This is a genomic window from Emticicia sp. 17c, from assembly GCF_037153985.1.
Classification (GTDB): Bacteria; Bacteroidota; Bacteroidia; order Cytophagales; family Spirosomataceae; genus Emticicia.
Genome location: NZ_JBBAYI010000002.1, coordinates 461,371 through 519,041, shown reverse-complemented (window position 1 = coordinate 519,041; position 57,671 = coordinate 461,371). Strand labels below are relative to the sequence as shown.

Genomic DNA, 57,671 nt, shown 5'->3' with positions numbered 1-57,671 from the left:
GGTAGAATAGAGGTAACTAAAAACTTTAGCCTGCCTGCCAGAACACTGGTGATTGATGCCTATAATAACCATGATGACGATGACGACGATTTACATATACACAGAAGCGTGAGCGTAGACCTAGAGGGTTATGAAGGTACTGACTTAAAACTGGAACAAACATTCAAAGCTGCGGGGCGTTCAAGAAAAGATGCCGAAAACAACGCTAAAAATGTGAAGTATGATATTAAGCAAAAAGATTCATTGCTGGTATTTAATAAACATTTGCTTCTGGGAGAAAACGCACGCTTACGTGACCAGAATCTGGAGATGACCCTGTACATACCTTACGAAAAACCATTTAAACTGACCAGAAGTTTTTATGACATATACGCCAATCGTTGGAACGACCACCCGAATTTTGATGTAGATGGCGATGACATCGATAAATATACATTCGTGATGAAGCGTGACTCTGGAATGATTTGCCGTGATTGTCCGAAATTAAGTAAAGAAGAAAGAGAGGCACTAAGAAATCGGAATGACTATGATAACGATTATTCTTTTGATATGGATGTGTTTGAAGATAAAGGCCAGTTTGAGAAAAAATTTGAGACTAAAAACTTTAGCAAGATAGAGGTAGGCGGTGCGTTTGTAGTAACGGTTCGGCAGGGAGATAAATTCAGTATCGTAGCCAATTCGGATAGTCAGGATAATATCGATGACCTTGACATAGACGTAAAAGGTAATACACTTGAAATCGAATACAGAGATAAATTCTCGTTCAGCCGCCGTAATGAAACAACCCGAATCAATATTACCATGCCAACGCTCGAAGGGCTTGATTTATCTGGTGCTTCAACCATAAAAGTAATAGGCTTCAAAGATAAAAATCAGGATATTGATATAAGCCTTACAGGAGCAGTAAAAGCCGCTATTGATGTAGATGCCCGTAAGATAGATTTGAATGCTACGGGTGCTGCTAATGCCGACCTCAGAGGCTTTGCCGATAAGATGGATATTGATGTAACAGGGGCGTGTCAGATTAATACTAGAGGCATGGAAATTAATCAGGTAAATGCCGATGCCAGCGGTGCAAGCCAGATACGTTTAGGAAATGTAAAAGACCTGAACACGTCACACACAAGCGGCGCAAGTAAAATAACCCGTGAGTAGAAATATTTCTTAAATAATTCATTAAAAAACTCCTTTTTATTTTGATTAAAAGGAGTTTTTTTTATTTTTGTAAACAATTGATAGTCAGAATATTGGTCGGCAAAAAATATAATTTTTTAATTAGTATATAATAATTTCTAAAAAAATCGTTTGACAGATAATACATTTTTATACTAAAACACTTGTCAAATTAAAAATTATTATACTTTTGCAGCCACAAATTTTTTTGTAACATTAAATTAAGGATTAAACTATGTATTGGACACTCGAACTTGCGTCATACCTGGAAGACGCTCCGTGGCCCGCTACAAAAGATGAGTTGATAGATTTTTCGATTCGTTCGGGAGCACCCATTGAAGTTATTGAAAACTTACAAGAACTAGAAGACGACGGACAGCCGTATGAAAGTATCGAAGAAATTTGGCCTGATTATCCGACCAAGGACGACTTTTTCTTCAATGAAGATGAATATTAGAATTATTTCAGAGAGCAATAAACAAGCGTTTATTGCTCTCTGAATTTATGGGCTTTACTTTAATTCCTGTTTCAGAAAATACCCTGTGTAGCTGCCTTTTACTTTGGCTACCTGCTCTGGGGTACCTTCTGCAATAATTTGCCCCCCTTTATTACCGCCTTCCGGCCCGAGGTCTATCAGATGGTCCGAAACCTTTATTACATCCAGATTATGCTCAATAATGAGTACGGTATTACCTTTATTGGCCAGTTTTTGTAAAACCTCAAGCAATTTTTGTATATCCTGAAAGTGTAATCCAGTAGTAGGCTCATCCAGAATATACATAGTTTTTCCGGTATCTTTCTTTGATAGCTCTTCGGCTAGTTTTACGCGTTGCGCCTCTCCACCCGAAAGCGTAGTGGCATGTTGCCCTAAGGTAATATAACCCAGCCCAACCTCGAAGAGCGTCTGCACCTTTCTGAAAATCTTTGGCTGAAACTCAAAAAACTCTAATGCCTGCTCAACGGTCATGTCGAGTACATCTGCAATAGATTTTCCTTTGAAACGTACCTCTAACGTTTCGCGGTTGAAACGCTTTCCTTTGCAGGTTTCACAAGCTACGTGCACATCGGGTAAAAACTCCATTTCAATTTTTTTCATCCCTGCTCCCTCGCAATCCTCACAACGCCCCCCTTTCACATTGAATGAAAAACGGCCGGGTTTATAGCCTCTGATTTTGGCCTCAGGTAATTCGGCAAATAGCGTTCGGATGTCGGAGAACATTCCGGTATAAGTAGCCGGATTACTTCTTGGCGTGCGCCCAATAGGGCTTTGGTCAACTTCTATTACTTTATCAATAAATTCAAGACCTTCAACCGATTTATAAGGAAGCGGTTCTCGTTTTGAATTATAGAAATGGCGATTCAGAATCGGAAATAAGGTTTCATGAATGAGCGATGATTTACCACTACCACTTACGCCTGTAATACAAAGCATTTTGCCCAACGGTAGTTTAAGAGTAACGTTTTTCAGATTATGCCCTGTTGCACCTTTAATAACCAAGGCTTTTCCATTGCCGGCCCTGCGCTCGGCAGGAATTTCAATAGCTACGCGTCCGCTCAGGTAATCCGAAGTAGTACTTCTGTTGTTAAGAAACTCCTGAGGGGTTCCTTTCCCTACAATATTTCCGCCGTGCCTTCCTGCACCCGGGCCAATGTCAAGAATATAGTCCGATTCCAGCATCATGTCTTTGTCGTGTTCCACAACCAGAACCGTATTGCCTAAATCGCGCAAATCTTTCAAAGCCTGAATCAATTTCACGTTGTCTCGCTGGTGTAGCCCAATGCTTGGTTCGTCCATGATATAAAGCACGCCTACTAATTGGGTTCCAATCTGGGTAGCCAGCCTGATACGCTGCGATTCTCCTCCTGAGAGTGTTCTCAGAGGCCGATTCAGCGTGAGGTAGTCAAGCCCAATACCTAAGAGGAATCCAAGCCTTTTCCGAATTTCTTTCAGTATTTCACGCGCAATGGTGTTTTGCCTGTCCGAAATACGGGTTTCTATATTACTAAACCAGTCGGCAATTTCCCGAATGTCCATTTCGGCCAGTTCGGCAATATTCTTATTGTCTATCTTGAAGTGCAAAGACTCTTTTTTCAGGCGTAAACCGTTACAATCGGGGCAGGTTTTTATAACCAGAAAATCGCGTACCCACTCCTGAATTTTGTCGTTGTCGGAATCCTGTTGGCGTTTCAGGAAAGTAATTACACCTTCAAAGGTGGTATTCCATTCAGTGCCCGGATATTTTTTTGAAGGTACTGCCACGGGGTCTTCACTACCATACAGGATAGTCTTTAGGGCTTCTGGTGGTAGTTTGGCAATAGGCGTTGATATATTGGATTTAAAACTTTTCAGAATAATTTCTATCTGTTTAAAAATCCATAAGTCGCGGTATTCGCCCAGCGGAGCAATACCGCCTCTGCTAATACTCAGCGATTTATCAGGGATGATTGATTCCTCGGTTATTTCTTCAATAGTGCCTAAGCCGTTACAAGTAGGGCAAGCACCATAAGGCGAATTAAACGAAAAACTATTGGGCGAGGGGTCTTCATACGAAATGCCTGAGCGGGGGTCGGTCAGGTTCTGAGAAAAATACTGTAACTTACCTTGTGTGTCGAGCATCATCATTGAGCCTTTACCCTGTTTAAGGGCCGTGCTAACCGATTGGCTCAGGCGATAGCGGTCGTCAGCTTTTGGTACAATTCTATCAATGACAACTTCAATATCATGTATTTTATAGCGGTCGAGCTGCATTTTGGGGTTTATCTCCATAATTTCCCCATCTACTCTTACCTTGTTATAGCCTAATTTGGCAATCTGCACAAACAATTCGCGGTAATGTCCTTTACGCCCTTTTACTAAAGGAGCCAGCAAAGTAACCTTCTGATTTTCAAATTGTTGCAGAATCTGGTCAATAATCTGGTCTTGGGTTTGTTTTACCATTTTTTCGCCACTTACGTAGCTGAAGGCTTCGCTGGCGCGGGCATAAAACAAACGCAGAAAGTCATAAATTTCGGTGGTAGTGCCAACCGTCGAACGAGGATTTTTAGAAGTAGTTTTCTGTTCGATAGAAATTACTGGCGAAAGCCCGTTGATTTTATCAACATCTGGCCTTTCCATGTCTCCAATAAAACTTCTGGCATAAGAAGAGAAACTCTCCATATAACGCCTTTGCCCTTCTGCATAGATGGTGTCAAAGGCCAGAGAAGATTTTCCACTGCCCGAAATACCCGTAATCACAACCAGCTTGTTGCGGGGAATACTTACATCAATATTTTTAAGATTATGTTCTCTGGCACCTAAAACTTCTATTTGTTCATAGCCAGTCAGGTCAATATCATTCAATTGTTTTTCGCTCACTAGTATAAGGCAGATTATTTAGAAAGTAACGAAAAATACAGGCTTGTGGTTCATACTATAAGCATGAAAATAAAGACACCGCTCGGTTTTTAGGGTGTGCCTTACCTGCCGCCCTAACTTAGTACTTTACTTTCTCGTTCAGGTAGTCGTCCAGTACAAAGCTATTTTTTCGGAAAACATAAATATACGTCTTTTTAATGGAAGGGCAACAGTGAGCATCCGAATTAGCCATCTCCAGTTGTTCTACATAAAGTTTGCCATTTTTTATTTTTGCTTGCCCTTCGCTAACTCCGGCAATTTGCGCTTCACCTTTTTCATTTTTCAGGTTTAATATGGCAGGATTAATGTTCCATGAGCCAGAGCCTTTCTTGTGTGTGGCCAGATATAGACCAAAACTTTCCGAAAATACCCCATTACCCTGAGGGCCTGTATAACCTTCATTATAAGTATCAATTCGCCACGGTATTAGTATATCATCGGTTGAAGCATCGCCATCAATTTCACCTTTCAATAATCTGATGTCTTTCATCCGATTTTTAAATTGAGGATACACGTTATTGAGTATCTTTTTTATTTTCATTACTAATGCCTCATCAATTTTGCTGGTGTTTGTTTCTATGGGCGTTGAATGATTCTCAGCTGTGCCGTTTTTTACGTCTATATTTCCATCCATTATCCAGCCGGTTGTGCCTTTGTGTTGTATTTTATACCAGAGTAGGTTTTTCTCTTTTTCCTGAAGCAGTATGTCGAAACTAGTGTGTTTTTCCAGCACGGCGAGTGGTTCTGACTGGGCTGATTTCTCTTGATAAATAACTTTATTTACAGATGCCATGCCAGTTTTTTTTGTTGATACTTCGTCATAGAAAGAAGCTGTGCTGTCAGCAACAAGGTCTTCCACAGGGTTTATGTCGGTATTCTGACTGGTATTCTGATAAGTATTGCTCAAGCTGAATATGCTTGTATACTTTAATTTCTTGAATTCGATGACATTTATTTGTTTATAAGCAGTATAGCTGTTGTTGTTCCATCGCCAGACCGAATATTCAAGCCCTGGCTTAGGTACTACCAAGTCAGGATAATTATTGTTAACAGTACTTAATGCTTCGGGTAGTAGCCCCGGCGTGTCCAGATTCTTCTGGTATTCGCCTGCATTATTTTTAATAAATAGTATAAGGTTGCTACCTGTTGTGCCTGATGTAAAAGTATTGCCATACAAAATAAAGAGGTCTTCTTTGCCGTCCATGTTGAGGTCGGTCGGAAAAACCTTCGGTATAAAAGGGTGTAGCTGAACTTTATCAGTATGGCTTACGAATGATTTCTTATCTTTTGATAACCCCCACCCAAGTTTCTGTAAAATGCTTTGCCGCTCTTTTAAAGTAAGTTTACTTTTAACGTTTTTGAACAAGAGGTCTGTGGCATCGGTAGTGGTGGTGTTATCGGTAGTTGAGTTAGTAACAATATTTGTACTTGTGTTGGTTATCCAGCCTGTTTTTTCCTGATAGGTTACATTATACCAAGTAAAGATGTTGTCTTTATGTTCTTGCAAAATACTAAATTCCGCACCGCTCGGAATAACCGCTATTTTTTCAGAAGTTAAAGAATTACTTCTGAAAACTGTTTTATTCATTTGGGTTTTTCCTGTGGTTTTGGTTTGTGCTGTTAGTTTTACTGAGATAAAAAACAGGGCTGTCAGGCAAAAGGGGAATAGTGTATATTTTGAGGTAGTCATACGAATCAAGAGTTGCTAATAAGTTAATTCAGATTTAAGGCGAAAGGTTACATAATATAGCTAAATAATTTGAGTGAAAATAACTAAAAAAGCCGAAAGATTAATCTTTCGGCTTTTTTAGTATATGACGTTACTGATTTTATTAATAAACCAGTATTCGGTTGGTTACCATTTCGCGGGCTGCTTCGGCAATACCTTCGGGGTCAAAACCACATTCGTGGTGGAGTTCTAGCTGTTCGCCGTGTTCAACTATACGGTCAGGAATCCCCAGACGTTTCACTTTAGCGTTATATTCGTGGTCGGCCATAAACTCAAGTACAGCACTACCCATGCCTCCTTTCAGGCAACCATCTTCTACGGTAATTATTTTATCGAATTTCTGAAAAACCTCGTGTAGAAGTTCTTCGTCAAGTGGTTTTACAAATCTTAAATCATAATGTGCAGCACTAATGCCATCTTGTGCAAGTGCATGGCAGGCTTCAACGGCATAGTTGCCAATATGGCCAATAGTCAGGATGGCCACATCGGTACCATCTTTGATTTTTTGCCCTTTGCCAATTGCTATTCTTCTTAGGGGGCGTCGCCAGTCGGGCATAACGCCTTCGCCGCGCGGATACCTGATAGTAAAAGCAGTTTTAAGTTTCTGTACATCATCCAACTGGAAGGTGTACATCATATTTCTTAAATCTTCTTCGTTCATGGGCGCAGCTATTACCATGTTCGGAATACAACGCATATAGGCAATATCATAAGCACCGTGGTGCGTAGGGCCATCTGCTCCGGCAAAACCAGCGCGGTCAAGGCAGAAAATAACAGGTAACTCCTGAATACATACATCATGAATTACTTGGTCGTAAGCACGCTGCATGAAGGTTGAGTAAATATTGCAATAAACCACTAAACCTCTTGTAGCCATACCTGCCGAAAATGTTACGGCGTGCTGCTCGGCAATGCCTACGTCGAATGCTCTGTCGGGGATGGCTTTCATCATGATGTTTAATGATGAACCCGAAGGCATGGCAGGAGTAACCCCAACAATTTTATCATTCACCTCGGCCAGTTCAACAATGGTATGCCCGAAAACATCCTGATATTTAGGAGGCATTGGTTTGTCATAAACCTTTTTCTTTATTTCGCCTGTAACTTTATCGAACAAACCCGGGGCGTGCCACTTGGTTTGGTCTTTTTCAGCAGGCGCGTAACCTTTGCCTTTTACAGTTAGGCAATGGAGTATTTTAGGACCCGGAATATTCTTGAGGTCTTCGAGTACACTTACAAGGTGGTCAATATCATGCCCATCTATCGGCCCGAAATAACGCAGGTTAAGGGCTTCAAATAAATTGCTTTGGCTTAGCAAGGCACCTTTAAAGGCGTTTTCTACTTTTTGTACAATTTCTCTGGCACTTTTGCCGAAATTGCTCATTTTACCTAATAGCTTCCAGATATCGTCTTTGGCTTTATTGTAGGTTTGTGAGGTAGTAATGTCGGTAAGATATTCCTTTAATGCACCTACGTTGGGGTCAATAGCCATGCAGTTATCGTTCAGGATAATCAGCACATTGGCATCTTTTAATGAACCCGCGTGGTTCATGGCTTCAAAAGCCATACCGGCTGTCATGGAGCCATCACCAATTACAGCAATATGCTGGCGGCTACTATTACCATTGATTTTTGAGCCAACGGCCATGCCTAGCGCAGCCGAAATAGAGGTAGACGAATGCCCCACCCCAAAGGTGTCATAAATGCTTTCTTTGCGTTTGGGAAACCCTGAGATACCCCCGTAAAAACGGTTAGTATGAAAGTTGTCTCTGCGGCCTGTCAGGATTTTGTGCCCATAAGCCTGATGGCCTACATCCCATACGAGTTGGTCGTCGGGTGTATTGAAAACGTAGTGTAAGGCTACGGATAACTCAACAACGCCCAGACTGGCACCAAAATGCCCGCCATATACTGAAACATTATCTATAATAAACTGTCGTAGTTCGTTCGATACTCGTGGAAGTGCTGCTCGGTCAAGTTTTCTTAGATCGGAGGGGTCGTTGATGCGTTCAAGGAGTTCGCCAGGTGTGATGAGCATATCTTTATAATCAATTATAAGTCGACTGTTCTGTTTAAACCAAACTTATGATAAAATGTTTAGCTTGTACTAAAATATTTATAGATTTTTGGGTTTAAGCAGGGAAAACGCAAATCATCTGCAATGAAATTGTCAGAAAAGCCAACAAAGATACAAAAAAATAATTGAATTAATCTTTCTTTTGACTTGCTCTGTAAAGTTTTTGTTTTTCTTCTTTGGTAAGGCTTTCGTATCCAGACTTATTGATTTTGTCCAGAATTGCATCAACCTCATCCTGATCAGGAAAGTAGTTAGGGTCAAGGCCAGTTGTACTTAGCCCTTTGCTCGAAACGGTTGATTCACTATATTTTCGTTGAGGAATTTTTATTTTAGGCTTGGGCCGCCATAGGCTCGACCACCAGTCGCTGAGGGTTTCAATAGGGCTGCCTAGGTCAATACCTTTCCGAAGAAAATAAATATACGAATACCCTGCCAGTGCGCCTCCGAGGTGCGAGATACCACTACTAGGAATAGTAAATGATAAAATCAGGAAAAGCCAAGCTATATACTTGATTTTAATCAGAAAAAGCCCAAAAAAGTAAAACTCGTATTCGGGCAGAAGCGTAACTGCCGCAAACATAATGGCACAAACTGCAGCAGAGGCTCCTATAATGGTTGGGCTGATGTTATTGATTTGTGGTGCCAGTGAAAGAAGGTTGTATATGCCTATATAAATTAAGCCACCAACAATACCACCGATGATATAAATATTTAGAAGTTTCCGGCTGCCGATAAATTCCTGTATAAGTGACCCAAACCAGAACAGGTTAAGCATATTAAAAAGTAAATGCAGGAAACCATCATGGGTGAAACAATAGGTAAGGAGTGTCCAGGGTTTCCAGATGAAATCCTTTATTGGGGCAATCAGCACGATGTTGTCATCAATAATGTCTTGGACCTCTTCTCCCTGCGGAAAAAACGAAAGGAGAAACGTTGCTATTATCAAAGACAAAAAGATGATAGTATTGATGAGTATCAACTGCATCAATGTATTTCCACGACGGAAAGTATTCTTTATATCATTTAAAAAATTTGCCACTCGCTCGTTTCTTCCTTAAACAAATTTATAACTAATATTGGGGTCTTCCAAAACCAAAAAACCTTAAAAGAACAAATCCTACTAATAAGCCACCTACGTGGGCAAAGTGGGCAATTCCTAACGATGTTCCATGAATACCAGCATAAAGCTCATAAGCCCCGTACAGGAACACATAATACTTGGCTTTAATAGGTATGGGAAACGGAAAAATAATTAACTGATTATTAGGGAAAAGATAAGCATAGGCTATCAGAATCCCGAAAATAGCTCCTGAGGCACCAACCATTGGCGTTTTAGCTATGGCATAATATGCACCAGATTCTGGCAGGAACTGCATCATATCATAAATATTTGCCAGCGAGTATATAAAACTTGCTCCGATTCCTGTAACCAGATAGTATATTAAAAAACGCTTAGAACCTAAAAATGTTTCGATTCCGGGACCAAAAATTATCAAACCCAGCATATTGCTTAATAAATGGGTGGTTCCGCCATGTAGAAACATATATGTAAGCGGCTGCCAGATTTTAAAATTCGGGTTTAGTAAATCGGGGCTGCCGGGCAAAATCGGATTAAAAAAAGCAAACGTTGCAGCAATATAATCAGAATTTAAGAAACTTGACAGGAAAAACACAACTACATTTACAATCAGTAAATTACGAACAACAGGGCTCAGGTAAAACATAGCTTTTCTTTTATTTTTTATTGATTAAGTCGGCTAAACTGTCTAATGACAATATGGTCATGATGGGTTCGCCGTTAGGTGTATAGCCGGGAACGGCCGTCTCAAAAAGTTGATGAATTAGTAAATTTATTTCAATTTTTGAAAGTTCGCCAATATATTTGGCAGAAGATTTTTTCGAAAAAGACCTCGCAACGTTTTCAACTATATCAAGGTGCAAATCGCGCTGGTTTGTCTTGAACTGCTGCACCAAGCCTTCAAAAACTTCTTTTTCGTTCTCTTCCTGCACCTCTGGCGGAACTCCCGTAATTTTAATGGTATTCTGGCCGAATTCTTCAAAAGAAAACCCTAAAGCTCTTATGGTATCTTGTATTTCCAAAACCAACTGGAAGTCGGCTGCACTGAAATCAAGTGTTTTCGGGAAGAGCAGTTGTTGGGTAAACGGGGTTTTATTTTTTAAACTATTATGATATTTTTCGTATAAAATCCGTTCATAAGCGGCCCTCTGGTCAATAAGCATTAACCCATTTTTTGCTTGCGCCACAATGAATCTGTTCTGAATCTGAATGGCACTTATGTCTTTTACTTCTGCCAGATGCTTGCTTTCGTCGGTTATGTCATTGGCCTTGCTTCCGAGTGTAATAGGGGCTTCTTGCTGGAAATCAAAATTGGTCTGGTTATTAACCTTGAAGCTATCTAAGCCGTCAAAAAGTTTGCGCCAGTTTTCGCTGTTCGATTTCTCACGCGGGGAATCATCTTTTACAGGAGGCAATGATGACCCTGAACCCTGACGCGGCTTCTCAAAGTCTGACAAGGCCGGATTAATAGGCGTTGGTATATCACTAAACCTGCTTGTAGAGGTAATATTCCCGAAATTAATGTCTGACTCAAAGTCAATTGTAGGCGTAAGGTTATAAACCCCTATGGCACGCCTTACTGCCGACCTGATAATGGCATAAACGGCCCTTTCGTCGTCGAATTTTATTTCGGTTTTGGTCGGATGAATGTTAATGTCAATATGCGAGGGGTCAATCTCTAAAAATAACACATAAAAAGGACTGCTTCCTTCTGGAATAGTGGCCTCGAAGGCACTTAGAACCGCGTGGTGCAGGTAATTATGTTTAATGAATCTCTTATTGACAAAGAAAAACTGTTCGCCACGGCCCTTTTTGGCAGATTCCGGCTTGCCTACATAGCCTTCTACATTTACGAAAGGCGTTTCTTCTTCGCAGGTAGCTAGCTGCTCGCGGTAATTTTTTCCGAAAATATCTACAATCCGTCGGCTAAGTTTGCCAGAAGGTAAGTTATATACTTCTACGTCGTTGTGGTAAAGCGTAAAGGTAACTTCAGGATGAGCCAGCGCAACTCGCTGAAACTCGTCTAGTACGTGTTTCATCTCTACCGGATTCGACTTCAGAAAGTTCCGGCGGGCAGGTACATTAAAAAACAGATTTTTTACCTGAAAATTAGTGCCTTTAGGGCATGAAACCGACTCCTGACTTTTAAACTCCGAACCTTCAATCCGAATCATCGTTCCTACTTCGTCAACCAGTCGGCGGGTTCTGAGTTCAACCTGAGCCACCGCCGCAATAGAAGCCAATGCCTCACCCCTGAAACCCATCGTGCGAATAGCAAAAAGGTCGTCGGCAGTTCTTATTTTAGATGTGGCGTGTCTTTCAAAGCTCATGCGGGCATCGCTTGCCGACATCCCTATACCGTCGTCAATCACCTGAATCAGGGTTCTTCCTGCATCCTTAACAATCAACTGAACAGTATTGGCACGTGCATCAATCGAATTTTCCAATAATTCTTTTACTACTGAAGATGGCCTCTGCACAACTTCACCTGCTGCAATCTGGTTTGCAATAGAATCTGGTAGTAAATGAATAATATCTAACATTTTGTATCTTTTTTGCCCTCTTAACTCTCAAATTTATTTAAATAACTGTAATTTTAAAGGTTTTTGTTCCATAGATGTAAATATTTGGGCACCAAATACTCACAAATTACAAAAACCAGCAATAATATGAAGGTTGTCTATCTGCCGAAAAACTTAAAACTACATTTTATTGCAAAGTTGTTATTTTCAAACAGAAATAAGCAGAGAAACTTCAATTTATTTCGTGTACCTAAAAAACACTTAAAGTTAAAAACAAAGTAAGCCAATACAATCCTGAACTTTTTTTATATACTGAAATGTTTTGCGTTTAACTATAAAAACTTAAAAAAATGAAGAAAATAATCAGAATTGTCCTAATCTCTGTGGCTGTACTAGCCATTTCCTTTTTCGGGTATCTTACGTTTACTAAAAGCAAAAGTCCTGCCGATAAAGCCGTATTTAAAGAAAATGGTCTGGAAGTAAAGGTCGATTATTGCCGCCCTTACAAAAAAGAACGTCAGGTTTTCGGGCAGTTAGTGCCTTATGGAAAGGTCTGGAGAACCGGAGCCAACGAAGCAACCCTTTTTGAGGTAAAACAGGATGTAAAAATAGGAGATAAAACCCTGAAAGCAGGCAAGTATACCTTATGGACAATTCCGACCCCTGATAAATGGACAATTATCTTTAACGGGCAAACCGGCCAATGGGGAACCCAATATGATGAAACCAAAGATATCATGAGGGTAGAAGTGCCTTCTGGTAAAATTGCCGAGACTGTCGAACAGTTTAAAATTGATTTTGCCCCTGTTACCGGTGGTGCAGACATGATTTTAAGCTGGGAAAACACAGAGATAAGGGTGCCTGTCAGACTTTAATATAAATGCTTTGTTAGTCAGAAGAATTTCCGAACTTTACGGCATGGATTACATAGAACTTACTTTACAGATAGATGCCGATTTTGTTGAAATTCTTATGGCAGAATTGGGCGAGTTAGGATTTGAATCGTTTGTTGAAACAGACGAAGGGCTGGACGCATACGTGCAGGAAGAAATTTTTGATGATTTAGCCGTGAAGCAAATGCTGGAAACCTATGCAGAGCGAACGGCTATTTCTTATGCCTTCAAGAAAATTGCCCGCCAGAACTGGAACGAAGAATGGGAAAAAAACTTCCAGCCTATCCAGATAGGAGATGAGGTATATGTACGTGCCGATTTCCACGAACCCCGCCCTGATTTCCCTTACGAAATCATTATTACACCTAAGATGTCGTTTGGCACAGGCCACCACGAAACAACCTCAATGGTAATGGCGCATCAGCTTACTATTCCGCACGAAGGTAAAAAAGTGCTTGATGTAGGCACAGGTACGGGTATTCTGGCTGTTTTGGCTGCTAAACTTGGCGCAAGTGCTATTAGTGCTTTTGATATTGACGAGTGGTCGGTCGAAAATACCCTCGAAAACATTGGTCTGAACCAGACCTCTAATATTAGCGTCAGGCTAGGAACCATTGAAAACGAACCTGCCGATACCTACGATATTATTCTGGCTAATATAAACAGAAATATTCTGCTTCAACAAATACCACTGTATGTGAATTTTCTGAAAAAACAGGGTGAGCTTATCATCAGTGGTTTTTATGAAAAAGACATCGCTGATATTCAGGTTGTTGCCGAGGCTGCCGGCTTAAAAAAAATAGCTCAGCTAAGCAAGAATAATTGGGCTGCGGTCGTTTTTAAGTATCAGTAAATTAAAAAAGCGAAGCTAATTCGCTGCTCTTTCACTTATGCGGCACCTTTCAATTATCTTATGTTGTGGCATTTTTTTGTCATTTTCTGCCCGGGCGCAGTCAATAAGATTCTCTGACAATCCTCAGAACTTCATTAGCGAAATAAAAACGATAATGGCTACTGATAATAATTCAATAGCTATTGCTATGGGGAGCAAGTTCGAGTCTTACTGGGCTAGTCGTTTCACTGCCAATCAGAAAGCAGTTCTGATGAGTACTTCCAAAAAAATGGGTCCTAAGGGTTATAAAATGCCTCAGTTTTATTACCTGTTTACTATTCTGGATAAAGTAATTGAGCAAGAAAAGTATAACGACGAAAAACTGGATAACCTTCTGGCTATTGTACAAAAATCTGTTGATTTATATGATGCAAAAACTACTACCCGCATTTTTGAAACCTTCAAGGATTTTCTGGAAAAACGGCGTTTATATGCCTCTAACTTTAACCGTCTGTACGCTCTAGGAGGCACTTTCGATTTTAAATTTGTTGATACCAAGCAGGAAACAGCATCTGCACCACAAGCTCAGCAACCTGCTGCTACGCCGGCTCCTGCCGATAACTCAAAACAGGACGACGGTTGGGGAACGCCATCACCTGCCGACAACACCGGTGCTGCTACACAGGTTTTACAGGATTTTGACAAAAAAACAATGCCTGTGCTAGGCGGCGTACTGATAGAACTAAACAACGTTGACCTTATTATGGCAACTGCCAGCGACTCGGCCAGTATTGCCAAAGCGTCGGGCGCAGTAGCTTTAAAAGAAGGTGTTTTTGTTGGCAAGGGAGGAAGCATGACTTGGGAGAATCAGGGTTTGCCACAGGTTTCGGCTATGTTTGATGACTATTCCTTTGAAATTCGGAACCCACGCCTGACCGCCTCAGATGTAACCCTTACCTACACCGACCGCCTGACGGCACCCATCAAAGGAGTTTTTGAATTTAAGGGAGAAAAACGTGCAAAAAATGCACCTTCTACGTATCCGAGGTTTATGTCATACCAAAGCGATGCCTTCATTAAAAATATCGACAAAAACATCGAATATCATGGTGGTTTCTCTATTATAGGTAAAAATATTTTCTCCTCTTCTGTAAAAAACAGCTACTCTACCATTACGGTTAAAAACGAGGGCAAGGTAGCTTTTAAAACCAGCAGTACCCGCTTTGAAATAAACGATGCCTACATTAGCGCGCAAGCGGCTACTTTTGTTACATACATCGGGCAGGATTCCATCTATCATCCAGCAGTAAGATTGCATTATGTACCTGCCGACGGCACCTTACGGCTCAATAAAATAGAAGTAGGGGGCTTTAAGGATGCTACCTTCTCGGATAGCTACCATCAGATGAGCATTAAATGTGATGCCATGCGCTGGAGCCTGAACGAAGGTAAACTCGATTTTTATATTGTTTCAGGCAAAACACAGGTTCCGGCTGTTTTTGAATCGCTCGATTTCTTTGACTCACAACGCCTGACGGGTTTAAGTAGTGGGTCGGGGTTTAATCCGTTGCTGGTAGCTGGTAATTTTGCCCAGAAAAACAACAAACCTCTCTTTAGCGTTGCCGACGTGGTAACATTTAATAATAACAAGGTGTCTCCCCAGATACTTAAATCAGGAATGATGGTGGCCGTGCAGCAAGGTTTTATGTATTATAATGCTGCTACTGACCTTTATGGCATTACTGCAAAAGGGCAACATTATTTGCTGGCTTATGTAGGTAAAAAAGATTTTGACGATTTGCTCATTCCGTCGATTTATGGCAACAGCAAAGATTCGACGGCTAATGCCACCATGAATCTGGCCGACAAAAGCCTGATTATCAGAGGTGTAAAAAGATTTAATGTGAGCGATTCTCTGAAAGCATTTGTGCTGCCTTATGACAAAACAATAAAGGTTGGTAAAAACCGGATGATTACATTTAGCGGCCAGTTCAAAACCAAAAACTATCGTTTTTCAGGCCAGAATCTTGTGTTCGACTACGAAAAATATATGCTGTCGTTGCCTAAAATCGATTCTATTACTTTTACCCCATACAATGCCTATGCGAAAGGTAGCAGAAGAGAAATAGGCGGGAAAATCAAGTTTGATAAACCGGGCTTTCTGGAACTTAATAAACCAGACAACAAAGCAGGAAAACTGTATTTACCGCAATTTCCGAGATTGAGAATCGATGAAGGCGTAACTGTGTACTTCGATGACGATTTCAGAGGAGATAAAGCCTATAAAAAGGAAGTTCGGTTTGAAGTACCTAAAATTGATTTTGATAGCCTGACTGTAAAAGATATTGAGTTAAGTGGTACTTTCTACTCGGGTAATATATTCAAGCCTTTTAAAGAGAAACTACGGGTTATGCCCGATACAACCATCGGCTTTGCGCATAAAGTGCCTACGGGTAAGTACACAGTGTTTGGCAACGAAACCTCAGTAAAATTTGCCTCTGCACTGGTAATGGACGGAAACGGGCTGCACTCGGAGGGTGACATCACCCATCTGGCGGCTACTCTTACGGCAAAAGAAATTGTTTTCATGACCGACTCCCTGCTAGCTAAAGGGGTGGCCGGAAAAATAGTTGAAACCAACAAGCCGGGTTCTTATTTTCCGCAGGTAGAAATAAACGACTACTCGCTGAAATGGATTCCTAAAGCCGATTCAATGCTGATTGCCTCAAAAGAAGGGTTCAATTTTTATACGGGGTCATCTTCTCTGAAAGGAAAATTACTGGTGCGTAAAAATGGTCTTTTTGGTTTAGGCAAGCTAACCCGCACCGACTCCGAAACGGCCTCCGAACAGTTCAAGTTTAATAAAGAAGGCTTTATTGCCGATAAATCGCAGTTTGTTATCAAGCCTGCGGCGGCGGCTTCCAAGCCAGTGTTATTGGGTAAAAACGTAAACGTTAACTTTAACATCAACACCAGCATTGTAAATATAGCTACCAATGAGGGTAATTTCAATGATAGCACCCTGCAATCGTCGTTCGACTTCCCTTATGCGGCCTACAAAACCAATATTGACCGTGCTGAATGGAATATCAAAAATAAGAAAATCAGCATGAAAGGCGATGTAGCCACATCGGTGTTTAGCTCGACCAATGCTGCGCAAGAAGGACTTGCTTTTAATGGTGGGGCGGCTGTGTATGATATTGAACAAATGACGCTTAATATAGAGGCTGTTCCGTTTATAAAATCGGCCGATGCTAAAATTATACCCGACAAAGGCAAAGTAGCTATCCGTCGGGATGCGGAAATTTTACCATTCAAAAATGCCCGCCTGACCATCGACACCCTGAATGGGTATCATAACCTCAGAAACGGGAATATCCAGATTTTATCCAGAAACAAATTTACGGGCGATGCCTCCTATCAGTTTGTGAACGTGCGCAAAGATACCTTCAATATTAAAATGGGTGACTTTGAAGTGCGCGAAACTAATCTGGCTGGTAATTCTAAAAAAGCCAAGTCTTACTCTACTTTTGCACACGCCACAGTAAAAGAACGTGATAGCCTGTTTTTATCGCCACGTATTATTTATCAGGGCGAAATCTCGATGCTGGCCCCTGTTAAAAACCTTACACTTGATGGCTTTGTGTTGCCGGTACTGAAAAAATACCCTCGTTTGGGCGGGTACTGGATTCCGTATAAAGGAGATAAGTCGGAAGAAGTGGCCATTACCGTAGACAAAAACCTGAAAAGTAATGAGGCATTGCTTTTTGCAGGGCTGCATCTCCGAACCACTACATCGAGCAATGGTTTGTATCCTACTTTCTTGTCTGCAAAAGAAAACGATGAAGACCAAGATGTTTTTATCAGTAACGGAGTTTTACGCCGTGACGAACCCAATAAGTTATTCAGTATAAAACCAGAAGGCGAAAAAATAACCGCTGCTAATAAATATGAACTTCTCGACGAAAAGGGCATTATTAATCTGGAAGGGAAATTTAACCTCTTGAGTAAAGACCTGTCGCAATATATGCAAACCTCGGGTTTTGCCAAGTTGCGTCTGGACTCCTCGAATCATGAATTTAATACCATGATGCTGGTGAGTTTTCCGGTGGCACAACCAATTCTGGCTAACATGGCAGAAAAAATCGTGAAAACCAACCTTGACCTAGGCGTAAATGAAGCAGCCATTGAGTTGAATTCTCCGCAATTAATTTCAAAAATTGCCCAGATTGTTGGCGATAAAGACATTGAAGATTATAAGCTGAAGTCGGCAAAAGAGTATGTGCCGTTGTTCAAGTTTTCGCCCAAGTTTATTAATACCATGGTTTTCAGCGACTTACAACTGGTTTGGGCTCCTAAGCAAAATGCTTACAGAAGCGTGGGGAAACTGGGTATTTCTAACATTGGCGAAACTGACATTAATGCAAAAGTAGACGGCTATGTTGAAATCCGTAAGAATCCGGTAGGAACAGACGAAGTGTATATTTTCATAGAACTATCGGGCGAACGCTGGTATTATATGGGTTATAAAGATGGCGAAATGGGCATCATTTCCTCAGACGATGCCTTTAATGCGTTGGTAACCAAAGGCGAAAAGAAAAAAGACAAGAGTTATCAGGTTATTTCGGTTGACTACTCAGAGGCAATTATGTTTAGAAAGATGTTTCTGGAAACATACAGAGGCATGAAAGAACAGCCCAAAGCAGCAGGAAAGAAACCAACTGACCCTAAAAAACTGGCCGAAGCACCTAAAGAACAGGTACAGAAAAAAGACGATAAAAAGAAAGAGGCCGAAAAAGAAAAAGACGGATTTTAAAGCAGAACGGGTGGGGCAATACGAGCCTCACCCATTTATGCTTTTGCACAATTGGCAAAGAAATTGCTATATTCGCCTACGGGAATCCAAATAGATTAATTATGGCAAAAAATAAACAAAAGAACCGACAAAACACTCCTTCTACCACACCTAATTCTCCAATAACAAAAGCATCTGCGCTTTCTTCTGACTACACTGTCAGTGACTTTAAAATGAGCCCGACTGTTGCCTACATTATTTTGGGTTTAGCTGTGTTAATAGCGTTTGCGGGAGGATTCTCGAATGGCTTTGTGAACTGGGACGACAACGCCTATGTAACAGATAACGTACTTATACAAACACCTACTTTTGCTAACCTTCTTCGTTTATTAAGAGTAGAAGCCGCACTGAACTATCACCCTATTACAATGGCTTCGTTGTGGCTTAATTCTGCTTTATTTGGCAAGGGAGCGGGTTCTTTTATTGTAGTAAATACTTTAATTCATTTAGTAAATACCTTTCTTATTTTCAGGTTTACGAGCCAGCTTACCAAGAACAATGTTCTGATAAGTTTTCTGGTAGCATTGTTATGGGGCATTCACCCGATGCACGTTGAGTCGGTTACGTGGGTGTCAGAACGTAAAGATGTACTCTATACGATGTTTTTCTTTCTGGCGTGTATCCAGTATGTAAAGTATCTGGAACAAAACCAGCGTAAATATTATGTCTATTGCCTTATTTTCTTCTTGTTATCGTGTTTGTCAAAAGCAATGGCGGTGGTATTACCGTTAGTCTTATTACTACTTGACTACTGGTTCGACAGAGGCTTCCTGACCGTTAAAAATATACTGAGCAAAGCTCCTTTCTGGATAATAGCCCTTGCATTTGGTGCGTTGGCTGTGCAAATTCAATCAGGAAAAAACCTGAACGGCCTCATAGAAAAAATGACGCTCGATGTGGCCATTGCCGACGTTTTTGACTTAGGCACCCGTATCAAATTTGGCTTTTATGGGTTTCTGGTCTATTTGTTTAAACTCTTTATCCCGATAAATCAGCACAATTTCTATGCATACCCCGAAACAGGGCAATACGGTGCACTTGAATACGTAACGGCTCCTATATGGGCATTTATTATTCTGGGGTTGGCAATAGCAGCCTATAAGCGTAAAAAGGTGGTTTTCTTTGGTGTTATGTTCTTCTTTTTTACGATAGTACTGGTATTACAGTTTCTTTCGGTAGGGGGGGCAATTCTGGCCGAGCGGTATTCTTACATACCTTATTTTGGGATAATATTTGCAGTATTTTATTTACTGAACCAGCGAATTCAGTCAAAAAAAATGTTGCTGGCGGGTAGCGGTATTGTAGCAGTTATATTCATGTACCTTACTTACAAGCAAACATTAACCTACAAAGACACAGGCACATTGTTTTTGAACTCTTACAAGTATGAACCAAACTCACCTGTTGTAAACGAAAACCTCGCGAATCATTTCGGGCGTTTGGGCGAAATAGATAAAGTATTGAATTACGGTGAGTTTGCTTTGTCGAAAGGGGTGCAGTCATACGCATTAATGGGGGCTTTGGCTAACGCTTACTACCTGAAAGGAAATATCCCGAAGGCGTTGGATTTTTATCAGAAAAGTATCGATGGCTCGCCTGACCACCGTAAGTTTATTGCTTACTATAACCGCGGCATAGCTAATCGGGACGGAGGTAATTATATACAGGCCGCCAAGGATTTTTCGGCCGCAATGACCCTGCGAAAAGACAGTACGGCTTACATAGGTATGCGGGCTTTTGCTTACCTGAAAGCCAATAAGTTTCAGGAAGCCTATAACGATTACAGCCGTATGATAAACTTCGGAATAGCCGTAGATACCGCCTATAACGACAGGGCCGTAGCTCGTTTTAGTATGGGTGACCGCGAAGGAGCCATTAAAGATTTAAGAGAAGTAATGAAGCGGAATCCTAATTACGTTGATGCCCGCAACAATCTGATAAAACTAGGTGAGCAGCCTTAAAAGCGACGAAAGTATTACTGATAATGAACTAAAACAATTGCAATGATGTTGCATATTTGTTCTATATTTGTAGCACTGTTTCGGTGACACAATTTCCGTTGTTTATGCGAAAAATATTCACTCATTATCATAATCTCAATAAAGTAGGTCTGTGGCTCTCTATACTCTGTACCATCCACTGTCTGGCTATGCCATTCATACTTACTTCGTTGCCCTACATTAGCAGAAACGCCATTAGCGAGCGTTCGGAGGTAATTCTTATAGGAGTTAGTGCGGGTTTAGCCATTTACTTACTATTAAAAGACTACAAAAATCACCGCAACCCTCTGCCGCTTATGCTGCTGTGTTTGGCAGTGGTTTTTAATGTAATCGGTATATTTTTTGTTTCAGGTAGCTACGAAGTATTTTTTAATGTAAGCGGAGGCTTGCTGATGGCATCGGCTTATGGGCTTAACTGGTATTGGCACAAACGTGCTTGCCACAGCCATCAACATTAAAAAAGAACTCGCTCGGTTTTATAGGTTGCGCCATTATTAACAAAATGTGGCTTTTCGCTACCGCTTGATAATTTCTTTGAGCCTTTTAATAATAGCCTTCATATAAAACTTCAGATTTTCATTAAATTATCTGCTCATTAGGCACATTTGTTGCTACTATATTTATCATAAAGGCCAAATTTATTTCTTACTCGGTATAACCAATATAAAGTTTGTGTTTTTCGGAAGATACGCTACTTGCCGGCTATCTTTTACATAAAAGCGAACCACAAATTTATTGGCAATACTATACAAGTTATTCGGCTGGTAACGGCTGAGATTAGATATGTATATCAAACACCTGCACAGATATATTACCCACCGTGTATGGAAAACCTTCTCACGATTGTCTCTTTTGTGGTCAGGGTTACTTTTTCTGATATTTCCTGCCATTACTCATGCGCAGAACTTTAAAGGCGGACACGTAGACCTACGGCACATCAGCTTCATTGAAAACAAAAACCATATTGAGTTATCAGGCGAATGGGCTTTTTACTGGCATAAATTATTATCCCCACAAGCACTTAACGATACTCTCAAGCCCGATTATTATGTTCCTTTTACTGAAGTCTGGAACAAGCACAAGCAACTAAACGAGCCTTTTAAAGCCTTTGGTTATGCAACCTATGCTTTAACAGTTTATATTGACCACAAGAATAACCCTCAGATTTCCTTTTTTATTCCGGCTCCTTACTCAAGTTATAAACTCTGGATTAACGGGCAGGAATTTGCTCATAACGGAATTGTTGCCACTACCAAAGAAACCTATAAACCCCATTGGCTTCCGATTAAGAAACTATACCTGCCTCAGTCAGACACCCTCAGGCTGGTTTTGCAGGTAGCTAATTTCGACCATTATCGTGGTGGTTTCTCGCAGGCTATTCTTATGGGTAGTAATCAGTATATAGAGAGTTTCTGGAATAGCGAGCTTTTTATTACTTTAATCCTGACCGGAATTTTACTGATGGTGTCGCTGATATTTTTTGGATTGTATTTTCTCGGCCAGAAAGACAAAGCCATTATCTATTTTGCGTTATACTGCCTGATATATATATACAGATTAGTAGGAGTTGATAAGATTTATTATTTGCATCAGGTTTTTCCTGATATTCCATTCCGCATTTCATTTTTTCTGGAGTATTTTACGATATTTTTCTGTATCTATCTGTTTACCCGTTTCGTTAGGTCGCTTTATTCCAGCCAGAGCAGAATTGTTAAAATCATAGGTTACATAAGCCTGTTTTATATGGCTGTTTTGGTGGTAGCACCTATTTATATTATCTCTTATATTTCGCAACTCTTTTTCTTTATCATACTGTTTTTTGTTGCCTATAATTTTTATATGGCACTGGTTGCACTTATTCATAAACGTAAAGGGTCGGTTTTTGCCATGCTGAGTATGTCATCTATTGGCATTGCAGTAACCTTGAATATTCTGGGTTATTTTGCTTTCATACAGCCCTCGTCGTTTTACCTGTTTTTTGGGTATTTTGGTTTTATTCTGTTCGAGACCCTCATTTTATCGCACCGATTTGTGTATTCATTCCAGAAAGCACGCCGCGAAGCCGAGGAAGGAGCTAAAGCGAAGTCGGAATTTCTGGCAAATATGAGCCACGAAATCAGAACACCTCTAAACGGCGTTATTGGTTTTACCGATTTACTCATGAAAACCAAACTGGATAGTACACAACAGCAGTATATGTCAACAGTATTTCAGTCGGCCAATACCTTGCTAGATATTATTAACGATATTCTGGATTTCTCGAAAATTGAAGCCGGTAAACTCGAAATTATTGTCGAAAAAGCAAATATTTACGAGTTAATGAGTCAGGTAGCCGATATTATTACATTTCAGGCCAGTCAGAAGAATCTGGAAGTGATACTTAATATTTCGCCTAGTGTGCCCAAATATATATGGGTTGATGTGGTCAGGCTTAAACAAATTCTGGTAAACTTGCTCAGCAACGCTGTAAAATTTACGGAGGTAGGAGAGATAGAGTTAAAAATTGAAATGCTGGCCGATGTTCAAACCACCCAGAACACATTCAGGTTTTCGGTAAAAGATACAGGAATAGGCATTGCCCCAAAAAATCAGGAAAAAATATTTCAGGCTTTTTCGCAGGAAGATTCCTCAACAACACGAAAGTTTGGCGGTACGGGGCTGGGGTTAACCATCTCTAACAAGCTACTTGCTTTAATGAACAGCAGGTTGCGCGTACAAAGCGAAGTAAATGTAGGTACTAAATTTTATTTTGACCTTACGCTGAAAACCGAAACAGGTGAGGCCGATGAATGGAAAAACCTTGAAGTATTTAAACGGGTATTAATCGCCGACGACAACAAAACCAACCGTGAGCTACTGAAAAATATGCTTAAGCTCCGAAACATCGCTTATGAAGAAGTAGAAAATGGGCAGGAAGTACTAAATATTCTGAATAAAGGAGAAAAATTTGATTTACTGATTACAGACTACCACATGCCTTATCTGGATGGGCTTGATACTGTACGACTGCTGCGGCAGAAACCCAGATTCAGCGTTGATAAGCTGCCTGTAATTATGCTGTATAGCTCGCACGCACACGAGTATATCAATACCGAAGCAGAGAAATTGCAGATAGGGCAGCGTTTGGTAAAGCCTGTTATCAGCCAGCAGGTATATGAGGCCATGTCGAAGATTGCCTCTAAGGTTATATCAGAAAACCAGAAGGTTGAAGAACCTAAACCTAAACAATATGTTGATGAAAGATTCCTGACGATTCTAGTTGTAGAAGATAACAAGGTGAATATGCTTTTTGCCCGTACCATTTTTAAGTCGATATTTCCGAATGGGCGAATACTAGAAGCTGAAAACGGAAAAATAGCCGTTGATATTTTCAGCAATGACCCACCCGATATTATTTTTATGGATATGCAAATGCCAGAAATGAATGGCTATGAAGCTACGCTGGCTATCAGAGGTATAGAAAACAATAAGAGCCACGTACCTATTGTGGCACTTACTGCCGGAACAGTAAAAGGCGAAAAAGAAAAGTGTCTGGAAGCCGGAATGGACGATTACATTACCAAGCCCTTTGTAAAAGATACTATCGTGAAAGTAGTGCAGAAATACTTGGGTAAAGCCTGATTCAGGTACCTGAAAAGAAATATTCTGGTTATATGTGCATAGAACTTGGTAGTTTTGCCAAGTTCTATTTATTTTGTTATTCACTTGAACATTATCTGATGTCTTTAGCAGTTTTTCTGGAAGCAATTGAACAAGAAATTACCCGTACTGAATATGGCGAAAGTCCGGTCGAATTATATGAGCCAATCAGCTACCTGATGTCGCTCGGAGGAAAGAGAATGCGCCCACTTTTAACACTTATGGCTGCAAATATCTTTTCGGACAACTGGCAAAGGGCTGTAAAGCCCTCTTTAGGGGTAGAGGTATTTCATAACTTCACATTAATGCACGACGATATCATGGACAAATCGCCGATACGTCGTGGCAAACCAACTGTTCATAAAAAATGGAACGAAAACATTGCCATTCTTTCGGGCGATGTAATGCTGGTATGTGCCTATGAGCTAATGACAGCCGTTGAAGACGATATCTTTAAACAGGTCATTAAAAGATTTAACCGCACGGCCGCCGAGGTATGCGAAGGGCAGCAGCTGGATATGAACTTTGCATCGGGCAATGTAGTTACAGAGGCCGAGTATATAAATATGATTCGCCTGAAAACCTCTGTGTTATTGGGTTTTTCGTTAGAATTAGGCGGAATAATAGCCCGTGCTGGTCAGGAAAACATCAACCTGCTTTATGAAATAGGTACAAACGTGGGCATAGGCTTCCAGTTGAAAGATGATATTCTGGATGTATACGGCGACCCCGAAAAATTTGGTAAACAGGTTGGCGGAGATATTATTGAGAACAAAAAAACACTTTTACTCATAGAAGCCATCGAGCAGGCAAAAGGCCAGCCAGAAGAAAAAGAACTGGCATACTGGCTTTCAGTAAAAGACTTTGATAAAAACGAAAAAGTAAAAGCAATAACGGCTATTTATAATAAACTGGGAATAAAAGAAATAGCCGAAACCAGAATGAATGAATTTTTTAACAGGGGTTTGGCAGGCCTCCAGAAACTAGATGCCCCCGATACAAGAAAACAACCTTTACTAGAGTTAGTAGAACTGCTGATTGACCGCGAAAAATAAAAAGATATGTCTGTAACCGTAATTATTATCATCATTACTGCCATTATAAGCATTATAGCGTTTGACAACACACGCCTCAGAAACCAGTATATTCTGAACCCATACATTATTCATAAAAATAATGAGTGGTGGCGTATGCTTTCGTCGGGTTTTTTACACGCCGACTACGCGCATTTATTCTTTAATATGTTCAGTTTATACCTTTTTGGGCAGGGTCTTGAAAGATATTTCCTGATGAGACTAGGTGATAAAGGCACTTTCTATTATATTCTTCTTTATTTACTAGGCATTATAGTTGCCAATATTTCTGATACATTCAGTAAGAAAAATTATTCGGGTTATAATGCGCTAGGGGCGTCGGGTGGTGTGTCGTCGGTAGTGTTTGGTTATATTATGTTTAACCCTACTGCTAAAATGGGAGTTTTTCCTATTCCGCCTATTATTCCAGCCTGGATATTCGGGTTGTTATATCTGGCATATTCCAGATTTATGTCCGAAAAACAATATGATAATATCGGTCATACGGCGCACTTCTGGGGTGCTATATGGGGCGTTATATTTGTAGTGCTGGCTTACCCTCCTGTAATGCAGGAATTCATTGATAAAATTATTAGTAGTTTCCATTAATGCTTCAGATACTAAAGCAGCCTTATCCTTTTCCGCATAAATCAATAGGCACAAGTTTACGTAAAAGCCTGATTGAAGGGGCTGGTGTAGCTTTATTCTTTATCATTTTTCAGCCTTTTGGTCTTGCCGAGTGGCAGCACCCGCATAAAACATGGGTGCTTACAGGTTTTGGCCTGATAGTGAGTATATGTACAAGCATTAACCGATTGGTACTCCCGCGGCTTTTCCCACGCATTTATAATGAGCAAAAATGGGTAGTCTGGAAAGAAATAGCCGATATCCTGATTCTGCTCTTGCTTATAACATGCGCCAATATGTTTTACTCCAAGCTGTTTTTCAGGTACGTGCCGCTTTCGCTTCTCGGCTTTATAGTCATGTTTTTTATTGTTACCATTATAGGTTTTATTCCTATATCGTTTGGCGTGATGTCTAATTATATTTATCAGCTTAAAAAATATAACCAAACCATTCTGATACAGCAGAATCCTGCGCCAGAAACAAAAGAAGAAAACAAACCTCAACGGTTTACACTTGTTGCCGAAAATGAAAAAGACATAATCGACTTAACCGCCGACGAGTTGTATTTCATCGAATCTTCAGATAATTATTCTACTGTATTTTATTATAGAAACAACACGCTGCAAAAAGATTTAATCAGAAGTAGCCTGACACGTCTGGAAAGCCAGATTAACTCAAGCGATATAATACGGTGCCATAGGTCATATATTGTTAACCTGCCAAAAGTTGAAAAAGTAACTGGCAATGCACAGGGCTATAAACTGCATCTGGAAACCATCCAGATGACCGTTCCCGTTGCCCGCAAATATTCCGACGTAGTCGAGAAACTTAAAACTACCACATCAGGCAAATAAAACAGGTTTGTCAATCTCCCCTGAAACCTGCTATTCTTCCCAAAGCGTTGTCAAATATCCCAAAGGCTTGATACACAGCCCTTTCATTTGTTTGCTATGGGTGGGTGTTTATACATTTGTGTCATCGAACAAATAACACATAAATCACTCGTAACAATGAAAACATTCATCAAGTCAATTGCAGTAGCCGTTATTTTAGGTTTTATCTCAACCTTTTCTTTTGCACAAAACAAGTATACCGTTACGGTAGTCATTAAAGGTATTCAGCAGCGTCAGGGTAAAATATATGCTTCTATTACGAACGATGCCAATAGTTTTCCGAGAGGTGGTGGTGTTAAATCGGCCATCGCAGAAGTTACTAAAGAAGGCGAAGTTTCATTAAAATTTGAGGGCTTGTTAGAAGGCAAATATGCCATTGTTTTGTATCAGGACCTAAACGATAACAAACAGTTAGATATGAACGGCGAAATGCCCGCCGAGCCTTTTGGTTTTTCGAACGTAACAATGCTAATGGGGCCACCTAGTTTTGACCAATGTATGTTTGATGTAAACGAAAACAAGGTTATTGCCATAGGCTTAATGGCTTTCTGACAAACTACTTTATCTGTTACTTATTGCTTATTTATTTTCTAAACCTGCCGAATTATGGAAAAGCTAATTTTTAATTTCTTTCTGGTTATACACGTTATTTGTGGTTTTCTGTCTTTAGTATCAGGCTTGGTAGCTATGATAGCTCAAAAAGGGAAAAAAGTACACAATTTTTCGGGGCGTGTTTTTTACTGGGCTATGTTAGGCGTTTTTGTAACAACCATTATATTTTTTGTCATTTACCCAACTCAGTTAAAATATCAGTTTTTCCTGACTATCGGTATCGTGAGTTTTTATCCTAACTTTTCGGGCAAACGTATTTTAAGCATGAAAAAGGCTATTGTTCCTGCTTTGGTCGACTGGGTAGCGGCTTGGGGAGTAGGGCTTTGCGGAATAATTATGCTGGGCTATTCGGTTTATGGTTTTATGCACCCTAAGGCATTGAGCGGTATGGCTATTTTGTTTGTTATTTTCGGTATTGTGTGTCTGGTGAATGCCTACGCTGACTTGAAAATATATCTGGGGTATCAGCAACCCCAAAAAATGCACTGGTTTTTAGGGCATGGAGGTAAAATGATGGGTGCTTACTCGGCCGCACTAACAGCCTTCTGTGTAAACATTGTACCAAGATATTTGCCAGATGGTACGCCTACCTTTGTATTTGTACTGACATGGGTTTTACCCGGTGTACTGATAGGGGTAATTGCAGCAAGAATTTTGAAGAAATATAAACTAAAGTTTGCCGCAAAAAATACAACGCCTGTGTTGCAAACAGTCTGATTAAGATACCTGAAAAGTATCGGCATCCAGATAAGCAGGAAATTTCTCGCGGAAATCGGTTAAGGCTTTTTTGTCGAGTGTATGCTGGTGAATCACTTCGTGGTCTATTTCACGAAAAAGCACTTTCCCTGTAAAGTCAATAACTGCCGAGTGCCCTGCGTGTGCTACGTTGTTGCCATCAGTGCCGGTTCTGTTTACACCTATAACGTAGCTTTGGTTTTCGATGGCACGTGCTACCAGAAGCGAGTCCCACGGGTACATCCTGACCTGCGGCCAGTTAGCAACATAAATCAGCAGGTCATAAGCCAGATTCGAGTTTCTGCTCCAGACAGGGAAGCGTAAATCATAACAGATAAGCGGGCATATTTTCCAGCCTTTCAGTTCTTTTATGAGGCGTTGTGAGCCACCTGTGTAGACTTGGTTTTCTTTTCCCATTCTGAACAAGTGGCGTTTATCATAATAATCTGTTTCGCCGTTGGGGTTAACCCATAACAGGCGGTTATAATAGTTGTTATTTTCTTTCATCACCACGCTGCCTGTTACTACTGCTCCGGTCTGTGCGGCCATTTGTTTCATCCAGCGGGTGGTGTGCAAGTTCATGGGCTCGGCAAGTTTTGCCGGATTCATCGTAAAGCCAGTTGTAAACATTTCTGGCAATATAATTAAATCAGTAGCGGCCTGAATGCTGAAAATCTTCTCTTCCAGCATAGCCAGATTAGCGGTTACATCCTCCCAATACAGGTTGGTTTGTATAAGCGTAATGCTTAAATCATGAAGAGAAGATTTTTGTTCGGCCATATCAGCGTAATGAATAAAGCTAATAAATTATTTAGGGAACTTCATCCGGTAATCAACGTCAACGTCACCTTTGGTAATATTTGCCAGTTTTTTCTTTAGCATTTGTCTTTTCAAAGGAGTAAGGTGGTCGGTAAACAAAATACCATCGATATGGTCATACTCATGCTGAATAATGCGGGCTGCCATGCTATCGTAGGTTTCGGTATGTTCGTTCCAGTCGGTATCAAAATAACGAATAGTAACGTTTTCGGGGCGGTATACATCTGCACGGATTCCAGGAATACTCAAACAGCCTTCTTCGTAAGCCCATTCATCGCCTTCTTCTTCCAGAATTTCTGCATTAATAAACACTTTCTTAAAATCTACCAGAGAAGGGTCAAATTCGTCTTCTGTTTCGGCACTTTCATTGATGGGCGTACCATCTACCACAAAAATACGAAGGTCTAGCCCGATTTGTGGGCCTGCCAAACCCACTCCTGCCGCTGCATACATAGTCTCGAACATATCTTCGGCGAGTTGTTTTACATCAATTTCGCCGGGTTCAATGTCACGAGCTTCTTTGCGCAGGATAGCGTCTCCGTAGGCTACAATAGGATATATCATTTTGTCAGTTGGTAAATGAATGATTGGTTAATTTTTTTCGAAGAATAATTCTATAATCTTCAATTTGTTCTTTTGGTTCAATATTTTCGATGAGGAAGCCATTTTTCAAACAAAAAACCAGCATCGCTTTAAATCGATTCCGTGTTTTTAGTGTAATGGCATGAAAGCCTTGCTGTAAGACCCATTTTTCCTGAACATCGGCTAATTTCTGTGCAATCTTTAACTCGCGGTAAGCGGGTATAACGCCTCCCATCCAGCTATAAAAACTTCCGTCGGCATTGCGCTGGTACCCCACTTTAAAACCTACGGGAGTTTCGTTGTGAAGGGCAACTAAAATCAGAAATTTCGTGTTAAGTAATCGGTTCTGATAGATGTTTTCATCATACTGATTGCTTGAAAACTCTGGAATTTGCCTCGAAACGGCTACACACTCGGCAATTGTACCTACCCGAATTATTACATTTGCACCTGTATTCATGCCACAAAGTTACGAAACTGATGAATAATATTATTAATAAAAAGGTAAGGTTTATTAATTTAGAATTAATTGACTACCAGTATGGCTGGGATTTTCAGGAAAAACTTTTTGCTGAAATAATCGATATTAAAGTTCAAAACCGAAATTTTGCGCCGGAAAGCCAGCATCCAACCCACAATTATCTGCTCTTTTGCCAGCACCCACACGTATATACCCTCGGCAAAAGTGGCAAAATAGAAAACCTGTTGCTGAACGAAGAAGGGCTACAAACAAAAGGAGCAAAGTTTTATAAAATAAACCGTGGCGGAGATATTACGTATCATGGCCCGGGGCAATTGGTTGGCTACCCGATTCTGGACCTCGAGAATTTCTTTACAGATATACACCGTTATATGCGCTTGCTGGAAGAAGCTATTATTCTGACCTTAGCCGACTATAATATCGAAGCTGGCCGTATAGAAGGCTTAACGGGTGTCTGGATTGACCATCTGGCGCAAAACAACCCCAGAAAGATATGTGCAATGGGTGTGAAGTCGAGCCGGTGGGTAACCATGCACGGCTTTGCCCTGAATGTGAATACAGACCTGAACTATTTCAGTAACATTGTTCCGTGTGGCATCGACGACAAAGCTGTTACCTCAATGGCTCTCGAACTTGGGCATCTGGTTGATATTGATGAAGTAGCCACCAAACTGAAAACTCATTTGGGAAACCTGTTTGAAATGGACTTTGTAGAGGCTCCCGAAAAGGCTTTAATGCAGACTTAATGCAATAAATGTAATATTTCCTTGCTACAAATTGCCTTCGAGTGATATTTATTTTTAATTTTGAGGGAAATATAAAAAAACCTGTTTAAAAATTGATTTTATATATATTTACCGAATAAAATTAACAAAACTATAATAAATGGCAACTGAATATTTGGGAATTGATATAGGCGGTACCAATGTCAAAATGGGCATTGTAGAAGCAGAAACAGGTAAACTTTCTAATTTTTATAGTCACGATACTGCAAGTTGGCGTAAATCAGGGCATTTTGTAGACCGTCTGGGCGACGCAATAGCTATCCAATTACTCGAAAACAAAAATATTCAGAAGGTAGGTATAGGTGTTCCGGGGCTTATCACAAGAGACCGCTCAACCCTCATTGAAATTACGGCTATTCCTGAAATCAATGGTATTACTATCATTCCTGATTTAAAAGAACGTTTTCCTAATCATGATTTTTTCCTTGAGAACGATGCAAATGCCGCAGCTTTAGGAGAGTACTATTTCGGCGAAGGCGATATTCCCGAAGATTACATCATGGTTACACTAGGAACCGGTATTGGCGGGGCAGCCATTATTGATAAACAAGTATTTAAAGGTGGTGGCGGTAATGCCATGGAACCGGGGCATATCCCATCAAAACATGGTAAGGTGTTGGAGCGTAATATAGGTAAAAACGAATTGCTCGACCTCGCAAATACCATGAGAAAAGGCTTTTCGGGTAAAACTCAACTGCCAGCTGACGGAACTATTTCGACTACGGGCCTTGTAGCCGCTGCTGCTGAAGGAGACGAACTGGCACAAAAAATATTTGATGAAGTAGGCGAAATGCTAGGTAGTGGCCTTGTGGCGATGATTAGAATCCTCGACATCACAACTATTCTGATAGGCGGTGGTTTATCGGCTTCGTTCGATTACATCATGCCTTCGATAAACAAACAACTTGAGTATTGGCTAACGCCTTACTACATGAAAACACTAGTGATAAAAAAAGCTACCCTCGGAAATGACGCCGGACTACTGGGCGCCGCGAGTTTATGCTTCTGATACATATAACTTAGGGAAGTATATCATATACTTCCCTTTTTTTTGAAACGATTTTTCCCACCTTTTATGCTGTACTAAATTTATGGAACTTTCCCATGCTGTTTCTGATGCTATACTTACCCTAACGGGTTTTTTTGTGTTTTTTCGTTATATCTTCAAGTTAGATTTAGCTGCTTGCCTACTCTGGGAGGCTTTTATATTATCCGTTACAGTTGCTGCCATGTTTGGGGTGGCTCGTTTTATGGGTGTTACCGAAGCAACGATGGTATCGGAGTTTTTTCAGCATCTGGCCGGAACCGTAGGGGCGTTGTGTCTGGTTTTTGTCAGTTTCTTTCTGGTATTAAGAAAGCCCGTTCCGATTAAATTTGCTTATGTAGTGGGGCTATTGGGCTTTTTGGCCTTTGCCGCCGTCAGGATTTATGATAGAATAGAAGTGCTAAATGCCATTCAGACCGTTGCCATTCCGTTGGTATTGCTGATAGGCGTATGGGGGTTGTTCCGCAAAGAACGTGCAATAGGGGTATGGCTTGTACTGGCTGTTATAGCTGTGGTTATGGGTACTTATAACAAACGCTTTATGGCTAATACCTTCATTGACTCTATCGACCTCTACCATTATTTATTAGCCATTAGCCTTTTATGTTTTGGCAGGGCAGCCCGCCATCAGGTTCATGGGTAATTATTCAATTACCTTAGGTACCAGAAAATACTCACCATCCTGCTTAGGCGCATTTTTTAGTGCCTGTTCACGTGTAAGTTCATTTTTAGGGGTATCCTCTCTGAAAACATTTACCTCTTCGCTCATGTGTGTAAGCGGTTCTACTTCGGTTGTATCTAGTTCCTTGAGTTGGTCCATCCAGTCCAGAATTTTAGATAAATCCTCAACCATTTTTACTTCTTCCTGCTCGGTCAGTTCTAGTCTTGCCAGATGGGCTATTTTCTTTACAGTTTGTTGTTCTATTTTCATACGGATATATTACTACACTTTAAAATGGATTAACCTATATGGCTTCAGGTTATTTCTATGCCGCAAAGTTAGGGCTAATACTTAAAACCAACGAGTGCTTAGTCGGTATATTTATTTAGTGTTGGCTGAATTACCTCATAAACCTGTTGTTTTAGTGCCGCAAGGTTATCTTTTGTCATGCCTGTTGTTTCAATAGGTGTATGAAAAATAACCCGCAGTGGGTGCCACGACATTCGTATGTTGGGCATTATTTTATAATTATCTACCAATGAGATAGGTACAATAGGTACTTGATTCTCGATAGCCATCGAGAACGCCCCGTCTTTAAAAGGCTGTACCATCTGCGGAAAATCCGTTGAGTGAATCCCCCCCTCTGGAAATATCATAATGCTTCGCCCTGCTTTGAGTGCCTTAATAGCCCGTTTAAGGGCCTTTGTTCTGCTCGATTTATCGCTTCTGTCAACCTGAATGTGTAGTTGTGTAAACATATACCCAAACAAAGGTACTTTCTTAACCGAGCTTTTGCCCAGAAAAGCAAAGTAGTTTCTGATGATGGTACCCATCAGGGCGATGTCCAGATAGCTGAAATGATTGGCACAGAACACATACGCCTTTTTAGGGTCGAGTTTGGCTTCATAGGTAATCTTCAGAGGCATTCCGGCCAGCAAAAAGAATGTCTTACCCCATATACGGTTACAGTGGTGAGCAACAATTTTCCATTCTTCTTTTTGTAAACTGATAAAAACAATAGGATATAGCAAGAAGAAAATAAGTACTAGCCAAAAAAGACACCAAGCTGTATAAAGCCAGGATAATAGTTTCATGAAGCCTTGCATCAGGATATATTCAGGGGAAATGATTATACAAAGATAATGTATAATCATTTCCCCTATGAAGATTTAAGGTTATTTTATCTCATCGTGCAAATCGACAGGCTGAGATTTTTTACGCATTCTGATATTCAGGATTTCTACCAAGAACGAGAACGCCATTGCAAAGTAAATATATCCTTTAGGTACGTGTACTTTAAAGGCTTCGGCTATCAGCAAGGTACCAATCATTACCAGAAACGCCAGCGCGAGCATTTTTACGGTAGGGTGTTTCTCTACAAATTCGCCCACACTACCAGCAAACAGAAGCATGGCAATAGTTGATAATACAACCGATATAGCCATCACAATGATGTTGTCGGTCATACCAATGGCGGTAATAATAGAGTCGATAGAGAAAACCAAGTTAATGATAGCAATATCAAAAACAGCTTTTGAAAGTTTCGATGCAGTTTTTCTGCCCGATACGTTTTCTTCATGGCCTTCCAGTTTCTGGTGTATTTCAGAGGTAGACTTATATAATAAGAAAATACCCCCTACCAACAATATAATATCTTTGCCGCTAAAGCCTATTTCGAGAGGCAAGCCAATATCTTTCAGGTTAAATAGTTCTTTCTCTAAGCCCAGAATCCAGCCCAAAGCAAAAAGCAGAGCAATGCGTATAAGCATAGCCATCAGTAAGCCTATGCGACGAGCTTTTTTCTGTTCTTGCTTAGGTAATTTTGATGAAATAATAGATACAAATATGATGTTGTCGACCCCCAGTACTATTTCCAAAAGGGTAAGACTTACGATACTTGTCAACGCTGCGGTTGTTAAAATTTGTTCCATTCTTTATTTTTTCGGTTTATTTATGGACGAAATTATCAGTTTTAATGATTTTCGCAAAATCTGAACTTGATAAAAGGAAAATAAAGACATACAGCAACGTATAAAAGCCTGATGAAATTGCAGTATCGCAAAAAAGTATTAGAATTAAATGGAATATTAGTTGATAAGCGTTTCGGTATTCTCTATTTTTGTTCTATTCAATCTATTTTACGTTAACCTTTAATGAAACTTAATAAATCTTTACTTTCTGACCCCTCTTTAACGCAACTTCCCGAAAAAGTCTTACAGTTTGGCACAGGTGTTTTACTGCGCGGTTTATGTGATTATTTTATCGATAAAGCAAATAAACAAGGCATATTTAATGGTAGAATTGTTGTAGTTAAATCGACCGACACTGGCGGTGCCGATGCTTTTGCTGAACAGGATAACCTCTACACCATTTGTGTACGGGGTATCGATAAAGGTCTTCCTAAAGAGGAAAACATTGTTTCGGCGGCTATCAGCCGTGTGCTGTCTGCGCAAAGCCAATGGAACGACATTCTGGCAACAGCCAGTAATCCGGCCATTAGCATTGTTATTTCTAATACTACCGAAGTAGGTTTACAATACGTAGAAGAAAGCATTACCCAAACACCTCCGGCTTCTTTCCCTGCCAAATTAACGGCATGGCTATATGAAAGATTTCAGGCGGGCTTGTCGGGTGTTGTTATTATTCCGACCGAACTGATTGTGGGCAATGGTGATAAACTGAAAGAAATTGTATTACAATTGTGTGCTTTTAATCAGTTGCCAGAGGCATTTGTAAACTGGGTAAAACAGGAGAATAACTTCTGCAACTCATTGGTTGACAGAATTGTGCCGGGTAAACTAAGAGGCGAAAAACTAAAAGAACTGGAAGATAAACTGGGCTATACTGACGAACTCTCAACCATTGCGGAGGTGTATCGCCTGTGGGCCATCGAGGGCGACGAGAGAGTGAAAGAAATACTGTCGTTTCATGAGGCTGATAGCGGCGTGAAAATCGAAAAAAATATTGAACAGTATCGTGAACTCAAACTCCGTATGCTGAATGGCACTCATACCCTGATGTGTGGTATTGCGTATCTGTCAGGCTTTGAAACAGTAAAAGAAGCATTAGCAGATGAACTAATGGAGAAGTTCATTACAATACTGATGACTACCGAGGTTGTTCCGGCAATACCGTATAAAATAGAAGCAAAAGTATGCCAGCGTTATGGCAGAGAAGTGCTAGACCGCTTCCGTAACCCTTATCTGGAACACCAGTGGATAAGTATTACGCTTCAGTATACGATGAAGATGCGCATGAGAAATATTCCTCTGTTACTGAATTATTATAAAGAGTTTAACACCGTACCACAATATTTTGCCAGAGGCTTTGCTGCTTATTTGTTGTTTATGAAAGCAGTAAAAGAAGAAAATGGTAAATATTATGGGCAAAAAGGTGATGCCTTTTACCCTATACAATGTGATGCTGCCCAATATTTTTACCAGCTTTGGCAGGAAAACACAGCCAATGGCGTAGTAACAAAGGTATTGTCGAATAATGATTTATGGGGTGCCGACCTGACACAACTAGCGGGCTTTGCCGAGAACGTATCTACGCATTTGTCGAATATGATGATGCTGGGCGTGCGCGAAGTAACATCTGCGTTAAATGTATATGCCTAAACTTAAGGGGTGAAGTATTTCGCCCCTTATTTATTTATATTATTCTTCTTTTTAGTAGTTCCCAGAAGCACCGCGCGGTTGACTCAATATCAATACTGGCATCGTGTGCTTCAGTAATATGCTCCTGAAACAATTTATAGTGTAATTCGTCGAGTGTGGGCCATTTATAGCCGTATTTGCCGGGTATTCTGCAAAAATTAATAATGTTTTTATCTTTCATGGTGCAAAAGCTGCGTTTGCTTGCAAGGGGCTGCACGTCCATTTTTTTTCTTACAAATTCTGCACCCACAATGGCTTTATCAAACTCAAAGTTATGTGCAATTAGAATAGCCGACTCGGTTATAACCCGCTGAAACAAAGTAAGTATCTGGCTTAAATCATGCCCTTCGGTTAAAGCCTGCTGGGTGGTAATCCGATGAATCTGGGTTGCCTCTGGTGGAATGGTGTATCCTTCCGGTTTGATAATATAATTGTGTCTGGCTGCTAATGTACCATTTTCATGATATTCAAGAAAAGCTAGCTGAACCATTCGGGGCCAGTTCTGCACATAAGTAAAAGGGGCATTATAGTTATAAGGCAACCCTGTGGTTTCGGTATCGAAAAAAACTATTTTTCTCATAGTAATAAAAAACGCTCTTTCCTGATTTAAAAGAAAGAGCGTTGGGCATTATTTCAAATGCTTTATTTCTTTTTGTTAAACCATAAATAAACTGGCACGCCAATAGCTACAATAATTAAGCCGGGCAATGTAAATTCTGGTTTTTCTTTAATTAATATCAGTACAATAACAGACGTAGCAATCACATATAACATAGGTATAATAGGGTAGCCCGGTGCTTTAATGGGGCGTTCGGCTTCAGGCATTTTACGGCGTAAAATAAAAATACCGTAAATAGTAAAGGCATAAAACAGAATAACCACATTCATGAGGTAATCGAGCAGGTCGCCATATTTACCTGTCAGGCACAAGAAACAAGCCCATAAACATTGCCACCAGAGTGCATTTTTAGGCACGCCGTTTTCTGATAATTTGCCAAAATTTTTGAAGAATAAGCCATCTTTAGCCATAGTATAATAAACTCTCGACCCCGACAGAATCAGCCCGTTATTACACCCAAAAGTAGATACCATAATCATGAGCGCAACAACAATTGAAAACCCTTGCCCGCCAATAAGTGTGGCAGCGGCAGCAGCTACTCTTTTTTCGCTGGCAAATTGTATGCCTCGGCTTAGTACATCGGTACCGTTAGGGTCACCTTTAAGGGGCAGTATACATAAATAGGCTACATTCATCAATAAATATAACACCGTTACTACCAATGTGCCTATGGCTAAGCCTCTTGGAATAGTTTTTTTGGGTTCAACCACTTCGTCGCCAGCAAAGGTTAATCCATTCCATGAATCGCTCGAAAACAAAGTTCCCACCTGAGTTACTCCAAGTGCCAGAATAATGCCGAACCCACCAATAGCCGTAGTTACCCATTGGCCATTGATTTCTTTGGTACTTGAGGCATCAAACATATTAGAGAAATTCTGAGAAATAACATCGGCGTTCGACCCCAGAATAAAACCCAGAATGATTAAAAGGGCAATAGCAATCAGCTTGGTAGTGCTGAAAATATTCTGGATAATTTTACCTTCTTTTACTCCTCTTGTATTAGAATAAGTAAGAATAATAATACTGGCAATGGCTAAAAGCCGCTGAGATGTTAGTTTAAACGAGGTGTCGCCTATTGAAAAGAACTCGTGTTTGTCGCTGATATAATCAGGAAAAAGTACGCCGCTATACGTGGCAAAAGCAACTGCAACAGCAGCAATGGTGCCGGTCTGGATAACAGCAAAGAACGACCACCCATACAAAAAACCCGTAAGCCTGCCATAAGCCTTTTGTAAAAATACATACTGGCCTCCGGCATGCGGAAACATGGCGGTTAGTTCGCCGTAGCACAAAGCACCCACCATTGTAAGTACACCTGCTATTATCCACGATACTAATAGCCAGCCCGATGCGCCCACTTCTTTAGCCACATCAGAACTTACAATGAAAATACCAGAGCCTATCATAGACCCCGACACGAGCATGACAGCATCGTATAAACGGATTTCTTTCTTAAAATTTGCCAAAGGTTGTTTAGGTTAGGGGTTATTAATGAGTAAATTAAATAACTAAATCGGATTGTTTTAAATAATCGAAAATGATTTGGTCAACAGCCGACGACCTCTCCTTGTCCTGATAGTTCAGCCATGCTATTTCCTCAATCTCGGCATTTGGGGTTAATACTCCTTCATAATCAGCCATATAGCAGGTCATTATAACCTTTGTTCCTGCCTGATGCCCATGTGCCTGAGCTTCAAATTTTCCGAAAAACCGTAAAGATTCCGGTATTAAATCAACGGTTAGTTCTTCTTTTATCTCACGTATAAGGGCTTTTTCGTCGGTCTCACCAGCTTCACGTTTTCCACCCGGAAAGTAGTACGTATCTTTGCCTTTGCTTCGAGTACTTAAAATTTTTTTGTTTTCGATTCGTATCCAAGCCAGTTTATCAATCCAGTGCATACTATTCTTTGGCTAGTTTACTGTTCTGATACCCATAAGCAAAATAGATAACCAAGCCCAGTATCATCCAGATAATGAACATACGCCAGTTTGACCAGCCTAGTTCGGTCATTAAATACAGGTTGGTCAGGATACCCAGTACAGGTAACAACGAGAAGTTATACATGAAGCTCAAACCCGTCAGAGCTAACCACACTAGCCAGAATACAACAAGTAAAGGGCGGTTTTCGAGGTGTTTTATCACCTCTCCTTCCGAGTAAGTAAAATATAAGGCTACCAGCAACAAAATGCCTGTCAGGTATTTGGCATTAATATACGGAATTTTAAATTTGGCATCTTTGCTCATGCCTTTGGTATCCAGATATAAAACGCCAGCACAAACCAGAATAAAAGCAAAGAAGGTACCTACGCTGGTTAGGTCAACGAAGAAACTCATTTTGAAGAATAAAGACGGAACCGCCACCAGTATACCTGTAATAATGGTAGCAAAACCAGGTGTTTTGAATTTAGGGTGTATTTCTCCGAATTTCTTTCCTAGCAGCCCGTCGCGGCTCATGGTCATCCAGATACGTGGTTGGCCTATCTGATAAGCAAGCAGCGCACTTGTAATAGCCACTACGGCACTGACCGAGATAACACCCGCTACGAAGTCGAAACCTACTTTCGAGAATACATAGGCCAGAGGGTCGGCTACGTTAAGTTCGGTATATGGAACCATGCCTGTTAGTACGGTAGTAATCAATACATAAAGTACCGTACAGATAAGCAAACATAAGAGCATGGCTCTTGGTAAATCGCGTTGCGGATTTTTAGCTTCTTCGGCCGTTGTAGAAATAGAATCAAAACCAATAAAAGCAAAGAAAACAGAGGCTACCCCACTCAGCACACCTTCGACACCATTAGGCGCAAATGGCGACCAGTTAGCTGGTTTTATGTAAAAAACACCTGCCACAATCACTAACAGAATAACACCTAATTTTAGCCCTACCAGAAAATTACCTGCATTTCGTGACTCTTTAATGCCTATATAGCATAAGCTGGTGATAAGCACTGTAATAAGCCCTGCGGGCAAGTTAAATATGATTTTAATAAAACCTAAATCGGGCGCATCCTGAAAGGCTTTAGCTAAAGTTCTGGTGCCTTCTGTGATTTCGCCTTTGCCTACCTGAACTGTTTCAAAGGCTTCTTTAGCAGAAGTATAATCAATGGCAAGCCATGTAGGGAAATGAATACCGAAGCCCTCAAGCATGGAAACAAAATAGCTTGACCACGAAATGGCCACCACCATATTTGAAACTGCATATTCAAGAATAAGTGCCCAACCGATAATCCAAGCTAATACTTCACCAAACGATACATACGCATAAGTATAGGCACTCCCGCTTACGGGTACCATAGAAGCAAACTGAGCATAGCTTAAAGCTGTAAAAACACAAGCAACTGCAACAAAAACAAATAGGAGTGATACCGCAGGGCCTCCGTTAAAACTAGCCAGACCAATGGTGCTGAAAATACCTGCACCAATAATGGCAGCAATGCCGAGCATAGTGAGGTCTCTTACGCCAAGAATACGGGCTAGCGAATGGCTTTCATTGCCATTTTTGGCTTCTTGTAATGCCTTGCTAACATCTTTCCTACGAAAAAGGGAGTTACTCATGAGTGTATAGATATTTAGGTTTTTATATGTTTGTTATGCTATATTTTTCAAAACTATTGAAAAAATGATAATACTAACCTATGCAACCCCAAATTTTTATCGAATAAACCAGAATTTTATCACCTTTTTTTATAAATCAGGTTATACGTGAAGGGAGTTTATGAAAATTTATTTTAAAACATTTGTCTATACCTTAGGTGCTGGTTACCTTTGTAAAGGCATAACTTGTATAGACAAGTTGTGGCGTAGTAATTAATAAAAATAAAAAAATATATTCGGTGAAAGCAGCAGTTTATCATGGTAAAGAGGCCATTCTTGTAGAAGAAGTAGCCATGCCCCAACTGGAAGCAGGAGAAGTATTATTGGAAATAGAAGCCTGTAATGTTTGTGGAACAGACCTGAGAACATACAGGCATGGCGATAAGAAAATAACTCCGCCCCGTATTCTGGGTCATGAGTTCTGTGGCAAAGTGGTAGAATCGAGAAGTACGGATACAGACATCAAAGTGGGCGACAGGGTTTTGATGTACATTGTGTTGTCGTGCGGGGAGTGCCGGTATTGCAAAGCAGGCCGCGAGAACCTCTGCCAGAATCGCACAACGATGTCGTATCACCTCGATGGGGCCTTTGCTCCTTACATGAAAGTTCCGGCAAAGGCTGTGCGTAGAAAACAATTATTTAAGGTAGACGACACCTTACCCGCCGAATACCTGAGCTTGGCAGAACCACTGGGTTGTGTTATTAATGCACATGGCAGAGGCCGGCTGGAAATAGGTTTGAAAGACAAAGTGGCTATTATAGGCGCAGGGCCTATTGGAGTGATGCACGCATTGGTTTCAAGGTTTCAGGGGGCCCAACAGGTAGATATATATGATGTTATGCAGGCGCGTTTAGAGAAAGCTACTCAGTTTGATATTGATAATGTAATAAAGGTAGATAAAGAAGGGGCGCATCTGGAACAAGCCCTGACATTAACCGAAGGCTTGGGTTATGATGTAGTAATTGTGGCTGTTAGTGTAGCTCAGGCACAAGCCGATGCCCTCGAAATTGCCGGAAAAGCCGGAAGGGTAGAATACTTCGGAGGCTTGCCTAAATCAAATCCGTTTGCTACTTTAAATACCAATCATCTGCATTACAAAGAATTACGCATCAGTGGCTCTTACTCCGAAAAAATGAGTGATTTTCAGGCAGCTACGGCATTGGTACAAAAGAAGAACTTTCCGGCCGACAAAATCGTGACACATGTATTGCCACTAGATAATATTACGGAAGCATTTACTTTGATGGAGTCAGGAGAAGCCCTGAAAGTGAGCATTAAACCTAACTTATAGTCTATGAATACAGAACTTATCGAAAGTGTAAAAGGACAAGTCTGGGGGCTTTTTCTTGAAGGTAAATCGCAAGCGGCATCTGATGGTTCAACGAGTACTGTTTACTCGCCGGCAAACGGCCAAGCTGTTGCAACTATTGCGCTGGCTACTGCGCAAGACGTAAATCTGGCTGTCGAAATTGCTCAGAAAGGCTTTCTGGAATGGCGTAAGCAAACGGCTTATCAACGTGAAAACATTATTAAAAAAGCAACGGCTTATGTACGCACACAGGCCGACCGCATCGGAATGCTGATGGCACTTGAGCAAGGCAAGCCCTTCAACCAGTCAAAGTCGGAAATAATAGGCTCCTGTGATACGCTCGATTATTTTGCCGCCGAGGGCGTACGTGTTGAAGGCTATGTAAACCAAACCGAGAAAACAGGCGTTTTTTCGATGGTAAAGTATTACCCTGTGGGTGTTTGTGCATTAATAACTCCGTGGAATTACCCCGTTTCTTTGTTGTCATGGAAACTTGGGCCTGCGTTGGCTGTGGGTTGTTCGGTTGTGGTAAAGCCCACTACTGTAACGCCGCTTTCGCCTATGGCTTTTTGTATGGCTCTGGTTGAGGGGGGCATTCCGCCTGCGGTAATTAATGTACTTACAGGGCAGGGGTCTACTGTTGGTAATGTTCTGGCGCAGCACCCGCTGGTGAAAAAAGTAGCCATGACAGGCTCTACCCTTACAGGTAAAAAACTCATGCAAGCCGTAGCGCCATACCTTAAAAAAATATCGTTAGAATTAGGGGGGCAATGCCCAGCCATTGTGTGTGAAGATGCCGACATAAAAAATGCGGCTACCGTTATCGCCTATAAAGGATTCAGAAACATGGGGCAGTCGTGTAGTAGTGTAAATCGGGTGTATGTGCATGTATCACAGCATCAGGCTTTAGTGGCAGAGCTAAAAAAACTGGCCGAAAAACTAACCATTGGCGATGGCGTAAGCGATGGTGCGGTAGATTTAGGCCCTATGGCAACAGCCGAAGGCATTACAACCTCGCGCCTGCATATTGCCGATGCTATGGGTAAAGGGGCATGGCTGGTAACGGGAGGAAAAGCCCCTGAGGGAGAGCAATATGAAAAAGGGTTTTATTTCTTACCTACTATTCTCGACAATTGCCATGCAGCCATGAAAGTTATGCAGGAAGAAACCTTTGGTTGTATTGTAGCCATAGAAACCTTTGAAACACTTGAAGAAGCTATTGGTAAAGCTAATGATACAAATTATGGTCTGGTAGCTTATGCCTTTACGAAGGATTTCAGAACAAGTATGTTATTGAGCGAGCAACTAGAGGCCGGAACTGTATGTATTAATAACGGTGCTGTAAACACTAATTATGCCCCCTATGCAGGTTGGAAAGACTCCGGCTATGGGGTAGAGCTATCAAGAAATGCAGTTTTTGAATACCTTGAAACCAAACATATTAAAATAGAGGGGCTTTGAGCTTAGGTTCGGTATCGGGCATAAATATGTTCATCGTAGAGTTTTCCTTCTTTTAAAAGCGATTGGCGCAAAATGGCTTCTTTGATGAAGCCTGCTTTTTCAAGCACTCTCATAGAAGCCGCATTGTATTCAAACACGCCGGCATAAATACGATGAACAGGGTAGTTGGCAAAGGTGTAATTAACAACATCTGTAATGGCAGTCGAGATAATATTATTGCCCCAATAGGCTTCGCCTAACCAATACCCGATTTCGGCATTTTTCTGATAAATATCTTCCTTAAGCAGAATGCCAATTCCTCCAACGGCTTTGGCATCTACTACAATGGCAAAGTTTGCGGCAGAGTCCTGCGCTATTTTTATCCATTCGTAGGCGTCAGCAAGGGTGTATGGGTGCGGGAATATATCTTTCAGATTCCGCCATATTTTATAGTTGTTGGCTTGTTCTGCCAAAGATTTTTCATCGCCCGATTGCCATTGTCTAAGAATGTAATCCATTTCAATTGCTTCTGTAACTTATTTCCTGTTTGTCAAGTAGCTCTCTGATACGTGCGCTATCAGAAAAAGCAAAGAGTAACTCTTTTTTACGGATGTCTTCGCTGTCTTCTTCCCAACGCCAGTCTTCACAAATGGCATCAAGTAAATTGAGCAAAGTCGACATTTTCTCAGGATTACGCTCTTTTTCAATAAATAACTCCGACGGAGAAATATACACAACTATTCTTTCATCTTCCAGCCAAGACAAATCGCTTAGCATTTCGTCAAGGCCATCCAGCGTAAAACTAAATTCTTCAGGAAAAGCGAGCGCATCGGCTATTTCTTCATAAAATCCTCTGAGGGTTTGGGTTTTATGGCCATCCAGTTCTATAACAGAATAATTATCGGGCAGTGCTAAATCTTTGGCAACAAGAAAATTAGGCATTGGTTTGTTTGTAGATATGTATTTAAAACGTGGTTTATCTTACGGCTAAACCACGTTTGTTTAGTTCAGAGAAAAAGTAGGCACTTTCATTACAACCGAGTTTACAAACATCAGTTCTGTAATGGTAGGGTGCATATAGTCTATTAACGGAAACTCGGCAATAATATCCATTACTTCGAGTTCGTCTTGGGCATTTACCACACACCAAAGTTTACTTCTATCGGCCGACAACGCGTAAGAATGCAGTTTCCCTTCTTCCAACAGTTGATTTACAGCAATTCTCTGATACGGTATTTTGGCAATGAAACTTTCAGGGAAAGGCACTGGCAAATCAAATTCCACCATAAATTGATTCATAACTTCACACATTTTAATAAATAAATTCAAAATTTACATCAGTACGGAATTGTTTGATTTTCAGGCTCTTGCAACAACTCTTTGTATACGTTATAAATTTCTATCACTAATATAAACAAGTTTTCTAAAAAAAACGTTTTCTTTGCAAAACTTATCTCAAAAGGGGTGCCTTAATATAACGGGCTGAGATTATACCCATCGAACCTGATGCAGGTAATTCTGCCGAAGGGAGAGAGAGCAGGTCTTACGGATGCGCATCCAGAGGTTTGCTCATAGATTCCACTTAAAATTTTGTTCCATCAGAGCATGGCCTAGCTATGCTTACAAGATTTTACTCCTTTGCCTTGTTAAAGTTTTCGTAAACCAATGAAAAAATTAACAAAAGCGGTTTTAATCGCCAATTTCAATCAACAAAAAAACTTTACAAAAGTTGTACTAGCTTCGCTTGTGTATCTTTCCTGTACCTTATTTGCGGCTGCGCAGGAAGTTGATTCTACCAGAATCAGTGAATTGAATGAAGTAGTTGTGAGGTCGACTCGTGCTAACGAAAAAACGGGTATGGCTTTTACCAATGTGTATCAGCGAGATATTAAAAAGCAAAATCTTGGTCAGGACCTACCCTTTTTACTTAATCAGTTGCCATCAGTAGTAGTAAGTTCAGATGCCGGCGCGGGCGTAGGCTATACCGGAATCAGGATACGCGGCTCTGACCCAACCCGTATTAACGTAACCTTGAACGGCGTGCCTTACAATGATTCTGAATCGCAGGGTACATTCTGGGTTAATATGCCCGACTTTGCCTCAAGTGTACAAAGCATACAGGTGCAAAGAGGGGTGGGAACATCAACCAACGGCGCGGGGGCCTTCGGAGCCAGCCTTAACATTAATACGCTAGGGTATGAACGCGAGGCTTTCGGAGAAACAAATATTACGTATGGCTCCTTTAATACCAGAAAAGCCAACGTACTGGCAAGCACGGGTTTACTGAACAACCACTTTGTGGTAGATGTACGTTTGTCAAAACTGGCTTCTGATGGCTATATCGACAGAGCTAGTTCTGACCTGAAATCGTTCTATGTGTCAGGCGGGTATTATAACAAAAGTAATTTTATCCGTTTAAATATTTTCTCAGGTAAAGAAGTAACTTACCAAGCGTGGGAAGGCGTACCCGAAAGCCTGCTCAAGACTAATCGTACGTATAACCCGTATACCTACCCTAATCAGGTCGATAATTACCAGCAAGACCATTATCAGTTAATATCTTCGTTCAAGTTGAATAACCAATGGACTTTTAACCCTACTTTACATTATACTAGGGGGCGAGGCTACTATGAGCAGTTCAAATCAGACGATGCACTGGCTAACTATAAACTGCCCGATGTAATTATGGGTGGCGACACCATCAGCAGTACCGACCTCGTGCGCAGAAAATGGCTCGATAACCATTTCTATGGTATTACTTACTCGTTCGATTACCAAAGTAACAAGAAACTTTCGGCAAATATTGGTGGAGCATGGAACAGGTATGACGGCGACCACTTCGGAGAAGTAATCTGGACCAAATTTGCCTCTACACCAAGCAATGACTACCGTTGGTATGAAAGCCACTCTAAAAAAGTTGACTTCAATATTTTCGGAAAGTTGTTCTATCAGGTAACCGATAACTTTAACTTGTTCGGAGACATCCAGTATCGTACAGTTGGCTATGATATGAAAGGCATAGCCGATAAATTACAGGATATTACACAAAAGGCTTCTTATCAGTTTTTTAACCCTAAAGTCGGACTAAACTATCAGTTAAGCACACAGGCATCTGTCTATGCCTCTTATGCTGTTGGTAATAAAGAGCCTAACCGTACCGACTTTGTCGATAACGCTAAAGCTCCGCAGCCCGAACACCTCGAAGACCTTGAAGCGGGGTATCGTTGGGCTGAGCAGAAATTTACATTCGATGCCAATGTTTACTATATGAATTATAGAAATCAACTGGTACTTACAGGGCAGGTAAATGGCGTAGGAGAAGCTATACGGGTAAATGTTCCGAAAAGCTATCGGGCCGGAATTGAGTTAGTAGCTAACTGGAAATTTGCCCCGAAATGGCGTTTAAATGCCAATGCAACATTTAGCCAGAATAAAATCAGAAACTTTACCGAAACGATTGTAAATTATGATGGCGAAGCTGACAAAATAAATAAATATAGCAAAACAGATATTTCTTTTTCGCCTAATGTAATTGCTGGCGGGCAGTTGGCTTATATGCCTGTAAAGAATCTGGAGTTTGCTTGGTTGCCCAAATATGTAGGTAAACAATACATGGATAACACCTCTGACGATAAGCGCAAGTTAAATGCGTTTTTTGTGAACGATTTACGTGTCAATTATACCGTTGCACCTAAAATCATGAAAGAGTTAACTTTCAGTTTACTGGCAAATAATGTATTGAATCATCTATACGAATCTAACGGATATACTTACAGCTATATATATGAGCAAAAAGTAGTTACCGAGAATTTCTATTATCCGCAGGCAGGTACTAATTTTCTGCTGGCTGTAAAAGCAAGATTCTAAAATAAAGAAGAAAAGGGGCTATCTGGAAAGTTTATTTAGGGTAAATAATATTTTACACTTTTAACTTTTTAGATGGCCCCTTTTAGTTGCCCTTCTTTGAAATAGAAAATTTCACATAGCTACATTTCAGGTAAATCAGCTGGCGGATATATCAAAATAAACAAATTTTTTACTCATTCACGGCTCATTTTACAAGCAACTAATAGGTTTGTAAAAATCTGATTATTAAATAACTACACTTCCGCTTTTTGTGTATAAGTGTACTTAAGGGTTTAAAGCCTATTCTTGTTTTTCTACTATTTGTTTCGTTTTTCTTATAAATTGCTATCTTCGTTTAAAAGTAATAAAAATAAAGCATGGCTTCTGAAAAAAATAAAGGCGAACTTCTCAAACTTTTAGGTGTTGGTTTTGGTATAGCAGTAACCATAGGTGGCACTATTGGCACCGGCATTTTACGTAAACCCGGTATAATTGCCTCAAACCTCGGCGACCCTGCCATTATTATGCTTGTTTGGGTTCTGGTAAGTATTTATGCTTTTTTAGGGGTTTTATGTGCCATTGAGCTTGGGGTGTCTGTACCAAAGGCGGGAGCTTGGTATGTATATGCCCGAAGGGCTTTTGGCGATTACGTTGGCTTTGTAACGGGCATTACCAGTTGGCTCGGCACTGTGGCGGCATTGGGTTTCGGGGCATATACCATGAGCGAGTTCGTAGCTTTGTTATTACCTGAAGCCGACCCATATATCAGATACATGGCCATCGGGATTCTGATTTTACTCATGGGTTTTCACTGGTTAGGCACAAAGTCGGCAGGTCGGTCACAAGAAATAGTTTCTTTCCTGAAAGCCATCGGTTTATTTGCCTTTGTAATAGTGTGTTTTGTGTATGGTGGCGATGTAAAAAGCCAAAGCCTGCTTGAAACTACCAAAAAAGTAGCCCGACCGAGCCTGATTACGGGCATTATTATTTCGTTGCAATCGGTATTTTATACTTTTGACGGCTGGCATACAGCCGCTTATTTTTCAGAAGAAAACACCGACCCCGCTAAAAACCTTCCTAAATCAATGATTAGCGGAGTACTGGTTATTATTGCCATTTACTTGCTGGTGAATCTGGCTATACTTTATATAATGCCATTAGATATGCTGGCTACCTCAAAACTAGCCGCGGCCGATGCCGTAAAAATGATTTTTGGAGAAGGGTCGGCCAAGATAGTAACCATTTTTCTTACGCTTTCGATTTTCGGCATTCTTAATGCCCAGATTATGTTCTCGCCACGAGTAATTTATTCTATGAGCCGCGACGGCCTGTTTTTTAAGCAAGCCCAACAGGTAAATAGTGGCGGAACCCCCTCGGTAGCCATGCCACTAACAGGCATTTGCTCAATTCTGCTTATTCTGAGTGGGAAAGACACTTGCGAGAAACTGTCAGACATAGCCGTTTTCTTTTTCGTAATGTGCTACATTGCAGGCTTTGCCTCGGTAATTATGCTTCGTAAAAAAGAACCAAATCTGCCTCGCCCTTACAAGGTAATCGGGTATCCGTTCATTCCTGTGGTATTAATTATTATCTCACTGGCATTTTTAATAGGGGCTGTCTATAAAGATTTAGATAGTAGCCGCTATGCGCTCATTTTTCTGATTTTTAGCTATCCGTTATTTTTATTGACGAAATATCTGAACGAACGGGCCTAAATATCATTTGTCATGAATTAATTATTTGTAATTATTTTTCAAATAACCATATTTGTGGCAAATATGCTGGCTTGTATCTGTAAGGAAATATGCCTACTGAGCTTATGAGAAAACATGGCTTTTTCGGGCAGTTATTTATGCTGATTTGAGGGGCTATATTTTACGTTTCGGGAACAATATCCGGTAGAATCACATTTCTTAGTATTAAGGATAACATACGTTGATAGAGCCGCTATCAAAAACTTTATTATATACAAAGAAAGGCCGCCGGGTAAGCCGACCAGTTAATTCTTGTAGGCATTAATGTCGTCTGGAATTAAACAGATTTTATATCATTCACTTGCTTATTCAGATATATACCAAAGAAAAATGAGAAATTTCATTTCGTTAAAGGATGTTGACAATGTTCAGGAGTTAGTTAATGAGGGGATTCGTCAGAAAAAAGCACCTTTTGCAGAACAAGGGTTAGGAAAAAACAAAACCATAGGGCTCATCTTTTTCAATTCAAGTTTAAGAACCCGGCTTAGTACACAAAAAGCCGCGCAGAATCTGGGCCTGAATGTAATGGTTATGAACGTGGGGCAGGATAGCTGGCAACTCGAAATGGAAGACGGCGTAGTAATGAACGGAGACAAAGCCGAACACGTAAAAGAAGCCGCAGCCGTTATAGGCAGCTATTGTAATATAATTGGGGTAAGAGCTTTTGCGGGTTTACAAAACCGTGAAGCCGATTACCGCGAGATAGTCATGGAAAAGTTTAAACAATATGCAGGCGTGCCTATTGTGAACCTTGAGTCTGCTACGCGGCACCCGTGCCAGTCTTTAGCCGACCTCATTACTATACAAGAACACAAGAAAACTGAGAAGCCCAAAGTGGTGCTTACATGGTTGCCTCATTTCAAGCCACTGCCGCAGGCGGTTGCCAACTCTTTTTGTGAGTGGATGAACATGACCGATTATGAGTTTGTAATTACTCACCCCGAAGGATACGACCTAGCCCCCGAATTTGTGGGTAATGCAAAAGTAATTTATGACCAGAACGAAGCCCTTCAAGGGGCCGATTTTGTATATGGCAAAAACTGGTCGTCTTATGTACATTACGGGCAGGTACTCACTCAAGACCCCTCATGGATGATTACCAAAGAAAAAATGGCACTCACCAACAACGGTCTGTTTATGCACTGCTTGCCTGTGCGCCGCAACCTGAAAGTAACCGACGAAGTGCTTGACCACCAGTCGATTGTAGTTCAGCAGGCAGCTAACAGAGAATGGTCAGCACAAGCTGTTTTAAAAAATATCCTGAAAGATTTATAAACAATACCCACATAAATCCATTTGCTTTATTCCTTTTTTTCTTCATATAGTATGCTTGCATACTATTTTTGTTTTGTTTATTTTTGCTATCATTCTATCACAAACCAACAATCAAATACTATAATCACATGGCAGGTACATCAATTGAAGGTATTAATTTTAACTTAACAGAAGAGCATCTGGCTGTTCAGCAGGCTGCTCGCGAATTTGCGCAAACCGAACTACTCCCAACGGTAATAGAGCGAGACACACACTCAACGTTCCCGCATGAAGCAATCAAGAAAATGGGTGAATTAGGTTTTTTAGGCATGATGGTGTCGCCGGAGTATGGTGGGGGTGGTATGGACACCGTTTCGTATGTGTTGGCTATGGAAGAAATCTCAAAAGTTGATGCCTCAGCCTCGGTTGTGATGTCGGTTAATAACTCGTTGGTTTGTTGGGGTTTAGAAAGTTTCGGTACAGAAGAGCAAAAACAGAAATACCTGACCCCTCTGGCATCGGGCCAGATAATCGGAGCCTTTTGTTTATCAGAACCAGAAGCAGGCTCTGACGCTACCTCTCAAAGAACTACTGCCGAAGATAAAGGAGACTACTACCTGCTGAATGGTACCAAAAACTGGATTACCAACGGAGGTACGTCGTCGGTATGTCTGGTAATTGCCCAGACACACCCTGAACTCAAACACAAAGGCATTAACTGCCTTATTGTAGAGAAAGGCTGGGAAGGTTTTATGGTTGGTAAAAAAGAAGATAAAATGGGGATTCGTTCGTCAGATACTCATACACTGATGTTCTCTGATGTAAAAGTGCCTAAAGAAAACAAAATCGGCGAAGATGGATTCGGTTTTAAATTTGCCATGACAACCCTTAATGGTGGGCGTATAGGCATAGCAGCTCAGGCATTAGGCATAGCAGCCGGTGCTTACGAACTGGCCGTGAAATACTCGAAAGAACGAAAAGCCTTTGGTAAAACAATCAGTGAGCATCAGGCAATTCAGTTTAAACTGGCCGAAATGGCTACCAAAATTGAAGCCGCCCGCCTGCTGGTATACAAAGCCGCCCGCTTAAAAGACGAACACAAAGATTTTGTACAGGCAGCAGCTATGGCAAAACTTTTTGCGTCAGAAGTAGCCATGTGGGCTACAACAGAGGCTGTGCAGATACACGGCGGTTACGGATACGTAAAAGAATACCACGTAGAACGCCTCATGAGAGATGCCAAAATTACACAGATATACGAGGGTACATCTGAAATACAAAAGCTGGTTATTGCCCGCGAAATCTTGAAATAAGCTATAAACCATTAGCACAAAACACATATTTCTTTGTATTAAAAAAGGCTCTAAATGAGCCTTTTTTGCTTGATATATACCCAATAATATTGGAATTTTACTGAAAAATACAACAAAAATAATGTATATACATATAAAATAAATTAGACTTTTTTTAGAAAAATTGTCGGTTTATTGTAAAAAAATATGATTAAAGGAACATCTTTTATGTTTCTTTTGTTAGAAAAAAAATGGAAAAATATTAGTTTTGTCCAATATTTGTTAATACATTGCGTTTAGTATTCTAAGCTATCACGAAAATGCTCCTACAAAATGGAAGATTACAATAAAATCATAGAATCTTTAGGTGTGAAATTCGCTAAAGCACGCCATATCAGAATTTTGCAACCAATAAAAATTAAAAACGTTTATGACGTTGAAAACTCCCTTCTGATACTTTATGACGGAGATGTAAAATTAGCGGGCAATGATGAGCGTGTACAGCCAGGCGATTTACTTTTCATACCCGGCGGTAAAGCCGCTACCATTAGCTATGGGGTAGGAGAACCTAAAAATATCTCATTTGAAGAGTTTATGACTCGCCGTGAGAGCTATTTTGAAACCATGACGGAGTCGGCGGTGATTGGTAAAGTACCTAACTCGTTTGGGTTGATAAACTTTGAAGCAAAAGTTTTTGACTCGGTTAACTTCTTTACTTCGCTTGATATTCCGCCATTCTTTATTAAGCAGCACTCAAAACTTGGCTCCTTGATTTATGATATTCTGAAAGAAGACTTTTCGGATGAAGTAGGCCGTGGACGAGTAATTAAAAATAAAACTGAAGAAATAGTTATCGAGATTGTACGCCATATTCTCAGAAACAGAATGTTTGTTGAGCAACTGGCTACCAATAGTACTTATTTCAAAGACCCACGTCTGATTGACATCTTTACTTATATCAAGAATAGCTTGGCCGGAGATTTATCGAACAAGCAATTAGCTAACGTTGCCAACGTTTCAGAAGATTACGTAGGGCAATATTTCAAAATGCTAACAGGCATTAACCCGCAGGATTACATCGAGTACCAACGTATGGAAGCCGCAGTTACGCTTCTTCGTACCTCAAAGAAAAGCATTCGTGCCATCGGGCATGAAGTAGGGTATAAAGACACCGCCTATTTCTGCCGTCGTTTCAAGATGATGTTCGGGATACCGGCAGGAAAAATGCGCCGCAGAGAATCGTTAATGATAGGCTAACAGAAACCTCATATATCAGCAGAGCCACTCATGAGTGGCTCTGTTTGTTTATAGGCTTTCAGTTACTGATTTTCAGGTCTTCCGGTTTTTCAATTACCAGTTGGTGCCGCCCCCTGAAAACACTTATTTTTCCGTTAGCAACTACCTTTTTGCCTGTAAGCTCGTTCTCGTTGATGGTTATTTTTTCGAGTACTTCTTTATATACAACTACCGTTAACGGGCTATTAGGATAGTTTTCATCAAGATTAATGAGCAGAAAAGGCGCGCGCTCATTGCCTGATTCAAAACGCCTTGCCCCTGCTACTATACCTTTTATAATCACAGGTTTATCAACATAATTAGCTACTTTATCGGTTGTCAGGGTATCCGACTGCGCATAAGCCATGCTTACAAAAGAACTAAGTAGGGCTATCAAAAATATTTTTTTCATTGTGCTAATATTAAAATAAAGAACGCTGTCTGTAATGATATTTTTTGTTCAAACGTACAAGGTTCTGTTAGTAGTATATAATGCTGTAAAGATGCTAAAATGTTCAGATAGCATCAAGCTGAATTTATTTTATCTGTTATTTTCAATTCTCATGGTTTCTTGCCTGAAAGATTTAGGTTTAAATAAACCACTCACCTTTAGGGTATTTTAATAGGCCCAAAAATCAGACTAATAATTTTTTCGTTAACTTAGCAGAAAATTTCATAGCTGAGTTTCATCAGAACCAAACAAATACCTGCCAAAAAATTCATGAAAAAAAACATCTGCCTTTTTCTTTCTCTTTTACCATTTCTGACGTTTGCGCAACAGCCTATCAGTAATAATGTTTTAAATGTCATTAACCAGATTGACACCAATCGTATCAAAGCGCATGTGGTTTATTTGGCCGATGATAAACTAAAAGGCCGGCAGCCCGGAAAAGAAGGTTACCAGATGGCCGTTGATTACATACAGAGGCAATACAAGGAAATAGGCTTAAAACCTGCGGGCGAAAACGGAACGTATCTGCAAAAAGTTACGCTTAGAAAAAGCAGATTAACCAAAGAAACAGCCAGTTTTGTACTGACTTTACCTAACGGAGACACAAAGCCTTTGAATCTTGGTAATGAGTTGTTTGTGTATCCACACCCTGAGAAAAAATCGGTTGATTTTGATGCCCAGTTGGCTTTTGTAGGTACAGGCTTTGATGCGCCATCAATTAACATTGAAGATTATAAAAACCTTGATGTAAAAGGCAAAATAGTTATAGTATTAAGAAAAGTACCCGAGAATGTATCGGCCAATGTAAAGCTGCATTTGCAGTATCCGGCTACTTTACAGGAATATGCCGCTAAAAACGGGGCTATTGGTGTGTTGGTTTGTAATTATACCAATAACACTGTTCAATTCAAGGCATTGGCCAATAATATGTCACAGAATGGTACTTCTGTATCTGTTCTACCAGACGGAAAACGGGCAAGTTCGGCATCGGTTTTAGGGGGCAAAATTCAGGTAGCAGGCGGCATAACCGTAGCTATGCTTAAAGAAATCATGCAGGCCGAAAATATTGTATTAGACGAAGTCTGGAAATCTCTGGAAAACGGGGCTTATGTCAGCAAATCCCTTAAAACGACGCTATCAGGGCATTATGAGTCAAATTTTGAAGATATTCAGAGTTATAATGTTATCGGAAAAGTAGAAGGTTCAGACCCTAAACTAAAAAACGAATTTGTGATTCATTCGGCTCACCTTGACCACGTGGGCGTGGGTAAACCAGTAAACGGAGACTCTATTTATAATGGTGCGCACGATAACGCCTCTGGCGTAGCTTGTGCTTTGGAAATAGCGCGTGCGTATGCCAATCTTGCTACAAAACCCAAACGTTCTATCGTTTTTGCCATGATGACAGCCGAAGAACTGGGCCTTTTGGGTTCTGGGTATTTTACAGCCATGCCTACATTACCCAAACAGCAAATTGTAGCCGATATTAATACCGATATGCCAACTATACTTGCCCCACTGGAGTCTGTGGCTCCGCTAGGTGCCGAGCATAGTAGTTTGTTAAAAGTAGTTGAAGAAGCTGCCAGCATAGTGGGCCTGAATGTTGAACCTGACCCCGACCCAACAGAAGGCCGGTTTGTGCGTAGCGACCAGTATAATTTTGTGAAGGCGGGTATTCCGGCACTGCATATTAAATACGGGTACAAAAAAACAACGATAGAGAAAAATCTGGCCCAAAAAGTAAAAATCTGGCGCGAAGCTAATTATCATAAACCGTCCGACGAAGTGAACGATACTTTTGTGTGGTCGGCTGGTAAAAAATATGCACAAGTAAATTTTCTGATAAGCTATTTAATTGCACAAAATCCTGAAAGACCAACTTGGAACAAAGGAGATTTTTTTGAGACAAACATCGGAAAATAATAATTTTGTACTTCTAATTTAATTAAACATTATCCAATGGCGCATCACTGCTACTTTAATGGTAAAATTGACTCGGTAGAGCAAACAAATATTCATATAACTGACCTCGGGCTACTTCGCGGATATGGTCTGTTCGACTATTTTCGTACTTATAATGGCCGTCCTTTTCAATGGGACTGGTACTGGGAAAGATACGAGCGTTCGGCCCGATTACTTCGTTTACCTAATCCTGTTCAGAAAGATGAAGCCTATCAGGTTGTGATGAGCCTGATTGAAAAAAGTGGACTGGATGATTGTGCCATAAGATTTGTACTGACAGGCGGTTATGCAGAAGATAGCGTTTCTATGAGTAAACCTAATCTGTTAATTATCAGCGAGGATATTCACCCCGTTAAACCAGAAGAATATACCTCAGGCATTAAAGTAATTGCTTATGAATATGTAAGAGATTTACCTGAAATAAAAAGTACCGACTACAAACACTTTATGATATTACAGGCCGACATCAAGGCGGCTCAGGCTTCAGACGTACTGTTCCATAAAAATGGCTACATTAGTGAATTAAGCCGAAGCAATGTGTTTATTTTTAAAGGCGATACCCTTATTACACCAGATACAGATATTCTGAAAGGTATTACTCGCCGGACAACCCTTGAGCTAGCTAAGGGGCATTTCAAAATAGAAGAAAGAAGCGTAAAACTGACAGAACTATTAGAAGCCGATGAGGTATTTACCACTAGCACCACCAAAAGGGTACTACCTATTACAAAAGTCGATGATTCGGTGCTTGGTTCAGGCAAAATTGGTCCTAAAACACAGTTTTTGTTAGATTTAATTAATGAAAAAATAAAAAATTGGTAAAATTTTAACTTTTTTCTTTGACAAGACTTGTTTCGTTTTTAAAAAAGCCTTACTTTTGCACCCACAAGTTCAGGATTGACCCATAGTATAAGGGTAGTACAACAGATTTTGGTTCTGTATGTCTAGGTTCGAATCCTAGTGGGTCAACAAAAATAAAGAGGTAATTATTTGATAACCAAATGATTACCTCTTTTTGTTTTCATAGGTTTTTCTGTAATCAGCTTTGGGCAGTTAATCCGAAAATCTTGGCGCACCCTGAAACTGTCTCAGGGTTTTACTCTGCCAAGAACATAAATACGAAACAATTACCACAACAACTAGCCAGAGCATTATAAAACCATTATTGTTTCATTTATCGTCAAGATTTCGTGCTTGTTTCATATAAAAACCCGAACCGTATTTATTCCTGCCATAGAATAAATCTGTTTGTTCTTTCTCACATTACAATTATCGCTTATTTGCCTTATTAAGCCCTTAAAAAACCTTTTCATACCTCAAGTTTTTCTCTGGTAGCATCATATACTACTCAATATTCAGTTAACCTTAACAGGTTTTATATCAATACCCTATACCACTGGATAAATAGTTTTGTTTATTCTAAAAAGTTAAAAAAAAAGCCTGTACATTAGCATTATTACAACTTGAGTAAAACTAAATTAAAGTGAGTGCTATAATACTTTGTTCCTTATTTTGCTTTTGCATTTTTTCTTACCTTACGTATTCTCAAAAAGAATCCTTAATGCGTGTAGAGTTTTACACGTACAGAAAACTTTTGTCTGAAAGCCACCTCCACCGTCGATATTACATTATACTTTGGGCGATGATAATGGCTTTAACCGGATTTCTGATTTTGAGACTTATGACCCCCTTTCCGGTGTAAAGGATAGAAAAATACTTCTTGCCATAGTACACTATCTTTGGCATTATGGGCTATATAGCCTGCAATAGCGAACGAACTTTTCATTTTGTGGCTTCAGATAAATGCAGAAATTAGGGTAGAGTAGATGAAGCTGTGAGCTACTCATTGACGTTAAGACCATCAATAATCTATGCTGGTCAGTGTGGCTGTTTTAGCAAATCAAATTTTTTCTTTCAAGTAGTAAAATATCGTGGTATAAGTGCCTATACGAATGCCTTTACCAAAATTCAGGTTGGCGGGTGCAATAGGAAGTTCTCAACTTGTGCTATATGGCTGTGTGTGTAGTAGTTGTTACCAGTTAATCGTATTGAGGCAACGGCAATGCCACCTATATGGAATAAGGGTTACGGATAGGTATATCAGCCACTTTGCCAGATGTGCCTGTACGGGCAAATAGTTTTCGACAAGTGAAATAATCCACCTTATTAATACTTAAAAGCACTCGAATATTTTATGTAATGATAATCCTGCATACAGGTTAAAAGAAATCATATATATGACGTTAACTATTGAAAACAACCCTGCTAAAGAATCGCCACTAACTGGTAACCTGATTTTCTACCAGCACATGCTACCTCCGCTTACCTCTAGTGCCACGGGTGCTGCCGAGAGTGCTGCCGTAGGAGGTACCTATAAACTTACCGTAGAAGAAACAATATCGAGCAAAGACGGAAAGATAGAGGAAACCACCTACCAGAACATAAATGTGTTTGGGGTTCGTAGTCCACGGTTTTCGCTACCCGGCCTTATTTCGTCGGTGTATCCACCCGAAAGTGCGCAAGGAGAATACGCCAATGTGCTGGCACACGTCTGCCTCAACCGTGGCACACTACCGTGGGAGCGAAACGCAGTTTCGGGGGCTAGTGGCTTTGATGCTGAGGCTGACAAAGCTCCGTGGCTGGGTACATTATTATTTTACGAAACAGACCCCGCTGTTGCCATTAAACAAGTTACTTTGCTCGAACTGA

The 57,671-nt window shown here is 40.5% G+C and carries 48 protein-coding genes, 1 tRNA gene and 1 riboswitch (2 of these 50 only partly in view); of the genes, 28 read left to right on the top strand and 21 right to left on the bottom strand.

Annotated elements, in window-relative coordinates; all coding sequences use genetic code 11:
• Positions 1-1,155 carry the 3' end of a PspC domain-containing protein gene (locus tag WAA15_RS06710; RefSeq protein ID WP_337041931.1) on the top strand. 1,359 nt of this gene lie to the left of the window's left edge, so 1,155 of the gene's 2,514 nt are visible here — the last part of the coding sequence; its start codon lies off the left edge, out of view; its stop codon occupies positions 1,153-1,155.
• Positions 1,156-1,408: 253 nt separating this feature from the next.
• A complete protein-coding gene (locus tag WAA15_RS06705; RefSeq protein WP_015028821.1) occupies positions 1,409-1,630 on the top strand; it encodes a DUF2795 domain-containing protein in 222 nt (73 codons plus the stop codon).
• 54 nt (positions 1,631-1,684) lie between these two features.
• On the opposite strand, the gene uvrA is transcribed toward WAA15_RS06705, so the two are convergent.
• From uvrA to mutL, 6 genes are all read right to left on the bottom strand, one after another.
• On the bottom strand, positions 1,685-4,528 hold the full coding sequence (uvrA, locus tag WAA15_RS06700) for an excinuclease ABC subunit UvrA (RefSeq protein WP_337041923.1): 2,844 nt from the start codon (positions 4,526-4,528) through the stop codon (positions 1,685-1,687).
• A 118-nt stretch (positions 4,529-4,646) separates the two neighbouring features.
• A complete protein-coding gene (locus WAA15_RS06695) occupies positions 4,647-6,257 on the bottom strand; it encodes an SH3 domain-containing protein (protein ID WP_337041921.1) in 1,611 nt (536 codons plus the stop codon).
• 142 nt (positions 6,258-6,399) lie between these two features.
• The gene (dxs, locus tag WAA15_RS06690) at positions 6,400-8,334 is read right to left on the bottom strand and encodes a 1-deoxy-D-xylulose-5-phosphate synthase (protein ID WP_337041919.1); all 1,935 of its coding nucleotides are present in this window, start codon (positions 8,332-8,334) and stop codon (positions 6,400-6,402) included.
• A gap of 169 nt (positions 8,335-8,503) precedes the next feature.
• The gene (locus WAA15_RS06685; protein ID WP_337041917.1) at positions 8,504-9,412 is read right to left on the bottom strand and encodes a rhomboid family intramembrane serine protease; all 909 of its coding nucleotides are present in this window, start codon (positions 9,410-9,412) and stop codon (positions 8,504-8,506) included.
• A gap of 31 nt (positions 9,413-9,443) precedes the next feature.
• Complete coding sequence (locus WAA15_RS06680) at positions 9,444-10,097, bottom strand: rhomboid family intramembrane serine protease (protein ID WP_337041915.1); 654 nt, start codon at positions 10,095-10,097, stop codon at positions 9,444-9,446.
• 10 nt (positions 10,098-10,107) lie between these two features.
• Complete coding sequence (gene mutL / locus WAA15_RS06675; protein ID WP_337041913.1) at positions 10,108-11,994, bottom strand: DNA mismatch repair endonuclease MutL; 1,887 nt, start codon at positions 11,992-11,994, stop codon at positions 10,108-10,110.
• Between the two features lie 329 nt (positions 11,995-12,323).
• Between mutL and WAA15_RS06670 the strand changes: the two genes are divergently transcribed.
• From WAA15_RS06670 to WAA15_RS06620, 11 genes are all read left to right on the top strand, one after another.
• Positions 12,324-12,848, top strand: coding sequence for a DUF2911 domain-containing protein (locus WAA15_RS06670; protein WP_337041911.1), 525 nt, complete (start codon positions 12,324-12,326; stop codon positions 12,846-12,848).
• A 43-nt stretch (positions 12,849-12,891) separates the two neighbouring features.
• Entirely contained in the window at positions 12,892-13,719 is an 828-nt protein-coding gene (prmA, locus tag WAA15_RS06665; protein WP_337041909.1) for a 50S ribosomal protein L11 methyltransferase, read from the top strand.
• Between the two features lie 154 nt (positions 13,720-13,873).
• A complete protein-coding gene (locus WAA15_RS06660; protein WP_337041907.1) occupies positions 13,874-18,514 on the top strand; it encodes a hypothetical protein in 4,641 nt (1,546 codons plus the stop codon).
• Between the two features lie 101 nt (positions 18,515-18,615).
• Positions 18,616-20,514, top strand: a complete 1,899-nt coding sequence (locus WAA15_RS06655) for a tetratricopeptide repeat protein (RefSeq protein WP_337041905.1) — start codon at positions 18,616-18,618, stop codon at positions 20,512-20,514.
• A 104-nt stretch (positions 20,515-20,618) separates the two neighbouring features.
• Complete coding sequence (locus tag WAA15_RS06650) at positions 20,619-21,011, top strand: MerC domain-containing protein (protein ID WP_337041903.1); 393 nt, start codon at positions 20,619-20,621, stop codon at positions 21,009-21,011.
• Between the two features lie 325 nt (positions 21,012-21,336).
• Positions 21,337-24,174, top strand: a complete 2,838-nt coding sequence (locus tag WAA15_RS06645; protein WP_337041901.1) for a response regulator — start codon at positions 21,337-21,339, stop codon at positions 24,172-24,174.
• 98 nt (positions 24,175-24,272) lie between these two features.
• Positions 24,273-25,247: a polyprenyl synthetase family protein gene (locus tag WAA15_RS06640; RefSeq protein ID WP_337041899.1), complete on the top strand. Its 975-nt coding sequence runs from the start codon at positions 24,273-24,275 to the stop codon at positions 25,245-25,247.
• Between the two features lie 6 nt (positions 25,248-25,253).
• The gene (locus WAA15_RS06635; RefSeq protein WP_337041897.1) at positions 25,254-25,874 is read left to right on the top strand and encodes a rhomboid family intramembrane serine protease; all 621 of its coding nucleotides are present in this window, start codon (positions 25,254-25,256) and stop codon (positions 25,872-25,874) included.
• Complete coding sequence (locus tag WAA15_RS06630) at positions 25,874-26,746, top strand: LytR/AlgR family response regulator transcription factor (protein WP_337041896.1); 873 nt, start codon at positions 25,874-25,876, stop codon at positions 26,744-26,746. Before WAA15_RS06635 ends, WAA15_RS06630 begins: the two co-directional genes overlap by 1 nt.
• A 156-nt stretch (positions 26,747-26,902) precedes the next feature.
• Positions 26,903-27,337 (top strand): DUF2141 domain-containing protein, encoded by a 435-nt coding sequence (locus WAA15_RS06625; protein WP_337041894.1) that lies wholly within the window; start codon positions 26,903-26,905, stop codon positions 27,335-27,337.
• A gap of 54 nt (positions 27,338-27,391) precedes the next feature.
• Positions 27,392-28,114, top strand: a complete 723-nt coding sequence (locus WAA15_RS06620) for a hypothetical protein (RefSeq protein WP_337041893.1) — start codon at positions 27,392-27,394, stop codon at positions 28,112-28,114.
• Here the strand turns inward: WAA15_RS06620 and WAA15_RS06615 are convergent, their stop codons facing one another.
• From WAA15_RS06615 to WAA15_RS06605, 3 genes are read right to left on the bottom strand one after another with little or no spacing between them, the layout of a single operon-like run.
• Positions 28,115-28,912, bottom strand: a complete 798-nt coding sequence (locus WAA15_RS06615; RefSeq protein WP_337041891.1) for an amidohydrolase — start codon at positions 28,910-28,912, stop codon at positions 28,115-28,117.
• 27 nt (positions 28,913-28,939) lie between these two features.
• A complete protein-coding gene (def, locus tag WAA15_RS06610; RefSeq protein WP_337041890.1) occupies positions 28,940-29,515 on the bottom strand; it encodes a peptide deformylase in 576 nt (191 codons plus the stop codon).
• 4 nt (positions 29,516-29,519) lie between these two features.
• Complete coding sequence (locus tag WAA15_RS06605) at positions 29,520-29,993, bottom strand: GNAT family N-acetyltransferase (RefSeq protein ID WP_337041888.1); 474 nt, start codon at positions 29,991-29,993, stop codon at positions 29,520-29,522.
• A 20-nt stretch (positions 29,994-30,013) separates the two neighbouring features.
• Here WAA15_RS06605 and lipB point away from each other — a divergent pair, with 20 nt between their 5' ends.
• From lipB to WAA15_RS06590, 3 genes are all read left to right on the top strand, one after another.
• A complete protein-coding gene (lipB, locus tag WAA15_RS06600; RefSeq protein WP_337041886.1) occupies positions 30,014-30,760 on the top strand; it encodes a lipoyl(octanoyl) transferase LipB in 747 nt (248 codons plus the stop codon).
• A gap of 139 nt (positions 30,761-30,899) precedes the next feature.
• Complete coding sequence (locus WAA15_RS06595; protein ID WP_337041884.1) at positions 30,900-31,808, top strand: ROK family protein; 909 nt, start codon at positions 30,900-30,902, stop codon at positions 31,806-31,808.
• 82 nt (positions 31,809-31,890) lie between these two features.
• The gene (locus WAA15_RS06590) at positions 31,891-32,487 is read left to right on the top strand and encodes a DUF6962 family protein (protein ID WP_337041882.1); all 597 of its coding nucleotides are present in this window, start codon (positions 31,891-31,893) and stop codon (positions 32,485-32,487) included.
• Here WAA15_RS06590 and gatC read toward each other — a convergent pair whose 3' ends face one another.
• From gatC to WAA15_RS06575, 3 genes are all read right to left on the bottom strand, one after another.
• Positions 32,488-32,775 carry an Asp-tRNA(Asn)/Glu-tRNA(Gln) amidotransferase subunit GatC gene (gene gatC, locus WAA15_RS06585; RefSeq protein ID WP_337041880.1) on the bottom strand — a complete coding sequence of 96 codons (288 nt, stop codon included), beginning with the start codon at positions 32,773-32,775 and terminating at the stop codon, positions 32,488-32,490. It lies immediately after the preceding gene.
• 98 nt (positions 32,776-32,873) lie between these two features.
• Positions 32,874-33,599 (bottom strand): lysophospholipid acyltransferase family protein, encoded by a 726-nt coding sequence (locus tag WAA15_RS06580; protein ID WP_337041879.1) that lies wholly within the window; start codon positions 33,597-33,599, stop codon positions 32,874-32,876.
• A gap of 81 nt (positions 33,600-33,680) precedes the next feature.
• On the bottom strand, positions 33,681-34,436 hold the full coding sequence (locus WAA15_RS06575) for a TerC family protein (protein ID WP_337041877.1): 756 nt from the start codon (positions 34,434-34,436) through the stop codon (positions 33,681-33,683).
• 222 nt (positions 34,437-34,658) lie between these two features.
• On the opposite strand from WAA15_RS06575, the gene WAA15_RS06570 reads away from it, so the two are divergent.
• Entirely contained in the window at positions 34,659-36,125 is a 1,467-nt protein-coding gene (locus tag WAA15_RS06570; RefSeq protein ID WP_337041876.1) for a tagaturonate reductase, read from the top strand.
• 34 nt (positions 36,126-36,159) lie between these two features.
• Here WAA15_RS06570 and WAA15_RS06565 read toward each other — a convergent pair whose 3' ends face one another.
• From WAA15_RS06565 to WAA15_RS06550, 4 genes are all read right to left on the bottom strand, one after another.
• A complete protein-coding gene (locus WAA15_RS06565; protein WP_337041874.1) occupies positions 36,160-36,744 on the bottom strand; it encodes a 3'-5' exonuclease in 585 nt (194 codons plus the stop codon).
• A 62-nt stretch (positions 36,745-36,806) separates the two neighbouring features.
• Positions 36,807-38,249, bottom strand: a complete 1,443-nt coding sequence (locus WAA15_RS06560) for an APC family permease (protein ID WP_337041873.1) — start codon at positions 38,247-38,249, stop codon at positions 36,807-36,809.
• Between the two features lie 34 nt (positions 38,250-38,283).
• A complete protein-coding gene (locus tag WAA15_RS06555) occupies positions 38,284-38,682 on the bottom strand; it encodes an NUDIX hydrolase (protein WP_337041871.1) in 399 nt (132 codons plus the stop codon).
• A 1-nt stretch (position 38,683) separates the two neighbouring features.
• Positions 38,684-40,339 (bottom strand): amino acid permease, encoded by a 1,656-nt coding sequence (locus tag WAA15_RS06550; protein ID WP_337041869.1) that lies wholly within the window; start codon positions 40,337-40,339, stop codon positions 38,684-38,686.
• Between the two features lie 278 nt (positions 40,340-40,617).
• Here WAA15_RS06550 and WAA15_RS06545 point away from each other — a divergent pair, with 278 nt between their 5' ends.
• Positions 40,618-41,670 carry an alcohol dehydrogenase catalytic domain-containing protein gene (locus WAA15_RS06545; RefSeq protein WP_337041867.1) on the top strand — a complete coding sequence of 351 codons (1,053 nt, stop codon included), beginning with the start codon at positions 40,618-40,620 and terminating at the stop codon, positions 41,668-41,670.
• Positions 41,671-41,673: 3 nt separating this feature from the next.
• Positions 41,674-43,149, top strand: coding sequence for an aldehyde dehydrogenase family protein (locus WAA15_RS06540; RefSeq protein WP_337041866.1), 1,476 nt, complete (start codon positions 41,674-41,676; stop codon positions 43,147-43,149).
• Positions 43,150-43,151: 2 nt separating this feature from the next.
• Here WAA15_RS06540 and WAA15_RS06535 read toward each other — a convergent pair whose 3' ends face one another.
• The 3 genes from WAA15_RS06535 to WAA15_RS06525 are packed head-to-tail and all read right to left on the bottom strand — an operon-like array spanning position 43,152 to position 44,427.
• On the bottom strand, positions 43,152-43,646 hold the full coding sequence (locus WAA15_RS06535) for a GNAT family N-acetyltransferase (RefSeq protein WP_337041864.1): 495 nt from the start codon (positions 43,644-43,646) through the stop codon (positions 43,152-43,154).
• Between the two features lies 1 nt (position 43,647).
• The gene (locus tag WAA15_RS06530; RefSeq protein WP_337041862.1) at positions 43,648-44,070 is read right to left on the bottom strand and encodes a barstar family protein; all 423 of its coding nucleotides are present in this window, start codon (positions 44,068-44,070) and stop codon (positions 43,648-43,650) included.
• A 60-nt stretch (positions 44,071-44,130) separates the two neighbouring features.
• Positions 44,131-44,427 carry a muconolactone Delta-isomerase family protein gene (locus WAA15_RS06525; RefSeq protein ID WP_337041861.1) on the bottom strand — a complete coding sequence of 99 codons (297 nt, stop codon included), beginning with the start codon at positions 44,425-44,427 and terminating at the stop codon, positions 44,131-44,133.
• 151 nt (positions 44,428-44,578) lie between these two features.
• Positions 44,579-44,676: riboswitch (TPP riboswitch) on the top strand.
• A gap of 117 nt (positions 44,677-44,793) precedes the next feature.
• On the opposite strand from WAA15_RS06525, the gene WAA15_RS06520 reads away from it, so the two are divergent.
• The 5 genes from WAA15_RS06520 (at position 44,794) to WAA15_RS06500 (ending at position 52,531) form a co-directional block, all read left to right on the top strand.
• Positions 44,794-46,995: a TonB-dependent receptor gene (locus WAA15_RS06520; RefSeq protein ID WP_337041859.1), complete on the top strand. Its 2,202-nt coding sequence runs from the start codon at positions 44,794-44,796 to the stop codon at positions 46,993-46,995.
• A 356-nt stretch (positions 46,996-47,351) separates the two neighbouring features.
• A complete protein-coding gene (locus tag WAA15_RS06515; protein ID WP_337041857.1) occupies positions 47,352-48,689 on the top strand; it encodes an APC family permease in 1,338 nt (445 codons plus the stop codon).
• Positions 48,690-49,058: 369 nt separating this feature from the next.
• Positions 49,059-50,003 (top strand): N-acetylornithine carbamoyltransferase, encoded by a 945-nt coding sequence (locus WAA15_RS06510; protein ID WP_337041855.1) that lies wholly within the window; start codon positions 49,059-49,061, stop codon positions 50,001-50,003.
• A gap of 152 nt (positions 50,004-50,155) precedes the next feature.
• Positions 50,156-51,295 (top strand): acyl-CoA dehydrogenase, encoded by a 1,140-nt coding sequence (locus tag WAA15_RS06505; protein ID WP_442892775.1) that lies wholly within the window; start codon positions 50,156-50,158, stop codon positions 51,293-51,295.
• A gap of 312 nt (positions 51,296-51,607) precedes the next feature.
• Positions 51,608-52,531 carry a helix-turn-helix domain-containing protein gene (locus WAA15_RS06500; RefSeq protein ID WP_337041852.1) on the top strand — a complete coding sequence of 308 codons (924 nt, stop codon included), beginning with the start codon at positions 51,608-51,610 and terminating at the stop codon, positions 52,529-52,531.
• A gap of 58 nt (positions 52,532-52,589) precedes the next feature.
• Here the strand turns inward: WAA15_RS06500 and WAA15_RS06495 are convergent, their stop codons facing one another.
• Positions 52,590-52,961, bottom strand: coding sequence for a hypothetical protein (locus WAA15_RS06495; RefSeq protein ID WP_337041850.1), 372 nt, complete (start codon positions 52,959-52,961; stop codon positions 52,590-52,592).
• A 309-nt stretch (positions 52,962-53,270) separates the two neighbouring features.
• On the opposite strand from WAA15_RS06495, the gene WAA15_RS06490 reads away from it, so the two are divergent.
• From WAA15_RS06490 to WAA15_RS06480, 3 genes are all read left to right on the top strand, one after another.
• Positions 53,271-54,923: a M20/M25/M40 family metallo-hydrolase gene (locus tag WAA15_RS06490; protein ID WP_337041848.1), complete on the top strand. Its 1,653-nt coding sequence runs from the start codon at positions 53,271-53,273 to the stop codon at positions 54,921-54,923.
• A gap of 36 nt (positions 54,924-54,959) precedes the next feature.
• Positions 54,960-55,784 (top strand): aminotransferase class IV, encoded by an 825-nt coding sequence (locus tag WAA15_RS06485; protein ID WP_337041846.1) that lies wholly within the window; start codon positions 54,960-54,962, stop codon positions 55,782-55,784.
• 76 nt (positions 55,785-55,860) lie between these two features.
• Positions 55,861-55,931, top strand: a tRNA-Gln gene (locus tag WAA15_RS06480).
• A 685-nt stretch (positions 55,932-56,616) separates the two neighbouring features.
• On the opposite strand, the gene WAA15_RS06475 is transcribed toward WAA15_RS06480, so the two are convergent.
• The gene (locus WAA15_RS06475) at positions 56,617-56,748 is read right to left on the bottom strand and encodes a hypothetical protein (protein WP_337041844.1); all 132 of its coding nucleotides are present in this window, start codon (positions 56,746-56,748) and stop codon (positions 56,617-56,619) included.
• A gap of 451 nt (positions 56,749-57,199) precedes the next feature.
• Between WAA15_RS06475 and WAA15_RS06470 the strand changes: the two genes are divergently transcribed.
• Positions 57,200-57,671, top strand: partial view of a hypothetical protein gene (locus WAA15_RS06470; RefSeq protein ID WP_337041842.1) — the 5' end (the start) only. The gene runs 1,046 nt beyond the window's last position; only the first 472 of its 1,518 coding nucleotides appear in the window; the start codon lies at positions 57,200-57,202; its stop codon lies beyond the right edge, outside the window.

Excerpts from the sequence above, each read along its gene's own strand:
- WAA15_RS06570 (WP_337041876.1), top strand. The coding sequence starts at position 34,659 with ATGAAACTTAATAAATCTTTACTTTCTGACCCCTCTTTAACGCAACTT.
- def (WP_337041890.1), bottom strand. The coding sequence starts at position 29,515 with ATGATATATCCTATTGTAGCCTACGGAGACGCTATCCTGCGCAAAGAA.
- WAA15_RS06635 (WP_337041897.1), top strand. The coding sequence starts at position 25,254 with ATGTCTGTAACCGTAATTATTATCATCATTACTGCCATTATAAGCATT.
- WAA15_RS06475 (WP_337041844.1), bottom strand. The coding sequence starts at position 56,748 with ATGAAAAGTTCGTTCGCTATTGCAGGCTATATAGCCCATAATGCCAAA.
- WAA15_RS06680 (WP_337041915.1), bottom strand. The coding sequence starts at position 10,097 with ATGTTTTACCTGAGCCCTGTTGTTCGTAATTTACTGATTGTAAATGTA.
- WAA15_RS06640 (WP_337041899.1), top strand. The coding sequence starts at position 24,273 with ATGTCTTTAGCAGTTTTTCTGGAAGCAATTGAACAAGAAATTACCCGT.
- WAA15_RS06590 (WP_337041882.1), top strand. The coding sequence starts at position 31,891 with ATGGAACTTTCCCATGCTGTTTCTGATGCTATACTTACCCTAACGGGT.
- WAA15_RS06645 (WP_337041901.1), top strand. The coding sequence starts at position 21,337 with ATGTATATCAAACACCTGCACAGATATATTACCCACCGTGTATGGAAA.
- prmA (WP_337041909.1), top strand. The coding sequence starts at position 12,892 with ATGGATTACATAGAACTTACTTTACAGATAGATGCCGATTTTGTTGAA.
- WAA15_RS06615 (WP_337041891.1), bottom strand. The coding sequence starts at position 28,912 with ATGGCCGAACAAAAATCTTCTCTTCATGATTTAAGCATTACGCTTATA.
- WAA15_RS06630 (WP_337041896.1), top strand. The coding sequence starts at position 25,874 with ATGCTTCAGATACTAAAGCAGCCTTATCCTTTTCCGCATAAATCAATA.
- mutL (WP_337041913.1), bottom strand. The coding sequence starts at position 11,994 with ATGTTAGATATTATTCATTTACTACCAGATTCTATTGCAAACCAGATT.
- lipB (WP_337041886.1), top strand. The coding sequence starts at position 30,014 with ATGAATAATATTATTAATAAAAAGGTAAGGTTTATTAATTTAGAATTA.
- WAA15_RS06605 (WP_337041888.1), bottom strand. The coding sequence starts at position 29,993 with ATGAATACAGGTGCAAATGTAATAATTCGGGTAGGTACAATTGCCGAG.
- WAA15_RS06515 (WP_337041857.1), top strand. The coding sequence starts at position 47,352 with ATGGCTTCTGAAAAAAATAAAGGCGAACTTCTCAAACTTTTAGGTGTT.
- WAA15_RS06540 (WP_337041866.1), top strand. The coding sequence starts at position 41,674 with ATGAATACAGAACTTATCGAAAGTGTAAAAGGACAAGTCTGGGGGCTT.
- WAA15_RS06530 (WP_337041862.1), bottom strand. The coding sequence starts at position 44,070 with ATGCCTAATTTTCTTGTTGCCAAAGATTTAGCACTGCCCGATAATTAT.
- WAA15_RS06500 (WP_337041852.1), top strand. The coding sequence starts at position 51,608 with ATGGAAGATTACAATAAAATCATAGAATCTTTAGGTGTGAAATTCGCT.
- WAA15_RS06565 (WP_337041874.1), bottom strand. The coding sequence starts at position 36,744 with ATGAGAAAAATAGTTTTTTTCGATACCGAAACCACAGGGTTGCCTTAT.
- WAA15_RS06595 (WP_337041884.1), top strand. The coding sequence starts at position 30,900 with ATGGCAACTGAATATTTGGGAATTGATATAGGCGGTACCAATGTCAAA.
- WAA15_RS06695 (WP_337041921.1), bottom strand. The coding sequence starts at position 6,257 with ATGACTACCTCAAAATATACACTATTCCCCTTTTGCCTGACAGCCCTG.
- WAA15_RS06655 (WP_337041905.1), top strand. The coding sequence starts at position 18,616 with ATGGCAAAAAATAAACAAAAGAACCGACAAAACACTCCTTCTACCACA.
- dxs (WP_337041919.1), bottom strand. The coding sequence starts at position 8,334 with ATGCTCATCACACCTGGCGAACTCCTTGAACGCATCAACGACCCCTCC.
- WAA15_RS06495 (WP_337041850.1), bottom strand. The coding sequence starts at position 52,961 with ATGAAAAAAATATTTTTGATAGCCCTACTTAGTTCTTTTGTAAGCATG.
- WAA15_RS06510 (WP_337041855.1), top strand. The coding sequence starts at position 49,059 with ATGAGAAATTTCATTTCGTTAAAGGATGTTGACAATGTTCAGGAGTTA.
- WAA15_RS06575 (WP_337041877.1), bottom strand. The coding sequence starts at position 34,436 with ATGGAACAAATTTTAACAACCGCAGCGTTGACAAGTATCGTAAGTCTT.
- WAA15_RS06580 (WP_337041879.1), bottom strand. The coding sequence starts at position 33,599 with ATGAAACTATTATCCTGGCTTTATACAGCTTGGTGTCTTTTTTGGCTA.
- gatC (WP_337041880.1), bottom strand. The coding sequence starts at position 32,775 with ATGAAAATAGAACAACAAACTGTAAAGAAAATAGCCCATCTGGCAAGA.
- WAA15_RS06625 (WP_337041894.1), top strand. The coding sequence starts at position 26,903 with ATGAAAACATTCATCAAGTCAATTGCAGTAGCCGTTATTTTAGGTTTT.
- WAA15_RS06550 (WP_337041869.1), bottom strand. The coding sequence starts at position 40,339 with ATGAGTAACTCCCTTTTTCGTAGGAAAGATGTTAGCAAGGCATTACAA.
- WAA15_RS06670 (WP_337041911.1), top strand. The coding sequence starts at position 12,324 with ATGAAGAAAATAATCAGAATTGTCCTAATCTCTGTGGCTGTACTAGCC.
- WAA15_RS06650 (WP_337041903.1), top strand. The coding sequence starts at position 20,619 with ATGCGAAAAATATTCACTCATTATCATAATCTCAATAAAGTAGGTCTG.
- WAA15_RS06555 (WP_337041871.1), bottom strand. The coding sequence starts at position 38,682 with ATGCACTGGATTGATAAACTGGCTTGGATACGAATCGAAAACAAAAAA.
- WAA15_RS06520 (WP_337041859.1), top strand. The coding sequence starts at position 44,794 with ATGAAAAAATTAACAAAAGCGGTTTTAATCGCCAATTTCAATCAACAA.
- WAA15_RS06705 (WP_015028821.1), top strand. The coding sequence starts at position 1,409 with ATGTATTGGACACTCGAACTTGCGTCATACCTGGAAGACGCTCCGTGG.
- WAA15_RS06620 (WP_337041893.1), top strand. The coding sequence starts at position 27,392 with ATGGAAAAGCTAATTTTTAATTTCTTTCTGGTTATACACGTTATTTGT.
- WAA15_RS06485 (WP_337041846.1), top strand. The coding sequence starts at position 54,960 with ATGGCGCATCACTGCTACTTTAATGGTAAAATTGACTCGGTAGAGCAA.
- WAA15_RS06490 (WP_337041848.1), top strand. The coding sequence starts at position 53,271 with ATGAAAAAAAACATCTGCCTTTTTCTTTCTCTTTTACCATTTCTGACG.
- WAA15_RS06525 (WP_337041861.1), bottom strand. The coding sequence starts at position 44,427 with ATGAATCAATTTATGGTGGAATTTGATTTGCCAGTGCCTTTCCCTGAA.
- WAA15_RS06535 (WP_337041864.1), bottom strand. The coding sequence starts at position 43,646 with ATGGATTACATTCTTAGACAATGGCAATCGGGCGATGAAAAATCTTTG.
- WAA15_RS06660 (WP_337041907.1), top strand. The coding sequence starts at position 13,874 with ATGGCTACTGATAATAATTCAATAGCTATTGCTATGGGGAGCAAGTTC.